This is a genomic window from Cedecea sp. VD22 (assembly GCF_037150195.1).
In the GTDB taxonomy this organism is placed as follows: domain Bacteria; phylum Pseudomonadota; class Gammaproteobacteria; order Enterobacterales; family Enterobacteriaceae; genus Cedecea.
Genome location: NZ_JBBCPX010000003.1, coordinates 1 through 56,951 on the forward strand (window position 1 = coordinate 1; position 56,951 = coordinate 56,951).

59 protein-coding genes (1 of these 59 running past the window's edge) are annotated in these 56,951 nt (G+C 55.1%); 20 read left to right on the forward strand and 39 right to left on the reverse strand.

Features of this window, described 5'->3' with window-relative positions:
- From WFK85_RS08315 to fkpA, 9 genes are all read right to left on the reverse strand, one after another.
- Positions 1-208 (reverse strand): GTP-binding protein (locus WFK85_RS08315; RefSeq protein WP_021242225.1); only part of this gene is annotated, 208 nt, incomplete at its 3' end.
- A 71-nt stretch (positions 209-279) separates the two neighbouring features.
- Complete coding sequence (gene fusA, locus WFK85_RS08320) at positions 280-2,394, reverse strand: elongation factor G (protein WP_008457107.1); 2,115 nt, start codon at positions 2,392-2,394, stop codon at positions 280-282.
- A 93-nt stretch (positions 2,395-2,487) separates the two neighbouring features.
- Entirely contained in the window at positions 2,488-2,958 is a 471-nt protein-coding gene (rpsG, locus tag WFK85_RS08325; protein WP_008457106.1) for a 30S ribosomal protein S7, read from the reverse strand.
- Positions 2,959-3,053: 95 nt separating this feature from the next.
- Positions 3,054-3,428, reverse strand: a complete 375-nt coding sequence (gene rpsL, locus WFK85_RS08330; protein WP_008457105.1) for a 30S ribosomal protein S12 — start codon at positions 3,426-3,428, stop codon at positions 3,054-3,056.
- Positions 3,429-3,552: 124 nt separating this feature from the next.
- Positions 3,553-3,840, reverse strand: coding sequence for a sulfurtransferase complex subunit TusB (gene tusB / locus WFK85_RS08335; RefSeq protein WP_166994595.1), 288 nt, complete (start codon positions 3,838-3,840; stop codon positions 3,553-3,555).
- 7 nt (positions 3,841-3,847) lie between these two features.
- A complete protein-coding gene (gene tusC, locus WFK85_RS08340) occupies positions 3,848-4,207 on the reverse strand; it encodes a sulfurtransferase complex subunit TusC (RefSeq protein WP_166994597.1) in 360 nt (119 codons plus the stop codon).
- On the reverse strand, positions 4,207-4,593 hold the full coding sequence (gene tusD, locus WFK85_RS08345) for a sulfurtransferase complex subunit TusD (RefSeq protein WP_166994599.1): 387 nt from the start codon (positions 4,591-4,593) through the stop codon (positions 4,207-4,209). The genes tusC and tusD overlap by 1 nt, the downstream gene beginning before the upstream one ends.
- A complete protein-coding gene (locus WFK85_RS08350; protein ID WP_008457101.1) occupies positions 4,593-5,321 on the reverse strand; it encodes a helix-turn-helix transcriptional regulator in 729 nt (242 codons plus the stop codon). The genes tusD and WFK85_RS08350 overlap by 1 nt, the downstream gene beginning before the upstream one ends.
- Positions 5,322-5,660: 339 nt before the next feature.
- Positions 5,661-6,488, reverse strand: a complete 828-nt coding sequence (fkpA, locus tag WFK85_RS08355; RefSeq protein ID WP_008457100.1) for an FKBP-type peptidyl-prolyl cis-trans isomerase — start codon at positions 6,486-6,488, stop codon at positions 5,661-5,663.
- A 230-nt stretch (positions 6,489-6,718) separates the two neighbouring features.
- Here fkpA and WFK85_RS08360 point away from each other — a divergent pair, with 230 nt between their 5' ends.
- Positions 6,719-6,937, forward strand: a complete 219-nt coding sequence (locus WFK85_RS08360; protein ID WP_008457099.1) for a protein SlyX — start codon at positions 6,719-6,721, stop codon at positions 6,935-6,937.
- A gap of 51 nt (positions 6,938-6,988) precedes the next feature.
- Here WFK85_RS08360 and slyD read toward each other — a convergent pair whose 3' ends face one another.
- The 4 genes from slyD to kefG form a co-directional block, all read right to left on the reverse strand.
- Positions 6,989-7,573 carry a peptidylprolyl isomerase gene (slyD, locus tag WFK85_RS08365; protein ID WP_008457098.1) on the reverse strand — a complete coding sequence of 195 codons (585 nt, stop codon included), beginning with the start codon at positions 7,571-7,573 and terminating at the stop codon, positions 6,989-6,991.
- Between the two features lie 98 nt (positions 7,574-7,671).
- Positions 7,672-7,872, reverse strand: coding sequence for a YheV family putative zinc ribbon protein (locus WFK85_RS08370; RefSeq protein WP_016538480.1), 201 nt, complete (start codon positions 7,870-7,872; stop codon positions 7,672-7,674).
- A gap of 11 nt (positions 7,873-7,883) precedes the next feature.
- Entirely contained in the window at positions 7,884-9,689 is a 1,806-nt protein-coding gene (gene kefB / locus WFK85_RS08375) for a glutathione-regulated potassium-efflux system protein KefB (protein ID WP_336706430.1), read from the reverse strand.
- A complete protein-coding gene (gene kefG, locus WFK85_RS08380) occupies positions 9,689-10,240 on the reverse strand; it encodes a glutathione-regulated potassium-efflux system ancillary protein KefG (protein WP_008457093.1) in 552 nt (183 codons plus the stop codon). Before kefG ends, kefB begins: the two co-directional genes overlap by 1 nt.
- Before the next feature lie 124 nt (positions 10,241-10,364).
- Here kefG and WFK85_RS08385 point away from each other — a divergent pair, with 124 nt between their 5' ends.
- Positions 10,365-12,269, forward strand: coding sequence for an ABC transporter ATP-binding protein (locus tag WFK85_RS08385; protein ID WP_336706432.1), 1,905 nt, complete (start codon positions 10,365-10,367; stop codon positions 12,267-12,269).
- A 41-nt stretch (positions 12,270-12,310) separates the two neighbouring features.
- Here the strand turns inward: WFK85_RS08385 and WFK85_RS08390 are convergent, their stop codons facing one another.
- Complete coding sequence (locus WFK85_RS08390) at positions 12,311-12,913, reverse strand: LysE family translocator (protein WP_008457089.1); 603 nt, start codon at positions 12,911-12,913, stop codon at positions 12,311-12,313.
- Between the two features lie 60 nt (positions 12,914-12,973).
- Here WFK85_RS08390 and WFK85_RS08395 point away from each other — a divergent pair, with 60 nt between their 5' ends.
- From WFK85_RS08395 to WFK85_RS08405, 3 genes are all read left to right on the forward strand, one after another.
- Positions 12,974-13,990, forward strand: a complete 1,017-nt coding sequence (locus WFK85_RS08395; RefSeq protein ID WP_166994605.1) for a hydrolase — start codon at positions 12,974-12,976, stop codon at positions 13,988-13,990.
- 1 nt (position 13,991) lies between these two features.
- Positions 13,992-14,210: a YheU family protein gene (locus WFK85_RS08400; protein WP_008457083.1), complete on the forward strand. Its 219-nt coding sequence runs from the start codon at positions 13,992-13,994 to the stop codon at positions 14,208-14,210.
- Between the two features lie 90 nt (positions 14,211-14,300).
- The gene (locus tag WFK85_RS08405) at positions 14,301-15,170 is read left to right on the forward strand and encodes a phosphoribulokinase (RefSeq protein ID WP_008457077.1); all 870 of its coding nucleotides are present in this window, start codon (positions 14,301-14,303) and stop codon (positions 15,168-15,170) included.
- Between the two features lie 36 nt (positions 15,171-15,206).
- Here the strand turns inward: WFK85_RS08405 and WFK85_RS08410 are convergent, their stop codons facing one another.
- Entirely contained in the window at positions 15,207-15,611 is a 405-nt protein-coding gene (locus WFK85_RS08410) for an OsmC family protein (RefSeq protein ID WP_336706434.1), read from the reverse strand.
- 312 nt (positions 15,612-15,923) lie between these two features.
- Here WFK85_RS08410 and crp point away from each other — a divergent pair, with 312 nt between their 5' ends.
- Both crp and WFK85_RS08420 read left to right on the forward strand, forming a co-directional pair.
- Entirely contained in the window at positions 15,924-16,556 is a 633-nt protein-coding gene (gene crp, locus WFK85_RS08415) for a cAMP-activated global transcriptional regulator CRP (protein WP_003852956.1), read from the forward strand.
- A gap of 62 nt (positions 16,557-16,618) precedes the next feature.
- Complete coding sequence (locus WFK85_RS08420; protein ID WP_008457073.1) at positions 16,619-18,703, forward strand: YccS/YhfK family putative transporter; 2,085 nt, start codon at positions 16,619-16,621, stop codon at positions 18,701-18,703.
- Between the two features lie 2 nt (positions 18,704-18,705).
- Here WFK85_RS08420 and argD read toward each other — a convergent pair whose 3' ends face one another.
- From argD to ppiA, 3 genes are all read right to left on the reverse strand, one after another.
- Entirely contained in the window at positions 18,706-19,926 is a 1,221-nt protein-coding gene (argD, locus tag WFK85_RS08425) for a bifunctional acetylornithine/succinyldiaminopimelate transaminase (RefSeq protein ID WP_336706437.1), read from the reverse strand.
- 89 nt (positions 19,927-20,015) lie between these two features.
- A complete protein-coding gene (gene pabA, locus WFK85_RS08430; RefSeq protein ID WP_336706439.1) occupies positions 20,016-20,579 on the reverse strand; it encodes an aminodeoxychorismate synthase component 2 in 564 nt (187 codons plus the stop codon).
- Between the two features lie 125 nt (positions 20,580-20,704).
- On the reverse strand, positions 20,705-21,277 hold the full coding sequence (gene ppiA / locus WFK85_RS08435; protein ID WP_008457067.1) for a peptidylprolyl isomerase A: 573 nt from the start codon (positions 21,275-21,277) through the stop codon (positions 20,705-20,707).
- Positions 21,278-21,557: 280 nt separating this feature from the next.
- On the opposite strand from ppiA, the gene tsgA reads away from it, so the two are divergent.
- The 8 genes from tsgA (at position 21,558) to cysG (ending at position 31,993) form a co-directional block, all read left to right on the forward strand.
- The gene (gene tsgA / locus WFK85_RS08440; protein WP_336706441.1) at positions 21,558-22,742 is read left to right on the forward strand and encodes an MFS transporter TsgA; all 1,185 of its coding nucleotides are present in this window, start codon (positions 21,558-21,560) and stop codon (positions 22,740-22,742) included.
- A gap of 181 nt (positions 22,743-22,923) precedes the next feature.
- Positions 22,924-23,541: a glutathione S-transferase family protein gene (locus tag WFK85_RS08445; protein ID WP_336706443.1), complete on the forward strand. Its 618-nt coding sequence runs from the start codon at positions 22,924-22,926 to the stop codon at positions 23,539-23,541.
- A gap of 27 nt (positions 23,542-23,568) precedes the next feature.
- Complete coding sequence (locus tag WFK85_RS08450) at positions 23,569-25,635, forward strand: pyridoxamine 5'-phosphate oxidase family protein (protein ID WP_336706444.1); 2,067 nt, start codon at positions 23,569-23,571, stop codon at positions 25,633-25,635.
- A gap of 71 nt (positions 25,636-25,706) precedes the next feature.
- Positions 25,707-26,597, forward strand: coding sequence for a LysR substrate-binding domain-containing protein (locus WFK85_RS08455; protein ID WP_166994617.1), 891 nt, complete (start codon positions 25,707-25,709; stop codon positions 26,595-26,597).
- Between the two features lie 177 nt (positions 26,598-26,774).
- A complete protein-coding gene (gene nirB, locus WFK85_RS08460; protein ID WP_336706446.1) occupies positions 26,775-29,324 on the forward strand; it encodes a nitrite reductase large subunit NirB in 2,550 nt (849 codons plus the stop codon).
- A complete protein-coding gene (gene nirD, locus WFK85_RS08465; RefSeq protein ID WP_008457053.1) occupies positions 29,321-29,647 on the forward strand; it encodes a nitrite reductase small subunit NirD in 327 nt (108 codons plus the stop codon). The genes nirB and nirD overlap by 4 nt, the downstream gene beginning before the upstream one ends.
- A 152-nt stretch (positions 29,648-29,799) precedes the next feature.
- Positions 29,800-30,606 (forward strand): nitrite transporter NirC, encoded by an 807-nt coding sequence (gene nirC, locus WFK85_RS08470; RefSeq protein WP_008457795.1) that lies wholly within the window; start codon positions 29,800-29,802, stop codon positions 30,604-30,606.
- Between the two features lie 13 nt (positions 30,607-30,619).
- Positions 30,620-31,993 carry a siroheme synthase CysG gene (gene cysG, locus WFK85_RS08475; protein WP_336706449.1) on the forward strand — a complete coding sequence of 458 codons (1,374 nt, stop codon included), beginning with the start codon at positions 30,620-30,622 and terminating at the stop codon, positions 31,991-31,993.
- A 27-nt stretch (positions 31,994-32,020) separates the two neighbouring features.
- On the opposite strand, the gene WFK85_RS08480 is transcribed toward cysG, so the two are convergent.
- From WFK85_RS08480 to WFK85_RS08575, 20 genes are all read right to left on the reverse strand, one after another.
- Positions 32,021-33,112 carry an aminotransferase gene (locus tag WFK85_RS08480; protein WP_336706451.1) on the reverse strand — a complete coding sequence of 364 codons (1,092 nt, stop codon included), beginning with the start codon at positions 33,110-33,112 and terminating at the stop codon, positions 32,021-32,023.
- A 9-nt stretch (positions 33,113-33,121) separates the two neighbouring features.
- Positions 33,122-34,426: a YhfT family protein gene (locus WFK85_RS08485; RefSeq protein WP_008457800.1), complete on the reverse strand. Its 1,305-nt coding sequence runs from the start codon at positions 34,424-34,426 to the stop codon at positions 33,122-33,124.
- A 10-nt stretch (positions 34,427-34,436) separates the two neighbouring features.
- On the reverse strand, positions 34,437-34,790 hold the full coding sequence (locus WFK85_RS08490) for a DUF2620 domain-containing protein (RefSeq protein ID WP_038478118.1): 354 nt from the start codon (positions 34,788-34,790) through the stop codon (positions 34,437-34,439).
- A 9-nt stretch (positions 34,791-34,799) separates the two neighbouring features.
- Positions 34,800-35,690 carry a phosphotriesterase-related protein gene (locus tag WFK85_RS08495; protein ID WP_166994631.1) on the reverse strand — a complete coding sequence of 297 codons (891 nt, stop codon included), beginning with the start codon at positions 35,688-35,690 and terminating at the stop codon, positions 34,800-34,802.
- Positions 35,677-36,921 carry a phosphopentomutase gene (locus WFK85_RS08500; protein ID WP_166994633.1) on the reverse strand — a complete coding sequence of 415 codons (1,245 nt, stop codon included), beginning with the start codon at positions 36,919-36,921 and terminating at the stop codon, positions 35,677-35,679. Before WFK85_RS08500 ends, WFK85_RS08495 begins: the two co-directional genes overlap by 14 nt.
- A complete protein-coding gene (locus WFK85_RS08505) occupies positions 36,914-38,086 on the reverse strand; it encodes a YhfX family PLP-dependent enzyme (protein ID WP_336706455.1) in 1,173 nt (390 codons plus the stop codon). Before WFK85_RS08505 ends, WFK85_RS08500 begins: the two co-directional genes overlap by 8 nt.
- An 88-nt stretch (positions 38,087-38,174) precedes the next feature.
- A complete protein-coding gene (locus tag WFK85_RS08510; RefSeq protein WP_336706714.1) occupies positions 38,175-38,531 on the reverse strand; it encodes a PRD domain-containing protein in 357 nt (118 codons plus the stop codon).
- Between the two features lie 14 nt (positions 38,532-38,545).
- Entirely contained in the window at positions 38,546-39,451 is a 906-nt protein-coding gene (gene yhfZ / locus WFK85_RS08515) for a GntR family transcriptional regulator YhfZ (RefSeq protein WP_166994637.1), read from the reverse strand.
- A gap of 136 nt (positions 39,452-39,587) precedes the next feature.
- Positions 39,588-40,592: a tryptophan--tRNA ligase gene (trpS, locus tag WFK85_RS08520; RefSeq protein WP_008457824.1), complete on the reverse strand. Its 1,005-nt coding sequence runs from the start codon at positions 40,590-40,592 to the stop codon at positions 39,588-39,590.
- A complete protein-coding gene (locus WFK85_RS08525; RefSeq protein WP_336706456.1) occupies positions 40,585-41,298 on the reverse strand; it encodes a phosphoglycolate phosphatase in 714 nt (237 codons plus the stop codon). The genes trpS and WFK85_RS08525 overlap by 8 nt, the downstream gene beginning before the upstream one ends.
- On the reverse strand, positions 41,291-41,968 hold the full coding sequence (gene rpe / locus WFK85_RS08530) for a ribulose-phosphate 3-epimerase (RefSeq protein ID WP_039288419.1): 678 nt from the start codon (positions 41,966-41,968) through the stop codon (positions 41,291-41,293). The genes WFK85_RS08525 and rpe overlap by 8 nt, the downstream gene beginning before the upstream one ends.
- Positions 41,969-42,014: 46 nt before the next feature.
- Complete coding sequence (dam, locus tag WFK85_RS08535) at positions 42,015-42,839, reverse strand: adenine-specific DNA-methyltransferase (RefSeq protein ID WP_166994640.1); 825 nt, start codon at positions 42,837-42,839, stop codon at positions 42,015-42,017.
- Between the two features lie 63 nt (positions 42,840-42,902).
- Positions 42,903-44,195, reverse strand: a complete 1,293-nt coding sequence (damX, locus tag WFK85_RS08540; RefSeq protein WP_166994642.1) for a cell division protein DamX — start codon at positions 44,193-44,195, stop codon at positions 42,903-42,905.
- 74 nt (positions 44,196-44,269) lie between these two features.
- Positions 44,270-45,358, reverse strand: coding sequence for a 3-dehydroquinate synthase (aroB, locus tag WFK85_RS08545; protein ID WP_336706458.1), 1,089 nt, complete (start codon positions 45,356-45,358; stop codon positions 44,270-44,272).
- 58 nt (positions 45,359-45,416) lie between these two features.
- On the reverse strand, positions 45,417-45,938 hold the full coding sequence (gene aroK / locus WFK85_RS08550) for a shikimate kinase AroK (protein WP_008457837.1): 522 nt from the start codon (positions 45,936-45,938) through the stop codon (positions 45,417-45,419).
- Positions 45,939-46,257: 319 nt separating this feature from the next.
- Positions 46,258-47,505, reverse strand: coding sequence for a type IV pilus secretin PilQ (gene pilQ, locus WFK85_RS08555; protein ID WP_336706460.1), 1,248 nt, complete (start codon positions 47,503-47,505; stop codon positions 46,258-46,260).
- Positions 47,444-47,836, reverse strand: coding sequence for a HofP DNA utilization family protein (locus WFK85_RS08560; protein ID WP_336706462.1), 393 nt, complete (start codon positions 47,834-47,836; stop codon positions 47,444-47,446). The genes pilQ and WFK85_RS08560 overlap by 62 nt, the downstream gene beginning before the upstream one ends.
- Positions 47,823-48,302 (reverse strand): HofO family protein, encoded by a 480-nt coding sequence (locus WFK85_RS08565; protein ID WP_336706463.1) that lies wholly within the window; start codon positions 48,300-48,302, stop codon positions 47,823-47,825. The genes WFK85_RS08560 and WFK85_RS08565 overlap by 14 nt, the downstream gene beginning before the upstream one ends.
- Positions 48,283-48,723 (reverse strand): PilN domain-containing protein, encoded by a 441-nt coding sequence (locus WFK85_RS08570; RefSeq protein WP_336706464.1) that lies wholly within the window; start codon positions 48,721-48,723, stop codon positions 48,283-48,285. Before WFK85_RS08570 ends, WFK85_RS08565 begins: the two co-directional genes overlap by 20 nt.
- Positions 48,724-48,830: 107 nt before the next feature.
- Positions 48,831-49,646: a pilus assembly protein gene (locus WFK85_RS08575; RefSeq protein WP_166994654.1), complete on the reverse strand. Its 816-nt coding sequence runs from the start codon at positions 49,644-49,646 to the stop codon at positions 48,831-48,833.
- 139 nt (positions 49,647-49,785) lie between these two features.
- Between WFK85_RS08575 and mrcA the strand changes: the two genes are divergently transcribed.
- Positions 49,786-52,338 (forward strand): peptidoglycan glycosyltransferase/peptidoglycan DD-transpeptidase MrcA, encoded by a 2,553-nt coding sequence (gene mrcA, locus WFK85_RS08580; protein ID WP_336706466.1) that lies wholly within the window; start codon positions 49,786-49,788, stop codon positions 52,336-52,338.
- Positions 52,339-52,392: 54 nt separating this feature from the next.
- Here mrcA and nudE read toward each other — a convergent pair whose 3' ends face one another.
- Positions 52,393-52,959: an ADP compounds hydrolase NudE gene (gene nudE / locus WFK85_RS08585; RefSeq protein ID WP_336706468.1), complete on the reverse strand. Its 567-nt coding sequence runs from the start codon at positions 52,957-52,959 to the stop codon at positions 52,393-52,395.
- 335 nt (positions 52,960-53,294) lie between these two features.
- Here nudE and WFK85_RS08590 point away from each other — a divergent pair, with 335 nt between their 5' ends.
- The 4 genes from WFK85_RS08590 to hslO all read left to right on the forward strand — a co-directional run.
- The gene (locus WFK85_RS08590; RefSeq protein ID WP_336706469.1) at positions 53,295-55,430 is read left to right on the forward strand and encodes an intracellular growth attenuator family protein; all 2,136 of its coding nucleotides are present in this window, start codon (positions 53,295-53,297) and stop codon (positions 55,428-55,430) included.
- A 74-nt stretch (positions 55,431-55,504) separates the two neighbouring features.
- Complete coding sequence (gene yrfG, locus WFK85_RS08595) at positions 55,505-56,176, forward strand: GMP/IMP nucleotidase (protein WP_336706471.1); 672 nt, start codon at positions 55,505-55,507, stop codon at positions 56,174-56,176.
- A gap of 9 nt (positions 56,177-56,185) precedes the next feature.
- On the forward strand, positions 56,186-56,587 hold the full coding sequence (gene hslR, locus WFK85_RS08600; protein WP_008457857.1) for a ribosome-associated heat shock protein Hsp15: 402 nt from the start codon (positions 56,186-56,188) through the stop codon (positions 56,585-56,587).
- A gap of 27 nt (positions 56,588-56,614) precedes the next feature.
- Positions 56,615-56,951, forward strand: partial view of an Hsp33 family molecular chaperone HslO gene (hslO, locus tag WFK85_RS08605; protein WP_008457859.1) — the start only. The gene runs 542 nt beyond the window's last position; 337 of the gene's 879 nt are visible here — the first part of the coding sequence; the start codon lies at positions 56,615-56,617; its stop codon lies off the right edge, out of view.

A 56,951-nucleotide genomic window follows, 5' to 3' on the forward strand; every position in this document is an offset into this window, starting at 1 on the left:
ACTCAACGTGGGAGGTGTTGATGGTGATACCACGAGCTTTTTCTTCTGGTGCGTTATCGATCTGGTCGAATGCACGAGCAGAACCACCGTAGGTTTTAGCCAGAACGGTAGTGATTGCAGCGGTCAGAGTGGTTTTACCGTGGTCAACGTGGCCGATAGTACCAACGTTAACGTGCGGTTTTGTACGTTCAAATTTTTCTTTAGACACGGCTATATTCCTTACTATTGTGCCCTCCCCTTGTGGAGAGAGCACGGGATCATTGTGTTAAAAGCGTTGGCTTATTTGCCACGAGCTTCGATTACGGCCTGAGCAACGTTGTTAGGTGCGTCATCATACTTCAGGAATTCCATGGAGTAAGATGCACGACCTTTGGTCAGAGAACGCAGCTGAGTTGCGTACCCGAACATTTCAGACAACGGAACTTCAGCATGAATCTGTACGCCAGTAGCGTTAGATTCCTGGCCTTTCAGCTGGCCACGACGACGGCTAAGGTCACCGATAACGTCACCGGTGTTCTCTTCCGGAGTTTCAACTTCAACCTTCATGATAGGCTCAAGCAGAACTGGTTTAGCTTTCTTAAAGCCATCTTTGAAGGCAATAGAAGCGGCCAGTTTAAACGCCAGTTCGGAGGAGTCAACGTCATGGTAAGAACCGAAGTGCAGACGCACGCCGAGATCAACAACCGGGTAACCCGCCAGTGGACCAGATTTCAGCTGCTCCTGGATGCCTTTATCAACGGCAGGGACGTATTCGCCAGGAATTACGCCGCCTTTGATGTCGTTGATGAACTCGTAACCTTTAGGGTTAGAGCCCGGCTCCAGTGGGTACATGTCGATAACAACATGACCGTACTGACCACGACCACCAGACTGCTTGGCGTGTTTACCTTCGATATCGGTAACTTTAGCGCGAATCGCTTCGCGGTAAGCAACCTGAGGTTTACCGACGTTCGCTTCAACGTTGAATTCACGCTTCATACGGTCAACGATGATGTCGAGGTGCAGTTCACCCATACCGGCGATGATGGTCTGGTTAGATTCTTCATCAGTCCATACGCGGAATGATGGGTCTTCTTTAGCCAGACGGCCCAGAGCCAGACCCATTTTTTCCTGGTCAGCTTTGGTTTTTGGTTCAACGGCGATGGAGATTACCGGCTCTGGGAATTCCATACGCTCCAGAATGATAGGCGAATCTGGATCACACAGGGTGTCACCAGTAGTTACGTCTTTCAGACCGATAGCAGCCGCGATGTCGCCTGCGCGAACTTCTTTGATCTCTTCACGTTTGTTAGCGTGCATCTGAACGATACGGCCAAAGCGCTCACGAGCAGCTTTAACGGAGTTCAGCACGGTATCACCGGAGTTAACAACGCCGGAGTAAACGCGGAAGAAGGTCAGGTTACCAACGAACGGGTCAGTGGCGATTTTGAATGCCAGAGCAGCAAACGGCTCGTCGTCAGTTGCGTGACGCTCAGCCGGCGTGTCTTTACCGTCATCCAGAATACCGTTGATTGCCGGTACGTCGGTTGGTGCTGGCAGGTAATCGATTACCGCATCCAGCATCGCCTGAACACCTTTGTTCTTAAATGCAGAACCACAGGTAACCAGGATGATTTCGTTGTTCAGAACGCGCTGACGCAGAGCTTTCTTGATTTCTTCCTCGGACAGCTCTTCGCCACCCAGGTATTTTTCCATCAGCTCTTCAGAGGCTTCTGCAGCGGACTCGATCAGGTTCTGGTGCCATTCGTCAGCCAGGTCCTGCATGTCAGCTGGGATATCTTCGTATTCGAAGGTAACGCCCTGATCTGCATCGTTCCAGTTGATGGCTTTCATTTTCACCAGGTCGATAACGCCGGTGAAACCTTCTTCAGCACCAATCGCCAGCTGAAGCGGAACAGGGTTCGCGCCCAGACGGGATTTGATCTGGCCTACAACTTTCAGGAAGTTTGCACCCATACGGTCCATTTTGTTAACGAACGCGATGCGTGGAACTTTGTATTTGTTAGCCTGACGCCATACGGTTTCAGACTGTGGCTGAACACCACCAACTGCGCAGTAAACCATTACTGCACCGTCAAGAACACGCATGGAACGTTCTACTTCGATGGTGAAGTCAACGTGCCCTGGGGTGTCGATGATGTTTACGCGGTGCGGTTCATACTGCTTAGCCATACCAGACCAGAATGCAGTAGTTGCAGCGGAGGTAATGGTGATACCACGCTCCTGCTCCTGCTCCATCCAGTCCATGGTTGCAGCGCCGTCATGAACTTCACCGATTTTGTGGTTTACACCGGTGTAGAACAGAATACGTTCGGTAGTCGTGGTTTTACCGGCGTCGATGTGTGCACTGATACCGATGTTACGGTAGCGTGCAATGGGTGTTGTACGAGCCATTTGATTCCTCTATATCCTGGGACGTTCAAGTTAAGTAACCCAAAGCGGGCAGCTTCATGAAGCGCCCGCTTGGGTAACACTACGAAGGATTTATTACCAACGGTAGTGAGCGAACGCCTTGTTGGCTTCAGCCATACGGTGAACGTCTTCACGTTTCTTCACTGCAGTGCCTTTGTTTTCTGCAGCATCAGACAGTTCATTCGCCAGGCGAAGAGCCATGGATTTATCACCGCGTTTACGAGCAGCTTCAACGATCCAACGCATTGCCAGAGCATTACGACGAACCGGACGAACTTCAACTGGAACCTGGTAAGTAGAACCACCAACACGGCGGGACTTAACTTCGACGGTCGGACGGACGTTGTCCAGAGCGACTTCGAAAGCTTCCAGCTCGTTTTTACCAGAACGCTGAGCCAGGGTTTCCAGCGCGGTATAAACGATAGATTCTGCAGTAGATTTTTTACCATCTACCATCAGGATATTTACAAATTTAGCCAGCAGCTCTGATCCGAACTTAGGATCCGGCAGAATTTTACGCTGACCAATCACGCGACGACGTGGCATAGGAATACTCCGTTGTTAATTCAGGATTGTCCAAAACTCAAAGAGTTTATTTTGACATTAATTTAAAACGTTTGGCCTTACTTAACGGAGAACCATTAAGCCTTAGGACGCTTCACGCCATACTTGGAGCGAGATTGCTTACGGTCTTTAACGCCGGAGCAGTCAAGCGCACCACGAACGGTGTGGTAGCGAACACCTGGCAGGTCTTTAACACGACCACCACGGATCAGGATCACGGAGTGTTCCTGCAGGTTGTGACCTTCACCGCCGATGTAGGAGGTGACTTCAAAACCGTTAGTCAAACGCACACGGCAAACTTTACGCAGTGCGGAGTTTGGTTTTTTAGGAGTGGTGGTATATACACGGGTACATACACCACGTTTTTGCGGGCAAGCTTCCAGCGCAGGCACGTTGCTTTTTGCAACTTTGCGTACGCGTGGTTTGCGAACCAGCTGGTTAACTGTTGCCATTAAATAGCTCCTGGTTTTAGCTTTTGCTTCGTAAACACGTAATAAAACGGCCTCATATAATATGAGGACGCAGAATTTTAGGGCTGAGCCGAAAAGGTGTCAAGAAATATACAGCGATCCGCCCTCACCAGGCGAACTGCTGGCTATGTTTTATCGTTAATCTGACGAAGTCAGTATAGCCGACACGCTCAATTTTGGACGAAATTTGAGCAGAGAGGCCACGAGCCTCAACATCTTCTTGCAGAGCGCTAACAGTAATGGGGGCGGAAAGCAGTAATTCAAGCGCCCGGCTGCCATTCAGCGCGGCAATCACGCCGTCTTCAATCAGCAGTAAATCGTCACCAGGCTGGGCATAACGCAGAATCTCGGTGATATCACACTGGAAGGGCGACTGACGTAAGGTATGCAGCATAGGAGCCTCAGAAGGTAAGTACCACATCGTACTGATTCAGTTTTTCCCGAAGCGCATCAGGCTCAAGCGCTTCCGCATCGATAACCCAGGATGCCTGCCCCGAAAGCCCTCTTTCCCTTACTGAGGCAGCGCAAAGGAAACACTGCTCAATATCGTACAGCGGCAAAATGCGGAAAGTGGCGATGTAATCCCTGCCCAGCACTTTGGCAGGCTGTTGCCCCGGCAGCAGTTGTAGAACGCCATCGCCAACAAAGAACACGCCGATATCTTCTGACAGGGCCGACGTCGCCAATAATGCATCCAGCCCTTCCCGGCCAGCCGTGCAGCCGTGCGGCGCCGATCGAAAAACAAAAGCGACACGTTTCATTAGAACTGCACCATTCTTTCGCAGGTAAGCGCGGATTCTGCCAGCGCCCCGAGGCCGCTAAGCGTAAAGCCAGGCTGGAGATTACTCACCTTGAGCCCCAAAGATTTAGCCTGCTCTTCATCGGTCACACCGCGACGCAATGCCGCAGCCACGCAAATATGCAGTGCCACACCGTGCTGCGCGCTCAGGCTCTGCCACTCACGGACAAGATCAACTTCGTCGCTTGCCGGGGCGGTCAACTGATTGGCGTTATAAATCCCTTCACGGTAGAAAAAAACGCTCTCCAGCGAGTGTCCTTCCGCCAGCAACGCCCGGGCAAACAGCAATGCACTGCTTGCCTGCTGCGTCCCATAAGCCGGGCCAGTAACCATCAAGGCAAAACGCATTACTTATCCTGACCGAGGAAGTCGCCGTTTTTGAACTGGCGAATGTAGAGATAAACGGTGTGTTTGGAAATGTTCAGCCGATCGGCAACCTGGTTGATGGCATCTTTGATGTCGAAGATCCCTTTTTCATAGAGGTTGAGCACTATCTGGCGGTTCTTGGCGTTATTTGAGACGTTACGATCGGCATTCACTTCTTCAATCGTGAATTCCAGCGTTTGCATCACCAGATCCTCCACGGAGGACGCAAAGTTTACCGAAGACGGCACTTCCTGATCCTGAGTTTCCGGTGGAATAAAGGTCGACATGATCTGGGAGAACGGCACGTCGAGGTTCATGTTAATGCAAAGCAAACCAATCACACGCTGGTCGCGGTTGCGAATCGCAATCGTCACCGACTTCATCAGAACGCCGCTTTTTGCGCGAGTGAAATAGCATTTAGAGACGCTGCTGTCGGCCCCGGTCATATCGTGCAGCATGCGCAAGGCCAGATCGGTAATTGGCGAGCCTATTTTTCGCCCGGTATGCTCACCATTAGCGATACGAATAGCCGAACATTTCAGGTCCTGCAGGGAGTGCAGAACGATTTCGCAATGGGAGCCAATCAGCATCGCTAACCCGTCCACGACCGCTTCATAGGATTTTAATATTTCGAAGTCGGTTTGTTCAAAAGGACGCTGGTCCAGCAAATCAAGTTCACTGGTTTCGTTGGTTAAAAGCGAATTGGACATGAAAAAATACCACCCTCTCAGATTGATGACAAACGTCCGGACAACGGGGTTCTCGGGCGTTTGGGGTAAATCAGCAGACTTCGTCCATTATTTTTATTGCTGCAAATTGAGCGTGTTATGGATAAAAGACGTTGCCAGCAATTTACTCTAAAGAGAGCCTGTCGCGCTTTGATGGTGTCAGGGCAGACTCATACTCGGTTGAAACGCTGCCCGCTAAGGTAATACAACGTAAGATGTGCTTTCCAGTCTTTATTCTCCTCATTACGCGTGGGGGGAATAAACGCTGGTGCCAAAAACAAAACCGCCGCCCGGTGGGCGGCGGCTCAAACGACCTGCTAATTACTTGCTTTTGGCTGCGTCAGCGGCTTTAGCATCTGCAGCAGCGGCTGGCTTAGCGTCAGCTTTTGGCGCTTGTTTAATGTCCAGCAGTTCAACTTCAAACACCAGCGTAGAGTTGGCAGGGATCCCCGGCACGCCGGTTTTGCCATAAGCCAACTCTGGTGGAATAACCAGCTTGATCTTGCCGCCTTTCTTGATGTTTTTCAGGCCTTCAGTCCAGCCTGGGATCACGCCATCAAGACGGAAGGACAGTGGCTCACCGCGGGTATAGGAGTTATCAAACTCTTTACCGTCGATCAGCGTACCTTTGTAGTTAACCACAACGGTATCGGTATCCTTCGGCGCATCACCGGTACCGTCTTTCTCAACTTTATACATCAGGCCGGTAGAAGACGTTTTAACGCCTTTCTCTTTGGCGAAAGCATCACGGAAGGCTTTACCTTTGTCCGCGTTCTCTTTAGCGTCTTTCTCCATTTTCTCCTGAGCGGAGGCTTTTACGCGAGTCTCGAACGCCTGCAGAGTCTGTTCGATTTCCTGGTCAGACAGTTTGCTCTTATCCGCAAACGCATCCTGTACGCCCGCGATCAGCTGAGCCTTGTCCAGGGTGATCCCCAGTTTCTCCTGCTCTTTCAGGGAGTTTTCCATGTAACGCCCGAGCGATGCGCCTAATGCATAGGCGGCTTTCTGGTCGTCGTTCTTAAAGGCCGCTTTGCTGTCAGCCTGAGCCGCAGGTGCATCTTTCGCTGCAGCAGGCGCCGCAAAAGCAGGGGCATTAAGGGCAACGGCCATTGTGGTCGCCAGAAGCGTTACTTTAAATAATGATTTCATCCATCTCTCCAAGGGCCGGGGCCTCTCACCCCAGGGTTTCAAATAAGCTAAGTGACGTACTATAACGTCGTGAAAGAAATCTACACAATCTCTCAGCGAGTTATCGAGTCAAATTGAGATTCTTTTTGTTTAAAGAAGTTTCCTTCAACGTGCTTCTGCGCTGTAAAGCTGGGTCATTTTCAGTAAAATCACCGCATATTGTCCATCGCGCAGGCAAAAGAGGAACCGCCATGCACACTAAATCCACCGAACAACGGCTGGAAGATCTCGAGAGTCGTCTTGCCTTTCAGGAGATTACGATTGAAGAGCTGAACCAGACCGTGACGGCGCACGAGCTTGAGATGGTCAAACTTCGCGAACATTTCCGTCTGCTGGTTGAAAAGCTCAAGGCCAGCCAGCCGTCGATGATCGCTTCAGAGTCCGAAGAGACGCCGCCGCCGCATTACTGAATAACAGACGTAAAAAAGGCCGCTAATGCGGCCTTTTTTCTTTCACAGCGATCAGTGGCAACCACAGCCGCCGTTACCGCAACCACCTTTACCATGCTCGTGACCATGGTCGTGATCGTGGCCGTGACCACCGCAGCAACCCTCGTGATCGTGGTCGTGATGATGGTCGTGCTCACCGTGAACGTGGCCATGGGCCAGCTCTTCAGCGGTCGCTTCGCGGATAGCAACAACTTCCACGTTGAATTTCAGGTTCTGGCCGGCCAGCATGTGGTTACCGTCAACCACAACGTGCTCGTCTTCCACTTCGGTAATTTCGACCGGCACTGGACCCTGATCGGTTTCCGCCATAAAGCGCATACCAACCTGCAGCTCGTCAACGCCCATGAAGACGTCTTTCGGTACGCGCTGCACCAGGTTTTCGTCGTACTGACCGTAAGCGTCGTTCGCGCCCACTTCAACGTCAAACTTGTCGCCAACTTCGTGACCATCCAGCGCCGTTTCCAGGCCAGAAATCAGGGAGCCGTGACCGTGCAGGTAGTCCAGCGGCGCGCTCACCGGAGACTCATCGACCAACACACCGTCTTCTGTACGTACCTGATAGGCCAGGCTGACCACCAGGTCTTTTGCTACTTTCATGATATCTCCTGAACGAGCGTAGGGAAAAAACTGGCGCCGATTGTAGCGGAAATCTGCGCCGCTGTACCCTCTAGCTTAAAAAAAGCTGCTCCATCTCGCTAGTCGGGATGAAAAATCCCTATCACTTGCTCCTGCTCGCGAACGTGCTCGCGAACCTGCTTGTCGGCCTCTCGCATCTGATGGCCACACTTTACGCACTCAACGATATCAACGTTGTTCTCGCGCCACAGCGCGAGAGAATCCTTAGCCTGGCATTTGGGACAAACGGCCCCGGCAATAAAACGCTTACGCACTGACATTGGCTTCACCCTTATTCAAATTCGTCCCAGCCGTCCAGCTGCCGACGCTCTTGCTGCATTTCACGTTCAAAAATATCTTCCAGCTCACGCCGGGCTTCCCGCACCCTGGAAATCTGCGCACTGTCCGTGTGAATTGGCATCAGTTCACGCAGCATACGCATATCCAGTCGGCGGAAATGTAATTGAGCCCGGTGCGCCTGGTGAGGATGCATACCCAGCGTGAGCAAGGCCTTACGCCCAAGCTCAAGGGCGCTGGAGAAGGTTTCACGCGAGAACAGTTTAACGCCGGCCTGCAACAATTCATGTGCCTCTACGCGGCCGCGAGCACGCGCCAGTATGGCAAGATGTGGAAAGTGTTGTTGACAGAGATGGACTATCCGCATCGTATCTTCCGGCTCATTGCAGGTGATAACAATGGATTTGGCCTCTTCCGCTCCCGCCGAACGCAACAGTTCCACTTCCGTCGCATCGCCGTAATACACTTTATAACCGTATTTTCTCATCAGGCTTACGGCGCTGATATCCCGTTCAAGAACGGTGATACGCATCTTATTCGCCATCAACAGGCGGCCTATCACCTGACCAAAACGCCCAAATCCGACGATGATAACCTGCGGATGATCGTCCTCAACGTAAGGCGTCTCCTCTGTTTCCTCGCCCGGATTAAAGCGCCGGGCAAGAATCGCATCCACACCTTTCATCAGCAGCGGCGTGGTCATCATCGACAACGTAACCGTGACCAGCAGCAGCGGCATTTGATCGCCCTGGAACAGCTTCTGTGAGGCCGCCGCGGAAAACAGCACGAAGGCAAACTCTCCGCCCTGGCTTAGCACGCCCGCAAACTGCAGCCGCTCAGAGCTGCGCAAACCATACACCCGCGACAGGCCATACAAAATGGTGGCTTTCACCGCCACCAGCGCAACCACGCTCACTGCAATCCACAGTAAATGGGTGAACAAAACGCCCAGATTCAGTGCCATGCCAACAGAGATAAAGAACAGCCCCAGCAGCAGGCCTTTGAACGGATCGATAGCAATCTCAAGCTCGTGGCGATATTCACTTTCCGCCAGCAGCACGCCAGCCAGAAACGTCCCCAAGGCCATAGAGAACCCAAGCGCATCCATAAACAGCGCCGAGCCAAGGACCAGCAACAACGAAGCCGCGGTAAAGACTTCACGCACCCCGGACCCGGCAATAAAGCGGAAAACCGGGCGAAGCAGATAGCGCCCGCCCAATAGCATGCCGATAAACGCCAACGCCTTCAGGCCGACTTTAATCCAGTCGGTATGATCGTCGCCGTTCCCGGCCAGCAGCGGCACCAGCGCCAGCGCCGGGATCACCGCCAGGTCCTGGAACAGAAGGACCGAAAAGCCTAGCTGACCGGATTCGCTGCGGTTCATGCTTTTATCCCGCATCAGCTGCAGCGCCATCGCTGTGGAAGACATCGCAAGGCCGATGCCGCCCACCACTGCCGCCTGCCAGGAGAAATTCGTCAGCATCAGCAGACCCGCGAGCACCACCGCGCTGAGAATCACCTGCACCGCCCCAACGCCAAAGATAGAGCGCCTCAGTTGCCATAGCTTCGACGGATTCAGCTCCAGCCCGATGATAAACATCAGGAACACCACGCCCAGTTCGGAGAAATGCAGGATTTCATCAACATCGCTGATAAACCCTAAGCCCCAGGGGCCAATAGCGATACCTGCCAGCAAATAGCCCAGCACGGCGCCAATACCTAAACGTGCGGCAACCGGGACAGCAACAACCGCCGCGAAGAGAAACAACACCCCCGCCAACAGTAAATCAGAACCTTCCATCAACGGCCTCCCATCGGCAACGGATTCGCCAGCCACTCACCATAAGCTTTCGCGTGGCTTTGCAGCTCCGGCTTAGACTGGCGGCGAGCCCAGTAAACGATAATCGGCATCAGCCAGTGCATCTTGCACATCGCCGCGGTGAGCTCAAAAGGTCGTAAAATTTCGGTTAAGGGGAAGCGGTTATAGCCGTCATAGCGATAGGCCCCTTCCGGCTCGCCGGTGGTGATCACGCTGCGCCAGTACTTTCCCGCCAGCGCGTTGCCTCCGATGCCGCTGGCAAAGTCCCGGCTTAAGACGCGATCCATCCACTCTTTCAGCAACGCAGGGCAGCTGTAGGTATAAAGAGGGTGTTGAAAAACAATGACATCGTGCTCCAGCAGCAATGACTGTTCGTGATAAATATCGATAAAGAAATCGGGATAGTGCGCGTAGAGATCGTGCACGGTCACATTTTCAAGCTGCAGAGCCGGCTGAAGCAAAACCCGGTTTGCCACCGAGTCCTGGGATTCCGGATGGGCATACAGCAGCAAAACTTTCGGCGGCTGCGACATCATTACCCTCCAGGGCGTCGTCATAGTCATTATTTTGGGCTACCATGCAGCCCGACCTGTTGCCAAGGCGACATGTTAACGAATTACAATGACAATTTAACATACTCTGAACATACGGCGCTTTATGATTGTTTTCTCCTCGTTACAAATTCGTCGCGGCACCCGCGTTCTGCTGGATAACGCCACCGCCACCATCAACCCCGGGCAAAAAGTCGGCCTGGTGGGTAAAAACGGCTGTGGGAAATCCACGCTGCTGGCGTTGCTGAAAAACGAGATAAGCGCCGATGGCGGGAGCGCAAGCTTTCCCGGCAACTGGCAGCTTGCCTGGGTGAATCAGGAAACGCCAGCCCTTGCGATGCCGGCGATAGAGTATGTGATCGACGGCGACCGTGAATTCCGCAAGCTGGAAGCCGAGCTAGACGTCGCCAACGAACGCAACGACGGTCACGCCATTGCGCTGGTGCACGGCAAGCTGGACGCGGTCGATGCGTGGACCATTCGCTCACGCGCCTCCAGCCTGCTGCACGGTCTGGGCTTCAGCAATGAACAGCTGGAACGCCCGGTAAGCGATTTCTCGGGCGGCTGGCGCATGCGTCTTAACCTTGCCCAGGCGCTGATTTGCCGTTCCGACCTGCTGCTGCTCGATGAACCAACCAACCACCTCGATCTGGACGCGGTCATCTGGCTGGAGCGCTGGCTGAAAAGCTACCAGGGCACCCTGATTCTTATCTCTCACGACCGGGACTTCCTCGATCCGGTGGTCGATAAAATTATCCACATCGAACAGGAAAATATGTTCGAGTACACCGGCAACTATTCGTCGTTCGAGATCCAGCGCGCAACTCGCCTGTCTCAACAGCAGTCGATGTACGAAAGCCAGCAGCAAAAAGTGGCCCACCTGCAAAGCTTTATCGATCGCTTTAAAGCTAAAGCGTCCAAAGCCAAGCAGGCGCAGAGCCGCGTGAAAATGTTGGAGCGCATGGAGCTGATTGCCCCGGCTCACGTCGATAACCCGTTTCACTTCAGCTTCCGTGCGCCAGAAAACCTTCCCAACCCACTGCTGAGGATGGAAAAGGTCAGCGCAGGCTACGGTGAGCGAGTGATCCTCAACTCCATCAAGCTGAACCTTGTTCCTGGCTCGCGTATTGGCCTGCTGGGCCGAAACGGGGCGGGGAAATCCACGTTAATCAAACTGCTGGCCGGTGAATTACAGCCGCTGCAGGGTGACATTGGCCTGGCCAAAGGCATCAAGCTCGGCTACTTCGCCCAGCATCAGTTGGAATACCTGCGCGCCGATGAATCGCCGCTTCAGCATCTGGCTCGTATTGCCCCACGCGAGCTGGAACAGCAACTGCGTGACTATCTGGGCGGCTTTGGTTTCCAGGGCGATAAAGTCACGGAACAAACGGCACGTTTCTCCGGCGGTGAAAAAGCCCGGCTGGTGCTGGCGCTGATTGTCTGGCAGCGCCCTAACCTGCTGCTGCTCGATGAACCGACGAACCACCTCGATCTCGACATGCGCCAGGCGCTGACCGAAGCGCTAATCGACTTTGAGGGCGCGCTGGTTGTGGTTTCGCACGACCGCCACCTGCTGCGCTCCACCACGGACGATCTCTACCTGGTGCACGACGGCAAAGTGGAAGCTTTCGATGGCGACCTCGAGGATTACCAACAGTGGCTGAGCGACCTGCAAAAACAGGAGAATCAGCCCGCGGAATCAGCGAAAGATAACGCCAACAGCGCCCAGGCCCGCAAGGACCAGAAGCGCCGTGAAGCCGAACTTCGCACCCAAACTCAGCCGCTGCGCAAGCAAATTACCCAGCTTGAAAAGCAGATGGAAAAGCTGAACGCTCAGCTTGCAGAAGTAGAAGAGAAGCTGGCAGACAGCGCTATCTACGACCAGAGCCGTAAAGCCGAGATGAACGAATGCCTGCAAACGCAGGTAAAAGTGAAGTCGGCGCTGGAAGAGTGCGAGATGGAATGGCTGGATATTCAGGAACAGCTTGAACAGATGCTGCAGGCCGACTAAACGCGAACGTTTCCCTCTCCTCGCGAGGAGAGGGTTTGCCCTCAACGCCAGATAAGCAGCACGCAGGCGGCGGTTAACACGCCCATGCTGACGTTGAAAATAGCCCAGGAGCGACGGCTGCGCAGGAACAGGCCAATCAGGCTGCCAAAGGCTATCCAGATAACCCCGGCCACAATGTTCACCAGCGCAATCCCTACGCTAATCATCGCCACGGAATGCAGGTAGGCTGCGCCCGCCAGGCTGAAACTGGCTACCGCACCCAGCGCCATCAGCCACGCTTTAGGGTTAATCACCTGCAGCAGGCCACCTTGCCAGAAAGGTACCGGAGACGGCGGGGCCGCATCCGTTTCCAGGCGCTCGTATTTCGCGGTGCCAATTTTCCAGGCTAGCCACAAAAGGTAAACGCTCCCGGCAATCTTCAGGATAAGGTGCAGAGCGGGGTAAAGCAGTATTAAGCTGCCTACGCCGAAGGCAACAAGCACTAAAATGCACTGCATCCCAAGCATGATGCCAATCATCAGCGGCAGGCTGCGGAAGAAACCGTAATTCGCCCCGGATGCGGTAAGTAGCGTATTATTAGGGCCAGGTGTGATGGCGGCGACCCAGAGAAAGCCCAGCATCGAAAGAAAAAGCGTTAAGTCCATGAATTGGGTGCTCCACACCCGAAGAATAATTAGCGAACTAAACGAAACTAACAGTGTGATATGGCCAGTACAAGTCCTTTAGAATTGAATATTCATCATGATGAAGGTGACGATTTCCGCCCGATGCGCGGACTCAGTAACCCGCATCTGCAAACCATGATCCCACGTTTGATTCGTCGTCGAATCAATTTCAAACCCCACTGGCAGCGGCTGGATATGCCGGACGGGGATTTTGTCGATCTTGCGTGGAGCGAAGATCCGCAAACCGCTACGCACAAACCTCGCCTGGTCGTGTTTCACGGACTCGAAGGCAGCCTCCACAGCCCCTATGCTCACGGCATGATAGAAGCGGCAAAAAAACGCGGCTGGCTGGGCGTGGTGATGCATTTTCGCGGCTGCAGCGGCGTGCCGAACCGTAAAGAACGCATTTATCACTCCGGCGAAACCGAAGACGGTACTTACTTCCTCGAATGGTTAAACCAGCGCTACGGTGAAGTCCCCACCGCCGCAGTTGGTTTTTCGCTGGGTGGGAACATGCTCGCCTGCCTGATGGCAAAACAGGGCGCTGCCTGCACGCTGAAAGCCGGCGTGATTGTTTCCGCCCCGCTGATGCTTGAGCAGTGTTGCTACCACATGGAGCAGGGCTTCTCGCGCGTCTATCAGCATTACCTGCTGAATCTGCTGAAGAAAAATGCCGCCCGTAAGCTGAAGAGCTACCCTGGCTCGCTGCCTATCGACCTCCGCAAGCTGAAAAGCCTGCGCCGCATTCGCGAGTTCGATGACTTAATCACCTCGAAGATCCATGGCTTTGCCGACGCGCTGGACTACTATCGCCAGTGCAGCGCCATGCCGCTTTTGCCGGAAATTGCCGCTCCGACGCTGATTATCCACGCCAAAGACGACCCGTTTATGGATCACCACGTCATCCCGGATCGCGAAACGCTGCCACCCAATATCCACTACCAGCTCACGACTTACGGCGGCCACGTTGGCTTTGTCGGCGGGACTCTGCTGCGCCCACAGATGTGGCTTGAGCAGCGCATTCCCGACTGGCTAACCCGCTTCCTGGACCACTGAAATGATCATTCCCTGGCAAGATCTCGACCCTGAAACGCTCGACAATTTGATTGAATCTTTTGTATTACGGGAAGGCACCGATTATGGTGAGCAGGAGCGCTCGCTGACGCAAAAAGTCGCCGACGTGAAGCGCCAGTTACAAAGCGGCGAGGCCGTGCTGGTTTGGTCTGAACTCCATGAAACGGTGAACATTATGCCGCGCGGGCAGTTTCGCGGCTGACCGCTGACTGGCAGGGTGATCTATACTGGCTGAAAAGTATAACAAGCAGATACAGATCTCTTTTCCGATCCCTCACGGAGTTTTCACCCTATGTCAGCCAAACACCCGGTTATTGCGGTCACAGGTTCCAGCGGCGCCGGCACCACGACCACCAGTCTCGCTTTCCGCAAGATTTTCCAACAGCTCAACCTGCGCGCCGCTGAAGTTGAAGGCGACAGTTTCCACCGCTATACCCGCCCGGAAATGGACATGGCTATCCGCAAAGCACGCGATGCTGGCCGCCATATTAGTTACTTTGGGCCAGACGCCAACGACTTCGGGTTACTGGAACGAACCTTTATCGAATACGGCCAGACCGGCAAAGGGCAAGCGCGTAAATACCTGCATACCTACGATGAAGCGGTGCCATGGAACCAGGTGCCGGGCACTTTTACGCCCTGGCAGCCGCTCCCGGAGCCCACTGACGTCCTGTTTTACGAAGGCCTGCACGGCGGTGTAGTCACCCCTCAACATAACGTCGCCGACTGCGTCGATTTACTGGTAGGCGTGGTGCCCATCGTTAACCTGGAATGGATTCAGAAACTGGTGCGCGATACCAGCGAACGCGGCCATTCACGGGAAGCGGTGATGGATTCCGTAGTGCGCTCCATGGACGATTACATCAACTTCATTACGCCGCAGTTCTCACGTACCCATATCAACTTCCAGCGCGTTCCGACGGTAGACACCTCTAACCCGTTTGCCGCGCGAGCCATTCCGTCGCTGGACGAAAGCTTCGTGGTCATTCACTTCCGTGGGCTGGACGACATCGACTTCCCTTATCTGCTGGCGATGTTGCAGGGGTCGTTTATCTCCCACATCAATACATTGGTGGTACCGGGCGGGAAAATGGGGCTGGCGATGGAGCTGATCATGGCCCCGCTGGTGCAGCGGCTGGCAGAAGGCAGGAAAATTGCCTGATGGCGTAAGGGCGGTGTGTATACCGCCCTTTTCTACTTAGGCTTCAATAATTTCGTAGCTGTGGCTAATCTCTGCGGCTTTCTCCAGCATCAACGTCACCGAGCAATATTTCTCTGCGGTCAGCTCAACGGCGCGGGCAACCGCACTTTCTTTCAGCCCTTTCCCGGTCACAACAAAATGCAAATGAATGCGGGTAAACAGACGAGGTGCTTCTTCACGACGTTCGGAAGTCAGTTTCACCTCACAATCCGTCACATCATGGCGGCCTTTTTGCAGAATCGACACCACGTCAATCGAGCTACAACCGCCCGCGGCCATCAGCAGCATTTCCATCGGGCTTGGCGCTTTATCCCCGGAGTTCCCGTCCATCAGAACTTGGTGGCCAGAAGCGGATTCGCCGAGGAAGGTCATGCCTTCCACCCATTTAACACGTGCCTGCATTTTACCTACTCCCGTAATAAAAATTTCTTTCAGATTACGCGTCTACGTGAAAACTGGCAACGTAAGGCGATCCAGGTCATGCTGAAACGAGACAATACAAGACACTAACCAAAAGCTATGCTAAAACAATCCGGATGCTGCTGCGATACAGAGACGTTTATGCCGTAAGCAGAGGAAACGACTAATTACAGGCCGCAGGGTTAACCTGCCCGCCAGCTCCCAGGGCTTGGGAAAATTTCACGATTGCAACGCCAGACAAGAGGTTCCGCGTCTTGTCTTTGGTAGCCAGTTTATAACAGAGGATAACCGCGCATGGTGCTTGGCAAACCGCAAACAGACCCGACTCTCGAATGGTTCTTGTCTCATTGCCACATTCATAAGTATCCGTCGAAGAGCACGCTGATTCACCAGGGTGAAAAGGCGGAGACGCTGTACTACATCGTCAAAGGCTCCGTAGCTGTTCTGATTAAAGATGAAGAAGGCAAGGAGATGATCCTTTCTTATCTGAATCAGGGTGATTTCATTGGTGAATTAGGTTTGTTCGAAGAAGGCCAGGAGCGTAGCGCCTGGGTTCGCGCCAAGTCAGCCTGTGAAGTAGCTGAAATTTCCTATAAAAAATTCCGTCAGCTGATTCAGGTCAACCCGGACATCCTGATGCGCCTTTCTTCCCAGATGGCGCGCCGCCTGCAGGTAACTTCTGAGAAAGTTGGCAACCTCGCCTTCCTCGACGTGACCGGCCGCATTGCTCAGACGCTGCTGAACCTGGCTAAACAGCCGGATGCCATGACCCACCCGGACGGGATGCAAATCAAAATTACCCGCCAGGAAATCGGTCAGATCGTGGGCTGCTCCCGCGAAACCGTTGGCCGTATTCTGAAAATGCTGGAAGATCAGAACCTCATTTCCGCCCACGGTAAAACGATTGTCGTTTACGGCACCCGTTAATTAGCCCTTATAAAGGCGTGTCGCTTCGGTAACACGCCTTTTTTGTCTCTACAATTCAGGCTATGTGGAAGAGATTAATTTACCACCCGGAAGTTAACTACGCGCTGCGGCAAACGCTGGTGCTGTGTCTTCCCGTGGCTGTCGGCCTGCTGCTTGGCAGCCTGCAAAACGGTCTGCTCTTCTCGTTAGTTCCCGCCTGCTGCAACATTGCCGGGCTGGACACGCCGCACAAGCGCTTCTTCAAACGATTGATCATCGGCGGCAGCCTGTTCGCTCTCAGCAGCCTTATCCTGCAGCTTCTGCTGCTTTACACCCACATCCCGCTGCCGGCGATATTGATCGTCATGGCTCTGCTGCTCGGCGTGACGGCAGAAATCAGCTCACTTCACGCCCGACTGCTGCCCGCATCGCTGATCGCCGCTATTTTTACGCTCAGCATGGCCGGGAATATGCCGATCTGGAAGCCCATGGTGCTCTATATCTTCGGCACCATCTGGTACGGCGCCTTCAACTGGTTCTGGTTCCGGCTATGGCGTGAACAACCGCTCAGGGAGTCGCTCAGCCTGCTGTACCGCCAGTTGGCAGATTACTGCGAAGCAAAGTACAGCCTGCTGACCCAGCATACCGACCCGGAAAAAGCGCTGCCGCCGCTGCTGGCCCGCCAGCAAAAAGCCGTCGACCTGATCACTACCTGCTACCAGCAGCTACATATGCTATCGGCCAACCAGCAAAACGGCTACAAGCGTCTGTTACGCGCTTTCCAGGTTGCGCTGGATCTGCAGGAACACATTTCGGTTAGCCTGCATCAGCCTGAAGAGGTGCAAAAACTGGTCGAGCAAAGCCATGCGGAAGCCGTGATCCGCTGGAATGCTCAAACCATCGCCGCGCGCCTGCGCGTGCTGGCAGACGATATTCTTTACCACCGCTATCCAACGCGCTTTACCATGGATAAGCAGATCGACGCCCTGGAAAAAATCGCCCGCCAGAATCCGGACAATCCAGTGGGGCAGTTCTGCCATTACCACTTCAGCCGCATTGCCCGGGTACTGAAAACCCAGCGGCCGCTGTACGTGAGGGATTTAATGGAGGACAGGGAACGCCGTTTACCGTTTTTCCCGGCCCTGAAAAGCTATCTCTCGTTTAAATCCTCCGCTTTGCGCAGCTCCGCGCGCTTAGGTGTGATGCTGACCATTGCCAGCCTGCTGGGCTCCTTCTTACACCTGCCAAAGCCATATTGGATCCTGATGACGGTGATGTTCGTGACGCAAAACGGCTACGGCGCAACGCGGGTGCGCATTGTTCACAGGGCGGCAGGTACCATGGCGGGGCTATGTATCGCGGGTATCACCCTGCACTTTCATGTCCCGGACAGCTACACCCTGCTGGCGATGTTAATGATTACGCTGGTGAGTTACCTGTTTATCCGCAAAAGCTACGGCTGGGCCACCATTGGCTTCACCGTCACGGCGGTATATACCCTGCAGCTCATCACCCTCAGCGCCGAGAGTTACATTATTCCCAGGCTGATAGACACTCTGCTTGGCTGCCTGATCGCCTTTGGCGGCATGATCTGGCTGTGGCCACAGTGGCAAACCGGCCTGCTGCGCCAGAACGCCCACGACGCGCTGGAGGCAGACCAGGACGCTATTCGGCTGATACTAAGCAACGATCCAGAGCCCACGCCGCTGGCCTGGCAGCGTATGCGGGTCAACCAGGCGCACAATGCGCTGTTCAACTCGCTCAATCAGGCGATGCAGGAGCCAGGCTTTAACTCCCACTACCTGGCAGACATGAAACTTTGGGTGACGCACAGCCAGTTCATCGTCGAGCATATCAACGCCATGACCACGCTGGCGCGCGAACACAACATGCTGACGCCGGACCTGGCGCAGAAATATCTACAGTCTTGTGAGATTGGGTTACAGCGGTGCCAGCAAAGGCTGGAGTATGACGGGCCTGGCGGGTCGAACGACACGAATATCCTGGAATCGGACACGCTGCCCACGGGGCCGTTAAGCACCATGGAGCAGCATTTACAGCGGATTATTGGCCACCTGAACACCATGCATACCATCTCCTCGGTCGCCTGGCGCCAGCGGCCTCATCATGGGATCTGGCTCAACCGCCGTCTGCGACGCTCGGGTTAGCCTTAGCTGGCTACCACGCTGGCAACCGCTTTGGCGAAGCGCTGCATCCCTTCCAGGATATCCGCGTCCTCGACAATAAGCGAAGGCGCGAAGCGCATAACGTCCGGCCCGGCGTTCAATACCATCACACCTTCTGCCGCGCCAGCGTAGAGAAACTCGCGGGCGCGCCCTTTGTACTTCTCGTTAAGCTCTGCGCCAATCAACAGCCCCATGCCGCGAATGTCGCTGAACAGATCGAACTGTGCGTTTATCTTTTGCAGTTGTTCAACGAAAAGCTGACGTTTGTCCGCCACACCTTTGAGGACTTCCGGCGTGTTGATGATATCGAAAGCCGCCCCGGCCACCGCACAGGCCAATGGGTTGCCGCCGTAGGTAGAACCGTGGCTGCCTGGGTGGAACGCGCAGGCAATTTCATGGGTGGTCAGCATTGCGCTCACCGGGAAACCGCCTCCGAGGGCTTTCGCACTGGTCAGAATATCTGGCGTGACGCCGTAGTTGATGTAAGCGAAAAGCTCACCCGTGCGGCCCATGCCGGACTGCACTTCATCAAAGACCAGCAGCGCCTGGTGCTCATCACACAAATCGCGCAGCCCCTGCAGGAATTCCGGCGTCGCGGCGGTCACTCCGCCCTCGCCCTGAATTGGCTCCACCACTACCGCGCAGGTATGATCGTCCATGACCGCTTTCACCGCCGCGAGGTCGTTATACGGCACATGAATAATATCGGCAGGTTTCGGGCCGAAGCCGTCGGAGTATTTAGCCTGTCCCCCCACGGAAACGGTGAACAGCGAACGCCCGTGAAACGCATTGTAGAAGGCGATGATTTTGCTTTTGTACGGGCTATGGCGGGTCGAAGCATAATAGCGAGCCAGCTTGAAAGCCGTCTCGTTCGCTTCCGTACCGGAGTTCATGAAGACGACGCGCTCGGCAAAGGTGGCATCAATCAGCTTACGGGCAAGTTTCAGGGCGGGCTCATTAGTAAAAACGTTGCTGGTGTGCCACAGGGTTTCACCCTGGGTTTTCAGCGCCTCCACCAGCGCAGGGTGGCAATGCCCCAGTGCGGTCACGGCGATGCCTCCGGCAAAATCCACGTACTCCTTCCCGGCGGTGTCCCACACGCGGCTGCCTTTCCCTTTCACTGGAATAAATTCTGCTGGTGCATAAATCGGCAGAATCACTTCATCGAAGGTTGCCCGCGTAACCGCTGATTGTTCAGTTGTCATTTATTCCCCACCCGTTGTTATGCGTTAGACACCAATGAAAATATAATCACGAAATATGCATAAAAAACCAAAAACAGGCAAGTGACAATTCATCTCTGGAGGAAATTCGCCAGCAGCGCATGCCCCTGCTCGCTGAGAATACTTTCCGGGTGGAACTGCACGCCCTCAAGATCCAGCGAGCGGTGACGGATGCCCATGATTTCCTGTTTGTCCGTCCAGGCCGTGACCTCAAAACAGTCAGGCAGAGTATCGGGATCAATGAGCAGCGAATGATAGCGCGTCACGGTCAGCGGATTATTCAGCCCACGGAATACGCCGCTGCCGTTATGGCTGATGGCAGAGGTTTTGCCATGCATCACCTGTTCGGCCCGCACGATAGTCGCCCCAAACACCTGCGCAATAGCCTGATGTCCGAGACAAACGCCAAGAATCGGTAGCTGCCCGGCAAAGTGATTAATGGCGGCAAGTGAAATACCCGCCTCGGTCGGGGTACAAGGGCCTGGAGAGATCACCAACTTGTCCGGGGTCAGGCGCTCAATATCGTCCAGCCCAATTTCATCGTTACGCTTAACCAACACCTCCTCACCCAGTTCGCAAAAATACTGGTAGAGGTTCCAGGTGAAGGAATCATAGTTGTCGATAAGCAGTAACATGGCAGCTCCAGGGCAAAAAAGAACGCGCTATTCTAGTCGCTTTCCAACGCCAGGCTCACCACTTATTGAAATTCTCTGCTTCAGGGAGGGCGTAGCGCGGGCGATCGAGGCCCGCGCAGAAATACTTAAGGCAGGACCTTCGCGGAAAGAATCACGATAGGTTTAGTCGGCACATTCTGGTACGGGCCGACGTCATGGCTTGGCGCCTGGGAAATTTTATCGGCAACGTCCAGACCTTTGACCACTTTACCAAATACGGCGTAGCCAAAGTCACGCTGGCCGTGGTCCAGGAAGGCATTATCGGCCACATTGATAAAGAACTGGCTGGTGGCGCTGTCTTTGTCTGCGGTGCGCGCCATAGAAATGGTGCCGCGGGTATTGCGCAGGCCATTGTCCGCTTCGTTTTTGATAGGCGGGTTAGGCTGCTTCTGATTCATATCTTCGGTGAAACCGCCGCCCTGAATCATAAAGCCCGGGATTACGCGGTGGAAGGTCGTGTTGTTATAAAAACCGCTGTTGACGTAATCCACGAAGTTTTTGACCGAAACCGGCGCTTTTTGGCTATTTAACTCAAGCTCAATATTGCCAGCCGAGGTGGTCAACAGGACGTGCGGATCGCCTTTTGCAGCCAGCGCCGCAGGTGAAAGCGCAGAGAGGGCGAATACAGCTGCAACAGCCGCCAGTGTCGATTTGAGCATGAACAATTCCTTACGAAGGCAGTGAGTGAAGCAAGTGGCTTGATTGTAAAGAGGCACCGCAGCCGACGCCAGCCATTTACGGTTTTTTACTTACACGCAAATCAACGAGTTGCCGCGCCAACACGCTGAAATAGATTGAAATATGTGACACACCTCATGATTCAGTCAGTTTATTTCAGCAATAAATTCATAATTCATTTAAATAGATCACGCAAATGACTAAAATCTGCCCGTCCGCCGCGCTGTCAATGCGCTTTACATTTCCTTGCACAGGCTCGTTATGACTAACAGCAACCGAACCAAGCTCTTATGGATTAGCTTCTTCTCCTACGCCCTGACTGGCGCGTTGGTGATCGTCACCGGGATGGTGATGGGAAACATCGCAGAGTACTTTAATCTGCCGGTGTCCAGCATGAGTAATACCTTTACGTTCCTTAATGCCGGTATTTTAATCTCTATCTTCCTGAACGCCTGGCTGATGGAAATCGTGCCGCTGAAAACCCAGCTGCGCTTTGGTTTCCTGCTGATGGTGCTGGCCGTCGCTGGCCTGATCTTCGGTCATAACCTGGCTATCTTCTCCGCATCCATGTTCGTACTGGGCCTTGTGAGCGGGATAACCATGTCGATTGGTACCTTCCTGATCACCCATATGTATGAAGGGCGTCAGCGCGGTTCCCGCCTGCTGTTTACCGACTCCTTCTTCAGCATGGCCGGGATGATTTTCCCGATGGTCGCCGCTATTCTGCTGGCTCGCAGCATCAACTGGTACTGGGTCTACGTATGTATCGGCCTGGTCTATGTCGCTATCTTCCTGCTGACCCTGGGCTGTGAATTCCCGGCGCTGGGCAAACATGCGAAGAAAGACGACCAGCCTGTCACCAAAGAAAAATGGGGCATCGGCGTGCTGTTCCTGTCCATCGCGGCGCTGTGCTACATCCTCGGCCAGCTGGGCTTTATTTCATGGGTTCCGGAATATGCCAAAGGCCTGGGCATGAGCATCAACGATGCCGGTAAGCTGGTGAGTGACTTCTGGATGTCTTACATGTTCGGCATGTGGGCGTTCAGCTTCATCCTGCGTTTCTTCGACCTGCAGCGCATTCTGACCGTGCTCGCCGGGGCAGCCACCGTGCTGATGTACCTGTTCAACCACGGTGACCCGACTCACCTGGCGTGGTTTATTCTGTCGCTTGGTTTCTTCTCCAGCGCCATTTACACCACGATCATCACCCTGGGTTCACAGCAGACCAAAGTCTCTTCCCCGAAACTGGTTAACTTTGTCCTGACCTGCGGCACCGTGGGTACCATGCTGACCTTCATCGTCACTGGTCCAATCGTGGCGCACAGTGGCCCTCTGGCTGCTCTGCACACCGCCAATGGCCTGTACGCTGTCGTCTTCGTCATGTGCCTGCTGCTTGGGTTCGTCACCAGGCACCGCCGCCATGGCGCAGAGGCTGCGGCACACTGATAGTCCTGCGACTCACCCTCTCCTTTAACGGGGAGAGGGTTCTTTCACTCTCCCTCCCGCTATTATTACGTTTTTCGCAATAATGAATTGCCGATAAGGCTTATTCCTGCCCATTATTGCCTGTGGCAACCTGTTTGCATCGTTCGGGGATCTTCCCGCTCAGCCAATCAGGACTCTAAGCATGAAACTCTATAGCTTCCCTCTCTCAGGCCATGCCCACCGCGCACGCTTATTCATTTCCCTGCTCGGTCTCCCCCATGAAGTTGTTGAACTGGATCTGAAAACGGGCGCCAACAAACAGCCGGAATACCTGGCGCTTAACCCGTTTGGACAGGTGCCACTGCTGGATGACGAAGGCACGCTGATCCCTGACTCCAATGCCATTCTTGTCTACCTGGCGAAAAAAAGCGGCCAAAGTGCATGGTTACCGGAAGACCCGCAGGGTGCGGCAGCCGTTCAACGCTGGCTTTCCGTCGCGGCGGGAGACCTCGCTTTTGGTCCGGCAGCTGCGCGCCTGGTGACGGTTTTCGGCGCAAAATTTAATCCCGATGAGGTGATTGCCCGGGCACACGTGGTCTTGGGGCGACTTGAGCAACATCTTGCCGGCCGTGAATGGCTGGTCGGCGACCACCCGACCATCGCCGACGTTGCCATTTACAGCTACACCTCCAGCGCACCTGAAGGGAATGTTGCTCTTTCTGCTTACCCGGCCGTTAACGCCTTCCTGCGCCGTATCGAAGCACTGCCGGGATTTGTGCCTTTCGTGAAAACGGCCGCCGGTCTGAACGCCGTCGCCTGATCTCGAGCTTCCGGGGAGAGCAAATAAATGAGCGATAAGCTGGCGAAGAAGTCCGTCTGGCATGAAGGTGAAATATTCCTTCAGGACAAGGTCGGCGTAACCGAACGCATGGCGGAGGTAGGCCAGCGAGTGATACGCGATCACATGCCCGAGCAGCATCGTGACTTCTACGCTCAGCTGCCTTTTATCGTCATCGGCAGCGTCTCCCCAACGGGTGAAGCGTGGGCAACATTTCTGGAAGGCGATCCCGGTTTTCTCACATCTCCGACGTCGACCCGTCTGACAATTGCGGCGTCGTTGACAACGGAAGATCCGGCCGCCGAAGGAATATGGGATCGCGCCTCCATTGGCCTGCTGGGAATCGAGCTTCATACCCGGCGGCGTAACCGGATGAACGGCACGCTCTTGCAAACGGACAACGGTTTTCAGGTCGAGGTCGACCAAAGCTTTGGCAACTGCCCGCGCTATATTCAGCTCCGCGAGTTCACTTTTAGCCGCGCCCCCGGTAGTCATGCAGGTGGTACGGTAGAGACCCTTCCGGGGCTGGACGCTGAAGCAAGGGCAATGATTCAGGCAGCTGATGCCTTTTTTGTCGCCTCCTGGGCCGAAAGAGAAGGTAAGCGACAGGCTGACGTTTCCCACCGCGGCGGCAAACCGGGCTTCATTCGGGTTAGCGACGACGGCACGCTGACCATTCCCGATTTCAACGGCAATCTCTTTTTTGCCACGCTCGGTAACATCCTGCTTAACGGCCAGGCTGGCCTGCTGTTCGTGGACTTTAACACCGGCGACATGCTGCAAATGACCGGCGAAGCAAAAGTCATTCTGGACTCACCGGAAATCGCCGCCTTCCAGGGCGCAGAACGGCTATGGACGTTTAAAGCCCGTCGGGTTGTACGCCGCCGCAACGCGCTGGCGCTGCGTTGGAAGTTTGAAGCCGAGGGGCTTTCTCCTCATTCGCTGATGACCGGAGACTGGCAGGCAGCCAGCAACCGCCTGAAAGCGACGGAACTCGCCACCCGCTGGCGGTCTTTTCGCGTGGCGAAGATTGAGGATGAGAGCCGCTCGATTCGCTCTTTCTATCTTCAACCTGACGACGATGCTGGCCTGCTGCCTCATCTCGCCGGGCAGCATTTACCCATTCGCGTGAAGCCTGATGCCGCAGGGGCGCCGGTTATCCGCACTTACACACTTTCCTCGGCTCCCTCAGATGCTTTTTACCGCATCAGCGTTAAGCGGGACGGAAGTGTCTCCCGGCACTTGCACGACAGCGTTTCCATTGGCGATAGCATTGACGTCCGTGCTCCGGCAGGTGATTTCACCCTGAATGCCCACGAGCCACGTCCGGCCGTCCTGTTGGCGGGCGGCGTCGGCATTACCCCGATGCTCGCCATGCTGCGGCACATTGTCTATGAAGGGTTACGCAAACAACGTATTCGACAAACCTTTTTGTTCCAGGCATCAAGACAGCTGGAAGATTTACCTTTTACTCACGAGATTGGCGAACTGGTCGCGGCGGCTAAAGGCGCCGTGCAGGCGATTCGCGTCCTCAGCCAGCCGGGCGATGCCCGGCCAGATAAAGACTATGACGTGCATGGTCATATTGATATGTCGCTGCTCACGAGCCGTCTGCCGTTTAACGACTACGATTTCTATGTTTGCGGCCCGGCGGCGTTCACCCAATCCCTCTATGACGGACTGCGGAAATACAACATCGGCGATGACAGAATCCACGCCGAAGCCTTTGGTCCCTCAGCGTTGGTTCGCACCACAGCCAGCCAAATGCCAAAATCTGACGCCCTGCCTCCGGCCACCAGCCCCGTGCCAGTTGCTTTTATGCAATCGCTAAAAGAGGCTCGCTGGATGCCGGATTCAGGTTCGCTTTTAGACCTGGCCGAAGCCCGCGGATTAAGTCCGGAATTCAGCTGCCGGGAAGGCCACTGCGGAACCTGCCGGACTAAACTCCTCAAAGGCTCAGTCACCTACCCGAAAATACCGTCCGCAAGCACGGCAGATGATGAGGTCCTGATTTGCTGCGCAGTTCCGGCGCAGCTGCCTGCGGGAGAAGAAAACCGCATTCAGCTTGAGCTGTAATACCGGGATTGCGCCATACCCGGCGAATACCCGATACTGAAATTCCTTTCAGGCAGGTGATGAGGTTGCGCATGGATCGTTGGCAGGCGATGAAAATTTTCGTCAAAGTCGCAGAAACCGAGAGTTTTGCCGCTGCGGCACGCCAGCTCCATATCAGTGCGCCAGTGGTCACGCGTGCGGTTGCTGCCCTGGAAGAGGTCATCGGAACCCGGCTGTTTATCCGCACCACACGCACAGTGAAGCTGACCGAGCCTGGCCTGCGATATCTCAACGACTGCCGCACGATTCTCACCAGCATAGAGGAAGCCGAAGCGGCAGCGGCAGGCTCCTATGCCACGCCGTCTGGGATCCTGACGGTTACCGCCTCTGTGCTGTTCGGCCAGAAATTCGTCTTGCCGGCGATCACTGATTATCTTGATGCGTGGCCAACCATGCGCGCCCGGTCACTGTTCGTTGATCGCCAGGTAAACATCATCGAAGAAGGAATCGATGTCGCCGTTCGCATTGGGCATTTGCCCGATTCAGGGCTGACGGCAACCAAAGTCGGCACCGTGCGCCGGGTCGTTTGCGCTTCCCCAGGTTACCTGGAAAAACATGGCACACCGTTGACACCTGCGGACCTCAAAAACCACCGTATTGTCTCTTCGGCCAGTGCCTGGGCCTCACCGGAGTGGCGCTTTGCGGGTGAACAACGCGTCATGATCAACGCCGCGCTCCAGTGCAACAACAACGAGTCATCGATTGCCACCGCAAAAGCAGGCTGGGGGCTGACGCGAGTCCTGGATTATCAGATAGCGCCAGCCCTGCACGAGGGGGAACTGCAAATCGTACTGAGCGAATACGAGCTTGAGCCACTCCCCATACATGTGGTGCATACCGAAGGCCGCCACGCTTCCGCCAAAGTACGCACTTTTGTTGACTTTATTGTTGCCCGGCTCCGCGCGAACCCTTTGCTGAACTGAATATCCTCTAACGCCTGCTACTGGCGGAAAACCAGACAATTCCATAACTTACAAAAGCACATCAAAATCAATGATATACCTCTTAATGGGTATATAAAGGCGCATTTGATTTGCATCAATAATCACCACAGCTGAATCGTTAAGGTAGGCGGTAATAGAAAAGAAATTGAGGCAATTATGAGCAAAGTCAGAATCGCAGTTATCGGTAATGGCATGGTTGGCCATCGCTTTATCGAAGACTTACTTGATAAGGCCCCGCCGGACCAGTTCGACATCACCGTATTTTGTGAAGAGCCGCGTAAAGCCTACGATCGCGTACACCTTTCTTCTTATTTCTCCCATCATACCGCTGAAGAACTCTCCCTTGTCCGCGACGGCTACTACGAAAAACATGGCGTAAAAGTGCTGGTTGGCGAACGTGCCATCACCATCAATCGCCAGGAAAAAGTGATCCATTCCAATACCGGCCGCACCGTTTATTACGACAAACTGGTGATGGCGACAGGTTCTTACCCGTGGATCCCGCCGATTAAAGGCTCTGAAACCCAGGACTGCTTCGTTTACCGCACCATCGAAGACCTTAATGCCATTGAGTCCTGCGCCCGCCGCAGCAAACGCGGGGCCGTCGTCGGCGGTGGCCTTCTGGGGCTGGAAGCGGCCGGGGCGCTGAAAAACCTTGGCGTGGAAACCCACGTTATCGAATTCGCGCCAATGTTGATGGCCGAGCAGCTTGACCGCATGGGCGGCGAACAACTGCGCAGCAAAATCGAGCGCATGGGCGTGCGTGTGCATACCGGCAAAAACACCCAGGAAATCGTCCAGCAGGGCACTGAAGCCCGTAAAACAATGCGTTTTGCTGACGGCAGCGAGCTGGAAGTGGATTTCATCGTCTTCTCCACCGGTATTCGTCCGCAGGACAAGCTGGCTACGCAATGTGGGCTCAAAACGGCCCAGCGCGGCGGGATCACCATCAACGATAAGTGCCAGACTTCCGATCCGGATATTTATGCCATCGGGGAGTGTGCCAGCTGGAATAACCGCGTTTTTGGGCTAGTTGCGCCGGGTTATAAAATGGCTCAGGTCACGGCCGACCACCTGCTCGGCACGGAAAACACCTTTGAAGGCGCCGACATGAGCGCCAAGCTGAAACTGCTCGGCGTTGATGTCGGCGGCATTGGCGATGCGCACGCCCGCACGCCTAACGCCCGCAGCTACGTTTACCTCGATGAAAGCAAAGAGGTTTACAAGCGCCTGGTGGTTAGCGAAGACAATAAAACCCTGCTTGGTGCCGTACTGGTGGGCGACACCAGCGACTACGGCAACCTGCTGCAGCTGGTGCTGAACGCAATTGAGCTGCCGGAAAACCCGGATGCGCTGATCCTGCCGGCACACGCCAGCAGCGGCAAACCGTCTATCGGCGTCGATAAGCTGCCGGAAAGCGCGCAGATCTGCTCCTGCTTTGACGTCACCAAAGGCGACCTGATCAAAGCCATCAACAAAGGCTGCCACACCGTGGCGGCGCTGAAGGCCGAAACCAAGGCAGGGACCGGCTGCGGTGGCTGTATTCCGCTGGTGACTCAGGTGCTGAACGCCGAGCTGGCCAAAGCCGGTATCGAAGTGAACAACAACCTGTGCGAACACTTCGCCTTCTCGCGCCAGGAGCTGTACCACCTGATCCGCGTGGAAGGAATCAAATCCTTCGACCAGCTGCTGCACAAATACGGCAAGGGTTACGGCTGCGAAGTGTGTAAACCCACCGTGGGTTCACTGCTGGCTTCCTGCTGGAACGACTACGTCCTGCAGCCTGAGCTGACGCCGCTGCAGGACACCAACGATAACTTCCTCGGCAACATTCAGAAAGACGGCACCTACTCGGTGATCCCGCGCTCGGCAGGCGGCGAAATCACGCCTGAGGGACTGATGGAAGTGGGTCGTATCGCCCGCGAATACAACCTGTATACCAAAATCACCGGCTCTCAGCGCATCGGCCTGTTCGGCGCACAAAAGGACGATTTGCCAGAAATCTGGCGTCAGCTGATTGAAGCCGGGTTCGAAACCGGCCACGCCTATGCCAAAGCGTTGCGTATGGCGAAAACCTGCGTCGGCAGCACCTGGTGCCGCTACGGTGTAGGTGACAGCGTAGGCTTTGGCGTCGAGCTGGAAAACCGCTACAAAGGCATCCGCACCCCACACAAAATGAAGTTTGGTGTCTCCGGCTGTACCCGCGAATGTGCGGAAGCGCAGGGCAAAGACGTGGGTATTATCGCCACGGAGAAGGGCTGGAATCTGTATGTGTGTGGTAACGGTGGCATGAAACCGCGCCATGCTGACCTGCTGGCGGCAGACCTCGACCGCGACACCATCATCAAGTATCTCGACCGCTTCATGATGTTCTACATCCGCACCGCCGACAAACTTACCCGTACTTCCGTCTGGCTGGAAAACCTGGAAGGCGGCATTGATTACCTGCGTAGCGTGATTGTCGATGACAAGCTGGGCCTGAACGATCAGCTTGAAACGGAGCTTAACCGCCTGCGCGAGAAAGTAATCTGCGAGTGGACGGAAACCGTGAACACGCCGCAAGCGCAGGTTCGCTTCAAACACTTTATCAACAGCCCGCAGCGCGACCCGAATGTGCAAATTGTTAGCGAGCGCGATCAACACCGTCCGGCCACGCCGCATGAGCGTATTCCGGTCACTCTGGTAGAAGTGGAGGAACACGCATGAGCCAGTGGACAACCGTTTGTCAGCTAGACGATATCCTGCCAGCAACCGGCGTTTGCGCCCTGGTCGGTTCGGCGCAGGTGGCTATTTTCCGCCCGCGTAAAGACGAGCAGGTTTACGCCATCAGTAATATCGACCCGTTCTTTGAAGCCAGCGTGCTTTCCCGCGGACTGATTGCAGAACATCAGGCCGAGCTGTGGGTTGCCAGCCCGCTGAAAAAGCAGCACTTCCGCCTGCGGGACGGCCTGTGCCTGGAAGATGAAAGCCGTTCCGTACCGCACTATGAAGCGCGCGTGCAGGACGGGCTGGTGCAGATAAAAGCATAATCCATTCGCCCTCACCCCGGCCCTCTCCCTCCAGGAGAGGGAGAAAGTCACAAAGGCTTCTCCGGCGATCCCCTCTCCCCCAGGGAGAGGATTAGGGTGAGGGGAAATCAGTTTTTTTAATTTTTATTTTTTAACTTCATTGGGATAGCAAAATGTTCACCGACACCATCAATAAATGTGCGGCGAATGCCGCGCGCATTAACCGTCTCTCGCAGACAAATCCTCTGGGCTTCTGGGTCAGTTCCGCCATGGCTGGGGCCTACGTTGGCCTTGGCATCATCCTGATTTTCACCCTCGGTAATTTACTCGATCCGGCCATTCGTCCGCTGGTGATGGGGGCGACATTCGGGATCGCCCTGACGCTGGTGATTATTGCCGGTTCGGAGCTGTTCACCGGCCACACCATGTTTCTGACCTTCGGCGTAAAAGCCGGCACGATATCTCACGGCCAGATGTGGGCAATTCTGCCGCAAACCTGGCTGGGCAACCTGGTCGGCTCGGTATTTGTCGCGCTGTTGTATAGCTGGGGCGGCGGTAGTCTGCTGCCGGTAGATACCAGTATCGTGCACGCCGTCGCGCTGGCAAAAACCACTGCACCAGCGATGGTGCTGTTCTTTAAAGGGGCGCTGTGTAACTGGCTGGTTTGCCTGGCAATCTGGATGGCAATTCGCACCGAAGGGGCGGCGAAGTTCATCGCAATCTGGTGGTGCCTGCTGGCATTTATTGCCTCCGGCTACGAGCACTCCATCGCCAACATGACGCTGTTTGCCCTGTCCTGGTTTGGTCATCATAGCGAGGCTTACACGCTGTCCGGCATCGGCCATAACCTGCTGTGGGTCACGCTGGGGAACACCCTTTCCGGCGTGGTATTCATGGGTCTGGGTTATTGGTATGCTACGCCGAAAGCCGAACGCCCGCAGCCTGCCGCCGCAGGCGCAGCGGAAACCGCCCGTAATTAATTGAGGATTGACCGTGGATCACCTGCCGATATTTTGTCAGTTACGTGGCCGCGCCTGCCTGCTGGTAGGCGGTGGCGATGTCGCTGAACGCAAAGCGCGTTTATTGCTGGAGGCAGGTGCGCGCATCACCGTTAACGCCCTCGAATTTAGCCCACAGTTTAAGGTGTGGGCTGAGCAAAATATGCTGACGCTGGCCGAAGGGGCGTTCTCTGAAACGCTGCTGGACGAAAGCTGGCTGGCAATTGCCGCCACCGACGACGATGAGGTGAATCAGCAGGTTAGCGACGCCGCTGAATCCCGCCGGATCTTCTGCAACGTGGTGGATGCGCCGAAACAGGCGAGCTTCATTATGCCGTCGATTATCGACCGCTCCCCGCTGATGATCGCCGTCTCTTCCGGCGGCACATCCCCTGTTCTGGCCCGACTGCTGCGCGAAAAGCTGGAAGCCAGCCTGCCGCTGCATCTGGGTAAAATCGCCGCTTTTGCAGGTACTCTGCGTGGCCGAGTGAAACAAACTTTTGCCACCATGGGCGAGCGTCGCCGCTTCTGGGAGAAGTTTTTCACTAACGATCGCCTGGCGCAGTATCTGGCCAACGAAGACCAGCTTGCCGTTGAAAAAGAGACGGAATCGCTGTTCTCCACCCCGCTCGATCACCGCGGTGAAGTGGTGCTGGTTGGCGCTGGCCCCGGCGATGCTGGCTTGCTGACGCTGAAAGGCCTGCAGCAAATTCAGCAGGCCGATGTTGTAGTTTATGACCGCCTGGTGTCGGACGACATCATGAATCTGGTCCGCCGCGATGCAGACCGCGTGTTTGTCGGCAAGCGGGCGGGCTACCACTGCGTGCCGCAGGAAGAGATTAACCAAATCCTGCTGCGGGAGGCGCAAAAAGGTAAACGCGTAGTTCGCCTGAAAGGCGGCGATCCGTTTATCTTCGGGCGCGGCGGTGAAGAGCTGGAAACGCTGTGCAACGGCGGAATTCCGTTCTCTGTCGTGCCGGGGATCACCGCAGCTTCCGGCTGTTCCGCCTACTCAGGCATTCCACTTACTCACCGGGATTACGCGCAAAGCGTGCGCCTGGTCACCGGCCATTTGAAAACCGGGGGCGAACTCGACTGGGCTAACCTGGCGGCAGAGAAACAAACGCTGGTGTTTTACATGGGGCTTAATCAGGCCTCGGCTATTCAGCAGCAGCTGATCGCCCACGGGATGGAAGAGAGCATGCCGGTTGCGCTGGTAGAAAACGGCACGGCGGTGAATCAGCGCGTCGTGGACGGCACCCTAAACCAATTAGGCGAGCTGGCCACCCAGGTTGGCAGCCCGGCGCTGATTATTGTAGGCCGAGTGGTGGGCCTTCGTGACAGGCTAAACTGGTTCTCAAACCATTAAATACCAAGGGAGGCACCAGCCTCCCTTTTACTTTTCTCCCTCTGCACAGCTTTCCCGCAAAATTCTTAACACGGTTTCTGCGCCGCTGCGGTTCGGGTTGATGCGGATCATCCGCTTTTCCAGCTCCGGCTCAGACTGTCTAAAGGTCCCGGAAAGCCGATAAAAAAGCGGCGGGATTTCATACTTAGATTCTGCGCCTACCGGATAAGGTAATGCACCCAGCTTTTGTGCGGCCGCCAACACTTTTTCGGCAATCGGTCGATGAAACTCCACCAGCAGCACCTTCGACTGCGCATTGGCGATAAATGCACTTTTAACCTGAGGCACAGCGCCCTGAGACAATAACGCAACCAGCGCATCGTTCACCTGCGCCTGAACGGCATGCATCACCGGGGCGAAGACTAACCCGCGCAGCACCTCCATAGCCTGGAAGCCCTGCACCTGACTACCGCCGGAGTACATGCTCTGACGCACAGCCTGAACGGCCGATTTATCACCGACCACAACGCCAACGCCCACCGGGCCGAATAGCTTAAAGCAGGAGAAGGTCGACAGCGTGGCTCCACACTCGCAGCCGATGTTGTCGACCTTCATCACCGTATAATTATCGTCGGCCAGCGACGGCAAAGCGTGGCGATTAAAACAGGCCACCACATCAGCCAATGAATAGGCGTCATCCAATGTCTGGCGGGAATGCTGAATCAAAGCTGCAGCCGGACGATGAGCCGCAATAGCGGCTTCCACATCATTTAACGTATTGAAATCTGACCGAATCAGCTCCAGCCCCATCTGTTCGGCGATAACCGCCGTGGTTGGGTACAGCGGAGCCTGATGAATCAGCAGCTTATCGCCAGCGTTTAGCAATGCCACCAGCCCGCTACGAATAGCCCCGGTGCCGGCTCCCTGCACCAGCGCGGCGGCTGGCGCAGAGAAGAAATCAGCCAGAACGGCCTCCACCCGCTGCGTGGTGCTGGGCTGATCCAGACCGGGCACCAGGCCGACATCCCCCAGGCTCAGAAAATCAGCCCCAGGAAAATGCCGGCAGATGATATCCACCAGGGCGAACTGCTTCTGCTGGGCCTGAGCCAGGCTCAGGCTTTGCAATGGCCAGCTTTCCACATACCCCCCTTAGGCCGGGATAAACAGGCCGCAGAAGAACAGAATATTCAACACAATGCCGGTTATCATCACCGCCACAACCGGCGCGGCCATTTTCTGCACCGGGCGACCCAGCGATTCGTTCAGGAAGTACAGCGCTGTCGCAAGGGTGAAGCCGGTATAACCCGCCATTTTGATGGCGGCAAAGATAGAGCCAATCAGCAGCGCCATCTCCATCAGCATGTTCATCGCGTTGCGGATGTTGTCCGAGGCGTTACGCACCGAAGGATAGCGGCCCAGCCATTTCCCGATAGAGCGCAGCAGCAGGACTTCAGCGGAAATCACCAGCGCCCCGACCACAAAAGCGAGTAGCGGGTTAGCAATCAGGTAGCCGACGGCGAATACAAAGGTGAACCCGGCCACGGCATAAACGCCGGTCGCCAGCGCCGTCGTGGCAATCATCGGCACAAAGCCCAGGCCACGCATAAACTCAGCCAGTGCGGCCTGATCAATCAGGCTTTGAGACTGGGTCGGATCCAGCCCAACCTTGTAGGCTTTTTCCAGCGTAAAGATAGAGACCTCGCTGCCCGCAAACAGCTTCATGCTGGCAACGGTGGCGATCAGCCCGCCAACGATGGCGATATACGGCAAATTCTTGATAATACGGGACGTCCGCTCTTCAAACACCGACTGCCCGTGAGCATCGTGTTCATGTTTATCCCGGGAGCGCAGATCCTGAAAAATCGCAATCGCCAGCAGCATAATCATACCCACGAAAATCTCGATCGACTCCGGGTTCAGCTGTGGGAAGAAACGCACCACCAGCACGCGAGTCAGCAGCACAACCACCGCCGCGAACAGGCTGTTCTTCCAGCCAAACTGGTAGAAAATCGCGACCAACGGGAATAGCGCAAAGGCAGATACTACCGGAGAACTCAGCTCACCCAACGAGCCGAGAACATCTACCGGCAGCGCGGTCAGCAGGTGGTTGACCGGCACCAGGCAGGTCAGGATCAGGATCCCCCAAACGGCACCCAGCCCAAACGCCAGCACGCTGTTGGCCGCCAGCACGCCGAGGATGTCGGTCGGCAGGAACAGCAGCCAGCTGTTAAGCAGCCCGGTTTTCAGGGTGAAGGAGATCCCGACGGAAGCCACAAAGCCGATGCTCAGGCCGAAAGCGATACTCCCCGCCTCGCGGCGGTTCATATTGCCTTCAATAAGCTGCGGCAGAATCGGTCGAATCCCGTCATGGAACACCGCCGCGGAGCGGTGCGCCAGTAAAGCCGTCATCCCGGTCAGCAAGGCAACAACAACAAGGTGAAGGTAGAATTCCATACGGATGCCTTTATTTTAAGTGGTTAACGAGCAACGGGATGGCGTGCTCGATATGCTCAACGGAGAGACCAAACGCCACTTTGCCTTCTGAAACCAGGCGGGCAATTTGCTCTTCTTTCGCTTTAATGCCGGGCTTAGCGATGGTGCAGCTGCGGTTGTAGCCAATCACCGCGATGGCGATAGACAATGCCGCACCTGCCCCGGTATTACAGGCCCCAATGTAGTAATCAAGCTGGCCGGATTTCACCTTCAGCGCGGCGTCCATGTCGTTATAGATAAACACTTCGAAGCTGCCCGGCGCGGCGGTTTCGATGGTTTGTTTGATGAGTTCGCGCTGTAGACCAGCGACACCGATCTTTTTCATGGGAAATCCTTACTTATAAAAGACAGAGGGGTTGTCACGTAACATCAAATCGACGTCTGGCTGGCTGAAACCGGCCTCCAGCAGCATCGGCACAAACGTGGTAAGCAAATAGTCAAAACCTGGCCCGCCGTTCGCTTTCAAATGGGAGCGACGAGTAATGTCCATCGACAGCATGACGTGGTCGAGCAGTCCGCGATCTTTAAGCGCGCTCAGCATCGCAATGCGTTTTTCGTCCGGGTAATAGCTGTTTTTGCCGATGGTATCGAACTGGACGTAGGCGCCCTGATCGATCATCCGCAGGATGTTGTCCAGATTGTCTTTCAGGTCGCAGTGCCCGACGGTGACGCGGGAAAGATCCACGCACCATGACTTCAGAAGCGCCAGTTGCTCAAGGCCCATGGTGCTGAATGACGTATGGGTTGAAATCGGCCTGCCGGTTTCATGATGCGCGATGGCTGCCGCCTGGAAAACTCGCTTCTCCACCGTAGTGATAACGTCCACGCTGGAGCCTATTTCCGCGATGATTCCCGCTTTTAACGCCGTGCCGTCGATGCCAATTTCTATTTCATCGATCATCTCCTGCGCCAGCACTTTAACCGGCGTGGTGGCCACGTGCGGCGGGAAGAAATCGTGCTGGTAGTAGCCGGTGCAGGCCATCACGTTCATTCCGGTATCACGGATAATATCCAGCAGGAACTGGGGGTTGCGCCCCATGTAGCGGTTGGTCATTTCAATGATATTGCGCACACCCTGCGCGTAGAGTGACTTCATTTCACCGCAAATCAGCTCGTACTGATCCAGTCGGCAATCGATGTTGTCCTTGAAGCTGGAAAGATCGATATGAAGATGCTCGTGGGCATAGGTATAGCCCGATGGATCGATATGCTTATACCCCGTCATGATTCACTCCACCTGTTGAAGAGACATTCAGCAGCGGCAGGAACGACGTTCCGTTCTGCGGCGCGGCTGCCCTAAAAAAGTCACAAACCGTGGCGCCGACATCAGAAAGCGTAGCGCGTGCGCCCAGATAAGTGCCTGTTATACCGGGCTGCCAAACCAGCAACGGCACGTTTTCACGAGTGTGCTTGCTGTGGCCAATCGTCGGGTCGTTTCCGTGATCCGCCATGACGACCAGGCAATCCCCGATCTGCATATCGGCCATCAGCAGAGCCAGGTTTTTGTCTACCAGCTCAAGCCGCTCGGCGTAGCGCGCAACGTCTTCAGCGTGGCCCGCCAGATCGGTTTCCTGAATGTTGGTACAAATAAAGGCGCTGCCAGGTTTATTCAGCTCATCCCGGGTGATATCAAGAATGCGCTGCGAGTCGACCAGATTCTGGTAGCTGATGCCGTGCGGGTTAATCGCAATATCAGCCACTTTACCCACCAGCACGGTTTTAACACCGACCTGATGCAGCTGCTGTGGAGCCTGAACGCTGGCATCCACGCCGTAGCCCATATGCACCACCTGGAACCCACTTTTGTATACCCCGGAACGCGGGGCGTTAATGCCGACATAAAGCCCCTGTTTCTCTTCCGCGGCGTTAATCAGCTGCTCGCTGCTCTCAAGCAAGCCACCAAAGGCAATGACCCGACCCACTTTGACGCAGCGGCGCACGACTTCACCAATGGCGCGTACCTGCTCAAACGGTATGGTGCTGAGATTGCCGCTGATGTTAAACACCTGTCCAAGATCGGCCTCAAGGTTATCTCCCACGGCGACAGCCTGGTTTACCCACAGAAACTGCAGCTCGCCACCTCTGCGTTCAACCTGCCAGCCAGCGTCAGCCAGTTCACGTTCTACGTCGTCGATCACTGCAGAAAACGGCATACGGAGTGGCGTTTGTGGCCTTGTGCCCAAAATTTCCTGGTGACCCATAAAAGTGTCCCCACCTTCATGCTGCAATTCGGCTGTGCCATACGCGGCATCGGCGTTCGGCAGCATCACATTGGCCGTAAAACCCAGCGCGTTAATCAGGCCCAGCTTCTCAAGCGTGGGTAAACGCAGGTCGGGAAAGTGCTGCAGGATATGTCCGCAGGTATTCGCGCCGATGTCCTGCGGCCTGACGTCCGGTACATCGTCCATTGCGCCCACGCCGAAGCTGTCTATGACCAGCACCAGAAACTTACTCATGTTGACCTCCCGGAATCGGATGCCCAAGGCTGTCGTACAGCGCTTCGAGCACCGGGTTCCCGCTCTGGATGCCGGACACCAGCGCCACGTCGCTGCGGGTGACAAAAATCTGCGTGCGGAAGCACATCACCACCGGGCTGCCAACGGGGTAGTGGCCCTCCAGCGCCAGGTGATAATCAATGCTGGTGTTGTCTGGCGGCAGCAATCGCGCCTGCTCGGGCTGCACATCGCGGCTGAACACCAGCGCATTCTGCGCATGGCCGCGACGATAATATCCCCCGCCGAAGCAATAGCTTTTGCCCTGAAACTGATGGGAAACTTCTGTCAGATAGAGCATGGCAATCGCCTCGGGCTGATCGCCATGCTGGTTCGCCGGAATGGTGCCGGTCAGCGCGTGGCCCGGTTCGGCATGAGTTACCCCGTGCTCAGCCAGAATGGAGAAAGTGCTGCAGCTTGAGGCCGACGGCGCGTTGATTTGCTCGATCTCAATCCCCTGTTCGTGCAGCAAGTCTCGCGCCTTCAGCAGCGTGATCAAGTTGCGGGTTGGCTGCGTCTGTTGCTGCTCTTCGTTCCAGAGCAGACAGGGGAAATGCGTCAGCCCGGCAAGCCGAATGCCAGGCATTGCGCGAATGGCACGTACCACGTCGTCCAGCTCACCGAGCGGAAAACCGGCTTCCTGGCCCGGGTAAAGTCGGTCGTACTCGGCGAATACCTTCAGCATTACAGCCTGAACACGCCCGCTCGCCAGCGCGGCATCGGACACTTCGCGGGCTTTTTCCAGCGAGAAAAGCGTGATGATTTCCGTCTCGCCGTTCACATTCTCTTCAACCAGGGCCACCGGCACCTGCACCAGATGGCCCACATGTGAGACGGGCACATTGGCTTCACGCAGCGTGCGGGCTTCTTTAAAATCAACGGCCACGGCGCCTTTAAAGCCCAACTCAATCAGCTTGTTGGCAAGCCAGGGGTTACGCCCGATTTGCTTGGTCATAAAGTAGAGCGTGATGCCGTGCTTCTGCGCGGCCGCGAGCAGTTTCCGGCCGTTCTCCAGAACCTGATCGACATCGATAATCCAGGTATCGGGAAGTACCGCGCCCTGCCGCCAAAGCGTTCTGGCCGCATCAATCAACGCCGGGTTCTGTGCCTTGAGTGCCTCAATAAACATGCCTTGCCTCGCGACCTGATAAATAAACCTCTTAAATAATCATTTTTTTGAATATTTAAGCTAAGAAAAAACGCTGTAAATAAATCCGTTAGCCCTTATGAATCAGCCACAGGCTGAACAGGTTAGCCAGCAGATACCCTTCTTCGTTCGGATGCAGCTGCACGTTGAACGGCGCCAGCAATGCGTGGTGGGCCTGCTCAACATCACCAAAGAGGCTGTCGGTTTTAATCTCCGCCAACAGCTCTTCATCCAGTGGGTTCACCTCTTCCCCACGGCGGCTGCGCATCAGCGCGTTAGCCATGTGGGTGATCGCCATTGCCCCCTGATCGTTCTGCAGCGTAATAGCCCAGTGGGTCTCCAGCTGCGTCACAACCACTTTCATGCCATCACAAATATCCCGGTCGATGACGCCTGCCTCACAGAGCAGATTGAGCCGGTCTTCCATACTGATTACCTCTGTCAATAGCTTGGTTCCTGTTCACCGCTCAGCACGCTTTGCTGATGCGCCAGCAGGGCATTCTTATCCACCACCGTTCTCAGCAATTGCTGAATAGGGATATCTTCACTTCGCGTCAGCACCACCGCTTCCGATGCCGTCAGGAAACATTTGTCCCCGCTTAACGGGAGGGCAGCCAGCCCCAGTGCCGTCAAATCGGCTTCGTTGCTGACGTTCCAAATCACCGCATCCACGCTGCCCTTCGCGATTCTGTGCAGACACTCGTGGTACGACACATCAAGCAATTCCACATCCTGCCCGGAGAAATACACATCCGTCATGATGCGCTGATCCGCCGAACGAGGATCAATCCCAATACGGCGGATGCTCTCCTGCTGCCCGGCGCGGCAAATCAGCTTGTGCTCGCCCACGTAAGTGTGCGGCCCCAGCGCCAGCGCGATAAAAAGATCCGGGTTGCTGAGGTAGCTGTCCGCTGCCAGCCTGGACACGACGGCCAGGTCATAAACGCCATTCAGCAGACATTCCACGCGAACATCCGACCCACGCATGTGGGCATAATAAAACGGGATCCCGTCAAACTGCGCCTTCAGACCGCTGGCAAGCCCTTCATAAAGCCGGGTGTACGGCAGCGGCATAGCACACACTACATTGCCGATGTCCGCGAACGCCAATAGGGCTTTGTTATCCATGCTCAGCAGGTAGCTGCCGTTGCGGCCACGGCGCTCAACGCTCACGGCCCCGGCCTTCTCCAGCGTCTTCAATGCGGCCTGCGTCAGGCCAACGGAAAAGCCGCATTCACCAGCTAATTCATCTATGGTTTTCAACCTGTTACCACATTTCTCACCCAGTAAATAACGGGCCAGGCTGGACTGGGCAACGCCCTCTTTTTTAATAAAGCTGCGGCTCATCGGTTATCTTCAATTTATTGAATGAATATATCTTCATAAAATTGAATATAGATGGCAAAGGGGAAAATGACAAAAGGAGAATGCAGTCACAAAAAAGAAATAACCCGCCAGGCGGCGGGTTATTCATAGGGAAAGATTATGGATGCGCGACGAAACCGATCGCTTCGTAGACCTTTTTCAGCGTCTCTCCAGCGCGGGCGCGGGCTTTTTCAGCGCCCTCTTTCATGACCTGCTGCAGGAAAGCTTCGTCGTTACGGTAACGGTGATAGCGCTCCTGAAGCTCGGTCAGCATACCGGACACGGCTTCCGCCACTTCGCCCTTCAGATGACCATACATCTTGCCTTCAAAGCTGGCTTCCAGCTCAGGAATCGCTTTGCCGGTGACGCCGGAAAGAATGTCCAGCAGGTTAGAAACGCCCGCCTTCTCTTTCACGTCGTAGCGCACCACAGGCGGCTCTTCGGAGTCGGTTACCGCGCGCTTGATCTTCTTCACCACGGATTTCGGATCTTCCAGCAGGCCGATGACGTTATTGCGGTTATCGTCAGACTTGGACATCTTCTTGGTCGGCTCCAGCAGGGACATCACGCGGGCACCGGACTTGGGAATAAATGGCTCAGGTACTTTGAAGATGTCGCCGTACAGCGCGTTGAAGCGGCTGGCCACGTCGCGGCTCAGCTCCAGATGCTGTTTCTGGTCTTCACCCACCGGGACCTGGTTGGTCTGATACAGCAGAATGTCTGCGGCCATCAGCACCGGGTAGTCAAACAGACCGGCGTTGATGTTTTCTTCATAGCGGGCAGATTTGTCCTTGAACTGCGTCATGCGGCTCAGCTCGCCGAAATAGGTGTAGCAGTTCAGCACCCAGCCCAGCTGCGCGTGCTCCGGCACGTGGGACTGAACAAAGATGGTGCTTTTTTTCGGGTCAATGCCACAGGCCAGATACAGCGCCAGAGTGTCCAGCGTCGCTTTGCGCAGCGCGGTCGGGTCCTGACGAACGGTGATCGCATGCTGGTCAACGATGCAGTAAATGCAATGGTAATCATCCTGCATGTTTACCCACTGACGCAGCGCACCCATGTAGTTACCGATAGTTAATTCGCCTGACGGCTGGGCGCCGCTAAATACGATGGGCTTACTCATGTTCTGCTTCCTGATTTGCTAAAGGTGGTAGCCCGAAAGCGGGCAATAAGTCTTCGAAACGATCGAACACAACGTCCGGGTTGCTCAGCCCAATCGCTTCGCCATAGTTATAGCCCCAGGTCAGGCCGACGCTTGGGCAGCCAGCCGCCTGTGCAGCCTGAATGTCATTACGGGAATCGCCGACAAAAAGCAGCTCATCCGCCGCCAGCCCCAGGGTTTCCATGACTTTGTACAGCGCTTCCGGGTGTGGCTTTTTCTCTTTCACATCGTCCCCGCCGATGATGATCTGGAAATAATGGGCAATGCCCAGATCTTCCAGCAGCGGCGTGACAAAAGGCGTGGGTTTGTTGGTGACGACGGCGAGCGGCAGGCCTTTTTCTTTCAGTGCAGCAAGCGTTGCGGCTACGCCCGGGAACAAGAAGCTCCCCTCTTCCACCGTTTCCGCATAGAAGCGATCGAACAGTTTGCGCGCCATATTCAGCTGGGCGAGGTCGGGTTCTTTATCTTTCACCGACCACTTAAGCGCCCGCTGCATCATGATATCTGCGCCGTTGCCGATCCAGGTGACAACGCGATCTTCGCCGGCCACAGGCAGTTCAAGCGCATAAAGCGCCAGATCAACGGCCTGACTCAGGCCAAGCGCCGTGTCGATGAGCGTGCCGTCGAGATCGAAGGCAACACCCCGAATTTTTTGAAACTTATCCATGACTTACCTTAGCCAGTTCAGAACGCATGCGGTCAACCACCGCTTTATAATCAGGTTGGCCGAAAATAGCGGAACCTGCAACGAACATATCCGCACCCGCGGCGGCAATTTCCGCAATGTTGTCGGCTTTGACGCCGCCATCCACTTCAAGGCGAATATCATAGCCGGAGGCATCAATACGTTCGCGAACCTGGCGCAGTTTTTCCAGCGTGTGTGGAATAAACGACTGGCCGCCAAAACCAGGGTTGACGGACATCAGCAAAATGACATCCAGTTTGTCCATGACGTGATCCAGCCAGGAAAGCGAGGTCGCCGGGTTCAGCACCAGGCCTGCTTTACAGCCGTGTTCTTTGATCAGTTGCAGAGAGCGATCGACATGTTCAGAGGCTTCAGGATGGAAGGTAATAATGCTGGCACCGGCCGCGGCGAAATCAGGAATGATGCGGTCAACGGGTTTCACCATCAGGTGAACGTCGATAGGCGCAGTGATACCGTAATCGCGCAGCGCCTTAAGCACCATTGGCCCCATCGTCAGGTTAGGGACGTAGTGGTTGTCCATAACGTCAAAATGGACGACGTCACCACCTGCGGCAAGTGCTTTAGCCGTATCCTCGCCCAGTCGGGCGAAGTCGGCAGAGAGGATTGAGGGGGCAATCAAATACTGTTTCATCCGCTTCTCCAGGAGTCATTCATCTTTCGGCGGCGGGCGAAACGGCTCAGGCAACCTTCGCTTTATAAAGGGCCAGAAGTTCGTCCACCTTGTTACGTTTACCACCGTTTCGGCTGATGCTGCGGCGAACCTGCAGCTTATGGAAATCGGTGGCGTTCTGATACCACTGGCGAGTCAGCTCGGTGTCGTGATTAGAGATCAGCACCGGAATACTCTGCTCCCGCAGCCTTTCAGCCAGCTCAGCCAGGTGCTGCTGCTGCACCATACTGAAGCTGTCCGTGTGATAAGCGGTAAAGTTGGCGGTGGCGGAAAGCGGCGCATAGGGCGGATCGCAATACACTACGGAACCCGCAGCAACGTTTACCATGCTGACATCATAAGACTGGCAGACAAAAGTGGCATTTTTAGCCCGTTCGGCAAAGTTGTACAGTTCCTCTTCAGGGAAGTAAGGTTTGCTGTAGCGGCCAAACGGTACGTTAAATTCACCGCGCAGATTATAACGACACAGGCCGTTGTAACAATGGCGGTTGAGGTACAAAAACAACACCGCGCGCCGGAATTTGTCAGTGCATTGGTTAAACTCAGTGCGGCAAGCGTAATAAATCGCTTCCTCGTTTTGCGCTTTGGTAAAGAGCAAACGAGACTCCCGCACGTACTCATCTGCGCGGTTTTTGACAATGTCGTAGAGGTTAATCAGATCGCTATTGATATCGGCGAGGACGTAGCGTGAGTAGTCGGTATTAAGAAATACCGACCCCGCGCCAACAAAGGGCTCAATCAGACAGTCGCCTTCCGGCAGATGCTTTTTTATGTCGTCCAGCAGGGGGAATTTCCCCCCTGCCCATTTCAGAAAAGCGCGATTTTTTTTCATGCTGTCTTACTATTTACACCTTATCCAGCTGTGGAAAGGCTCCGACAGCGACTGCGCTTATTTTCACTTGAGGTCAGACTGCACCTGATGAATAGGTTTTGCCCACGGATTCTTAGCCTGAACGTCTGCCGGCAGGCTTGTCACCGCGCGTTTTGCATCGTCTTTCGTGGCATAAACACCGCTCACCAGCACGAACCAAGGCTGACCGTTACGCTGAGTCTGGTAAACCATATAGTGCTGCAGATTCTCTTTTTTCGCCCACGCATTCAGGTTTGCGGAGTTTGAAGAAGAGCTCAGCTGCAGCGTGTAGTGGCTGCCTGGCGCACTCTTAATGGCGCTCGCATCCCCCGTTACCGTGCCGCCAGTGCTGGCCGTCGCTGCAGCTTGCGGTGCTGCTTTTGGCGCAGTAGATGCTGTTGCTTTCGGAGCCGGGGTTGAAGTAGCTGCGCTGGTTGATGGTGCAGTGACCGGAGCAGAAACCGCCGGGGCAGGTTCGCTACGTTTCACCGTTGCCACTGGTTTGCTTTCAGCTTTCACCTGTGGTTTAGGCTCGGCTTTACGCACAGGCTCAATCACCGTTTTCTTGCGCTCAGGACGAGATTCAACGGTGCGGGTTGGCTCCTGGGTGCCGGCCAGCTTACGCGGTTCGGTTTTGCTGCCAGCGATTGGCGCGACGGTAGCGGGTTCAGTTGGCAGCGTGGAATTGCTCACCACGTTGTCAATCTGGCCCTGTTGCTGAGGCTGAGTCAGGGCGTTATTCAGGTTTCCAGGAACCTCAACGCGCTGCTGCCCTTCCGGCTGCGTCTGCGTCTGGGCCTGAGTTGGTGTAGAAGAAATAGGTGGCAGGGAAACATCCTGCGGATTCTGCTGGCCAGCTACTGAGGTATTCCCTGCCTGTGGCTGAGCAGCATTTGCCTGGTCGGCAGGCGCCGCACCGTTCGAACCGGAGAGATCGATGCTCTTCTCCGCGCCTGGTTTTTGCTCGGCAGTATCTGGGGTAGATGAAGGTGCTTTCAAGGCTGAACCGATGCCGATGATAAGCAGCAGCAGGACCAGAATCCCGACGCCCATCATGATGTGCTGGCGAGAAGCAGGTGCTTTCTGTTTTGCTGCCTTTTTACGCCCACGCGCCGGACGAGGCTCTGCGGCCAGGCCGTCATCACCTTCGTACTCTTCCTCAACCTCTTCTTCACGCTCACGGCGTGAACGAGAAGGACGACGATCGTCCGCATCAAGATCGACGTCATCAACGTTGATCTGCGGTTCTTTATCGAACTCGTCAGGTTTGCGGGAACGCCCAGGACGACGATCGCTTGGATCGGGTTTCAGCTCGTCTTCTGGTTTAAACTCATCCATTTAACACCCCACTCAAAGGCGTATGCTCATCTCTGCATCACGCCCGAAGTTAAATACTATAAAAATTCTAATTGTTAAGCCTGCTGGCAATCAGCAATGGCTGATAGAACGACATCGTGCGGTACTCCACCGCGCACTTCACTCTTCCCTATCGCCAGCGGCAGAATCAAACGCAGCTCGCCGGCTAATACTTTTTTGTCACGCATCATGTGGGGCATATACGCGTCAGGGGACATTTCCTGCGGCCCGGTAACCGGTAACCCGGCTCGCACCAGCAGCGCAATCACGCGCTGAACTTCTGCCTCACTGAATTGACCCAGGCGCTGAGCGGTACGCGCCGCCATCACCATTCCGGCCGCCACGGCTTCGCCATGCAGCCAGTTGCCATAGCCCATTTCAGCTTCAATGGCATGGCCAAACGTATGACCCAGATTCAGTAAAGCACGTAAGCCGCTTTCTCGCTCGTCTGCGGCAACAACTTCGGCTTTCAGCTCACAACAACGACGAATGCAGTACGCCATTGCCTTGCCGTCCAGCTTTAACAATGCGTCGATGTTTTCTTCCAGCCAGTCAAAGAACTCGCCGTCCAGAATGATGCCGTATTTAATGACTTCCGCCAGGCCCGAAGCCAGCTCCCGAGCAGGCAAAGTCGACAGGCAGTCGAGATCCACCACCACCGAAGCGGGCTGGTAAAACGCGCCAATCATGTTTTTGCCGAGGGGATGGTTAACGGCAGTTTTACCGCCAACGGAGGAGTCCACCTGCGAAAGCAGTGTGGTAGGGACCTGGATAAAACGCACCCCGCGCTGATAGCTCGCTGCGGCAAAACCGGTTAAATCGCCCACAACGCCACCGCCTAAAGCAATCAAGGTGGTGTCGCGGCCGTGAGGTTTTTCCAACAGCGCCGTAAAGACGGTATCAAGCACCGCGAGGCTTTTAAACTGCTCGCCATCCGGAAGAATGACGGTATCCACTTTAACGCCTGCCTGTTCCAGAAGGCCACGAACCTTGTCCAGATAGAGCGGTGCAAGGGTTTCATTGGTAACCAGCATGGTCTGGTCGCCAGCCTTCAGCGGCCAAAAGGAAGCCGGGTCATTGAATAACCCAGCGGCAATGGTAATAGGGTAACTACGTTCCCCGAGAGTGACTGTCAGCCTCTCCATTACGCGGAGCCCACCTTATTGTTGCTTTGCCCGCAGGCGTTTCTTGATTAAGCCAGAATCAGTTGCTTTCCAGCATATGAATGATCTGGTTTGCGACCACTTTGGCGCTTTGATCATCGGTGCGAATTGTGACATCGGCAATCTCTTCATACAGCGGATTGCGTTCACCTGCCAGCGCTTCCAGAACTTCACGAGGTGGAGTCTCAACCTGCAGCAGCGGACGTTTTTTATCGCGCTGAGTACGTGCAAGCTGTTTCTCAATCGTGGTTTCAAGATAAACCACTACGCCACGGGCGGAAAGACGATTGCGGGTTTCACGAGATTTCACAGAACCGCCACCGGTAGCCAGCACGATGCCCTGTTTTTCAGTGAGTTCGTTGATGATTTTTTCTTCGCGATCGCGGAAGCCTTCTTCGCCTTCAACGTCGAATACCCAGCCCACATCAGCTCCGGTACGTTTCTCAATCTCTTGATCAGAATCGAAAAATTCCATATTGAGTTGCTGAGCTAACTGACGCCCAATAGTGCTTTTGCCGGCACCCATAGGCCCAACCAGAAAGATATTGCGTTTCTCTGCCATTTTTTCGGTACTACTAAGACAATTCGTTGATGATAAACCCGCCCGGTAACAACTTGCTGCGGCGGGACATGAACTGAAACCTCATAAGCGTGAGTTCGAGAATCAGACTAAAAATTATCTCAACACTCAAGGGGGTTTGGCAACCGAATAAATCACCTGGCGCCCAGCTTGGGACGAAAACCGTGCGCCAGCTTTACCGGCCGCAGGCTCTCAATACCCAGCCTCCCGAAACGGTACACCTTGTAAGCTAATTCCTCTCTGCCGTCAAACACCTGGGCGCTGTTTGGCAGAAAAACCCGCAGGCGGAAGAGGAAACACGCTAAGGTAATGCAATCAACCTGGGCGTAATGAACACGACCAATTCCCGACGTTGGTGCTTTTTCCCGTCGTGCCGGAACAATTGGCCGATAAAAGGAATATTTCCCAGTAAAGGAACGCTATCCCTGGTGTGGTTGTTCTGCTGCTGGAAGATTCCGCCTAACGCCAACGTCTCACCGTCCTTCACCTCGACCTGCGTTTCAATCTCTTGCTTATCAATGGCGAGGGCTTCCCCATCTGCGTGCTGGATGCTGCGTCCTGGCATATTTTGACTGATGCGAAGCTGCAGGCGAATGGTTCCGTGGTGACTTATCGTCGGCATGACCTCCATACCTAACACCGCCTCCTTAAATTCCACCGACGTGGCTTCATTCTTGCCATTAGAGACTTGATACGGAATTTCAGTACCCTGCTTGATGCTGGCAGACTGTTGGTGTGTGACCAGCAAGCGTGGGCTGGCGATGATTTCCAGCTGTTGCTGCTGCTCCAGCGCGCTGAGTTCAAGCTCAAGCATACGGCCGTTGATCCGGCCAATATTAAACCCTACCGTTGTGGTTGCCGCGTTTACGGCTAACTCACTTGAGACAGTAGTGGTTTGGTATAACCCGGATGCCGTCTCACCTACCGGGGCGCTCCACTTCACGCCAAGCTCTCGCAGCTTATCCTGGTTGATGGTGACAATATGCGCGGACAGCTCGACCTGCCCCATCGAAACATCCATATCTTTAATCCAGGCCGCAACACGCTTTTGCGCCTGCTGGCTGTCGCGCACCACCAGCCGGTTTGTGCGTTTATCCACGGTAATGCCGCCCCTGGGTCCAAGTAGTTTTTCTTCATTAGCTTTGATCCCCGCGGCAAGGTCGGCAACTTCAGCATATCGCGGCGTATAAACCGCTTGTACCAGCGGCTGCTCAAGCGCTTTTTGCTTACGAGCGGCCTCTTGCTGAGCGCGCCGTTGCGCCGGATCCTGTTTCTGCTGGATTTGAAGAATATTGCCCGTCTTCGACGAAGTCAGGTTTGCTAATCTGAGTACCTGCTGGAAAGCCTGCTCCCACGACACATCGGCCAAACGTAGCGAGAGATTCCCCGTCACATCAGGCGCAATCATCACGTTAAAGTTTTGCTGCTCGGCCAGCGCCTGCAACACCTGTACGACAGGCGTTTCATCTAGCGTCAGAGTGACGCGATTATTCGTCCACGCCGTCAGGGGCATCAGCATCAGTACGCCTGCCACGATGTGCCTTATCATTAACTCTTCCCTCTATTTTCCAGTGGTAGTAGCGTCCTTCGCAGGCGCCGGTGAGCGAAGCTCTCAGCTGCCGCTCAAGAAGCGTGGTCACCTGCACACCAGGCTCCAGAAACAAACCTTCTTTTACCCTTTGCCAGCGTTTCCCCGAGAATTGCATTAAGGCAATACTTTCTGCAGAGCCAGTCGGGTAAAACACGCCGCGTAACTGCCAGCCATCAAGCCGCTTAAGCAGCGCTTCACAGGGTGATACGGGTAAAAGAAAAGGATTACGCGGTGACGACTGCAGAGGCGAGCTGAGTGCGGCCAGTAACATCCAACTAGCGGCTTTCATCGATAAACTCCAGAGTAAGCAAAACCCGCACTTTTTCCCCGGCCTCACTCAAGATAAACGCCGGTATCTTCAGGCTTGAATAGCCGGTCAGTTCCTTAAAAAGGGGCGGCACATTGGGCCAGGGAAGCAGCATTTCCAACACAGAATGTCGCGGTTCAGGCCGCCACATCACCAGTCTCCCGCCGGACCGTTTTACCGCAGCCATGGCAGAAAACGTCTCCAGCGGCACCGCCTCAGGCAGCGGCTCTGGTTTCGGCAAAACGGCAATTTTCCGCTGCTGCGAGAGCACATGCTGCCAGCGCTGCTGGTTGTGCTGTTCCTTCACCTGCAATTCCTGTCGCAGGGGCCAAACCAGCAGCCATAAGCAGGCTAAAGCGGTTAATAACAGACACACCAACAGGCTCAACACCCGATATGCAACATGCCCGTCAATGAGGCGCTCCAGGTTACTGAGCATGCTCGCCATCCGGGGTGTTTAAGATGAAGGTAAAGACCAGACCTTTGTGTTTTTCATCGCGCAACTCACCGGGCTTGACCTTAAACGCCCCGGGTAAATCAGCCAGAACTGCTTCAACCTGCACCAGTTCCCGTGCATCTCCCGCTACGCCAGAGATGGTTGCGCTTTCATTTTGCCAGCTAACACTCTGCAGCCAGCTGTTTTCGGGCAAGCGTGAGGCCAGCATATTCAGCACGTTTTCCCAACGTGAAATGTTGCCTTTCCGCATCACCTCCGCCTGCAATATCGCCCACCGCTGCTGGTTATCTTTCAACTCTGTTAGCTGACGTGATAACAGCGCCTTCAGGGCGGACTCCTGCACCTCATATTGGGTTGACTGGGCCTGTTGCCAGCGCACTTTCATGGCGAGAAACTGAATCCAGAGCAGCATCAGCCCCATCATTAAAAGCACGCCACATATGAGAAGGCTGCCCCAAAGTTTTAGCCGATGACGGCGTTTTAACGGCCGCCATGGCAGAAGATTCATCAGCGGCATCATTAGCGTTCGGCTCCCAGAGCGAGCCCCAGAGCGAGCGTGTAAAGCCCGCCATGACGCGGCAACGGCGGCTGCTGGCGGACAAGGGGTTGCCAGGCATTCAGCCTTTCTGCTCCGGCAGGCCAGGAGCGCCCGGCATCGGCATGGCTAAAGGCAATTTCGTCGGCGCTGGCCTCCAACTGCTGACATAGAGCCGGGAAATCCACTGTTTGCCGTTTATCCAGCCAACCGGAACGTTTGCGGTTATTGACTGATGCCCACAGCCAGTAGCCCGGCTCTTCATGAACCAGAAAACGACAATGCGCTGGATAACAATTCTGAGGCAAGGCGCTCAGAATTTTGTCTCCCGGCGTTATCGTACGGGGAAAGAGATTCATGCTGGCAAAAATGGCCTGCAATGCAGCAATATCCGCCTGTTTCGCCGCCGTCACGGAAAATGACGAATCATCCTCCAGGTAGTCGTAGCAAAGTTGTTCCGAGGGCATTTGCAACTGGCGAGCCGTTGCACCCGAGATATACTTCTCTTGAGCCGATTCCTGTAACCGCTGGGGAGGCCTGGGAACCTGGCGTTGCAAAGCCCTCTGTGCAGGAAAACCAACCCGCAGATGATGGCGCACGGGGATTTCTTTACGCCATGCGGCAAGTACCTCGCGCAGTGTGTCCAGTTCGGGTAACATGCCGTCCGCAAGTGTTTGTTTCGGGAAAGGTAAATGCCACCAATGGCGCAACTGCCACCCTTGCCGGTGCCACTGTACGGCTGCGGCACGTATGCCCTCCGCCTGAATATCCAGGCCAATCCGCCAACCAGGAAACATCATGGTTTCGATCTCCTTATCCAGATGATAAACAGCCCTGACCCCGAAACAGTAACGGGTATATCAAAGCTCCTGGCTTGCCTTTATACTACCGCGCGGTTGTTTAGAAACTGCCCAATTGAAACCTGATGGGAAATTTAAGGTGAAGTTCGTAAAGTATTTATTAATCCTTGCAGTCTGTTGCGTTCTGCTGGGAGCTGGCTCGATTTACGGTTTATACAAATACATCGAGCCCCAGCTTCCCGACGTGGCGACATTGAGAGATGTGCGACTGCAGATTCCAATGCAGGTTTACAGCGCTGACGGCGAGCTTATTGCTCAGTACGGCGAAAAACGCCGTATTCCACTGACCCTGAACCAGATCCCTCCGGTGATGGTAAAAGCGTTTATCGCAACAGAAGACAGCCGCTTTTATGAGCACCACGGCGTTGACCCGGTGGGCATCTTCCGTGCTGCAAGCGTAGCGCTGTTCTCAGGCCATGCTTCTCAGGGCGCAAGTACCATAACGCAGCAGTTGGCGCGTAACTTCTTCCTGAGCCCCGAACGCACCCTGATGCGTAAAATTAAGGAAGCGTTTCTTGCGGTTCGCATTGAACAGATGCTGAACAAAGACGAGATCCTTGAGCTCTACCTGAACAAAATCTACCTCGGTTACCGCGCCTATGGCGTCGGCGCTGCCGCTCAGGTTTACTTCGGCAAAACGGTCGATCAGCTGACCCTGAGCGAGATGGCGGTGATTGCCGGGCTGCCTAAAGCGCCGTCAACGTTTAACCCGCTGTACTCCATGGATCGTTCAACGGCACGCCGTAACGTGGTGCTGTCGCGCATGCTGAGCGAAGGTTACATCAGCCAAAGCCAGTACGATGAAGCACGTAGTCAGCCGATTGACGCCAGCTATCACACGCCTGAAATCGCCTTCTCCGCGCCATATCTTTCAGAGCTGGTGCGTCAGGACATGGTCGCCCGCTACGGCGATAAAGCCTACGAAGATGGCTACAAGGTTTACACCACGCTGAGCCGTAAAATTCAGCAGGGTGCCCAGGATGCCGTCCGCAACAACGTCATGGCCTACGACATGCGCCATGGCTACCGCGGCCCATCTAATGTGCTGTGGAAAGTGGGAGAAAGCGCCTGGGATAAGAAAAAAATCACCGATTCGCTGAAAAGCCTTCCGGTTTATGGCCCGCTCTTCCCGGCGGTTGTCACCCGCGCCGTACCTGATGAAGCCACGGCCATGCTGGCCGACGGCAGCTCTGTTTCACTGAGTATGGAAGGCATGCGCTGGGCGCGTCCGTATCGTTCCGACACCGCGCAAGGCGCTACGCCACGCAAAGTAACGGACGTGGTACAGGCCGGACAGCAGATTTGGGTACGCAAGGTGGACGATGCCTGGTGGCTTAGCCAGGTGCCCGACGTTAACTCGGCGCTGGTTTCACTCAATCCACACGATGGCGCCGTGCTGGCGCTGGTCGGCGGTTTTGACTTTAACCAAAGCAAGTTCAACCGTGCGACCCAGGCGCTGCGCCAGGTAGGGTCAAACATCAAACCTTTCCTGTATACCGCAGCCATGGACAAAGGCCTGACGCTGGCAAGCATTCTTAATGACGTGCCTATTTCACGCTGGGATGCCGGGGCAGGCTCCGACTGGCGGCCGAAGAACTCTCCGGCCCAATACGCCGGGCCGATTCGTCTGCGTCAGGGGCTGGGCCAGTCCAAGAACGTGGTGATGGTACGTGCGATGCGGGCGATGGGCGTCGATTATGCCGCAGAATATCTGCAGCGCTTTGGCTTCCCTGCAGCAAATATTGTGCATACCGAATCGCTGGCCCTGGGCTCCGCCTCATTTACGCCAATGCAGGTTGCCCGCGGTTACTCCGTCATCGCAAACGGCGGCTTCCTGGTTGACCCTTACTACATCACCAAAATCGTCGACGACGCGGGTAATACCGTGTTTGAGACCAGGCCTAAGGTTGCCTGTGCCAGCTGCGATATTCTGGTCATTTACGGCGATACGCCAAAATCAACGGTACTGGAAAACCAGGACGTAGAAGACGTTGCCGTTTCGCAAACGCCGCAAAACAGCAGCGTACCTATGCCTCAACTGGAGCAAGCTAACCGCGGTCTGGTGGCAAAAGCACAGGGCGAGGAGTATGCGCCACACGTGATCAACACGCCGCTGTCTTTCCTGATCAAAAGTGCGCTTAACAGCAACATTTATGGTGAGCCGGGCTGGCAGGGAACCGGCTGGCGAGCGGGCCGTGATTTGAAGCGTAAGGATATCGGCGGCAAAACCGGGACAACCAACAGTTCGAAAGATGCCTGGTTCTCCGGTTACGGCCCGGGCGTGGTCACGTCAGTCTGGATTGGCTTTGACGACCATCGCCGCGACCTTGGCCGCACCACGGCTTCAGGCGCGATTAAAGATCAGATCTCCGGCTACGAAGGCGGCGCGAAGAGCGCCCAGCCCGCCTGGGATGATTTCATGAAAATCGCGCTGGCGGGTGTGCCAGAAGAGCCGATGACGCCACCACCGGGTATCGTCACTGTCAATATTGATCGCAGTACCGGGCAGTTAGCCAACGGCGGCAACAGTCGTGAAGAGTATTTCATCGAAGGTACGCAGCCTACGCAACAGGCCGTGCATGAAGTAGGCACGACGCTTATCGATAACGGGGAAGAGCACGAGCTGTTCTAATCCAGCCCAAAATAGTAAAGGGCCGCTTAGCGGCCCTTTTTCATTCTTTAGCGGTCAGTCTTTCAGCCTGCCCTGCTGCCTTAACCATTCCCGGACAAGGAACAAAGCGCTGACGTTACGCGCCTCGCTGAAATCATCTTCATTGAGCAAATCCATCATGTTCGCCAGCGGCCACCGTACTTGCGGCAGTTCTTCCGGCTCATCCCCTTCCAGGGATTCGGGATACAGATCTTCCGCAATCACAATGTTCATTTTGCTCGAGAAATAGGACGGGGCCATCGTCAGCTTTTTCAGAAACGTTAGCCGGTTCGCGCCAAAGCCCACTTCTTCTTTCAGCTCACGGTTAGCGGCCTCAAATACCGTTTCGCCCGGGTCGATCAGCCCTTTAGAGAACCCAAGTTCATAGGATTCTGTGCCAACCGCGTATTCACGGATTAAGATCAAGTGGTCATCAACAACAGGCACTATCATTACCGCCTCGCGGGAAGACGGTTTCATGCGTTCGTAGACGCGGCGAACGCCATTGCTAAATTCCAGATCCACCGTTTCGACATTAAACAGCCGCGAACGCGCCACGGTTTCGACATTTAAAATCGTTGGTTTTATTAGTGATTTGCTCATGTGGCCGGGTTCAACAGTGAAAGAGGTAAGTTATTGTGCGGTATGCCGCACATATCGTGCAACGAGCATTGGCTATTATTTACATTTTTGTAACGTTTGGCGCGCTAAAACACGTAATTTTACCCGCTGTCAAGGCAGGTACTATTGAATAGGAATTTACTTGTATTTCGGACGAAGTCGCTTTGCTAACATTGTGTTACTGTAAGTCGGTCGCCTTAAAAATAGCTCAAGTTTGCAGCTTTACCTGCCGATAATGACTTCTGACTCCTTAACCATTTGAAAGGCCGATCTTTTGCCGAGTTTGATGAAAAAGACGATTGTTTGATGGGGAAAGCATGAGCACCTTATTATTTCTGTTAGCTGCTATGCTGGCCTGCGCACTGATTGCCGGATGGCTGATTTGGCGAAGCCTGAAGCTACGTGCCCAGGTTTCGCACGATCGTTCCTTCTCCGGTGCCACCACGCGCAAACTAACCCCAGAAGAGCGCGTTGCCGTCGAAAATTATCTCGAGCGTTATTCCCGTTCCCAGGAGCTGATTGGCCCCTCCGGCGCGAGCAATCCACTGCCAAGACTAACGCTCACCGCGCAAAGCAGTACAGTTTTCTCCCTGACCCGGTCGATCACTCGCTACGGCCTCTCTGCCGATGACGCCAATAAATGGCGTTATTACCTTGATTCTGTTGAAGTTCACCTCCCGCCGCTCTGGGAGCAGTACATCACCAACGATAACGACGTAGAGCTGATTCGGACGAGCAGCATCCCGCTGGTGATTTCACTCAATGGCAATACGCTGCAAAACGATACGCTGGATGTGCAGCAGTACGCCCTGGAAGGTTATTCAGGCAATCAGGCCTCCATTCGCGGCGAAGAAAGCGAGCAAATCGAGCTGCTAAACATTCGCCAGGAAACTCAGGAAGAGTATTCCCTGAGCCGCCCCGACGGCGTGCGCGAAGCCGCGCTTATTTGCATCGCTTTTATCATGCTGTTCCTGAGTCTCGTGACGCCGTCGGTGTTCCTGCCCTGGTTAATTGGCGGCGCCGTCCTGCTGATTGCCGCCGGTTTGTGGGGCCTGTTTGCCCCGCCGGCGAAAACGGCATTGCGCGAGATCCACTGCCTGCGCGGCACACCCAAACGCTGGGGGCTGTTCGGCGAGTCTGACCAGGAACAGATGAACAACATCTCCCTGGGCATTATCGATCTGGTGTATCCGCCCCACTGGCAGCCTTTTGTGGCTCAGGATCTGGGGCAGAAAACCGATATTGATATCTATCTTGACCGCCATGTGGTGCGTCAGGGACGTTTCCTTTCACTCCATGATGAAGTGCGTAACTTCCCGCTACAGCACTGGGTGCGTAACATGCTGGTTGCCGCCGGCGCGCTGCTGGTCCTGCTGATGATGACTATTTGGGTGCCGCTGGAAATGCCTATCAAGCTTAGCGCCTCATGGTTGAAGGGCGCTCAGTCCATCGAAGCCACCAGCGTTGAGGAACTCGCCAAATACAAGCTGCAGGTAGGCGATACGCTGAGAGTGAATGGCACGGGGATGTGTAATATTCAAACGCCAGGCGGTTATCGCTCGCGGCAAAACTTCCCATTCACCCCCTTCGACTGCTCGCAGATCATCTGGAATACCGCCCGCCCTCTGCCCTTGCCGGAGTCCGACATCATGGACAAAGCGGTTGCTCTGACCAAAGCCGTCAGCGGGCAAATTCATCCTCAGGGTGGAGAAGGTGACAGCAAAGTTAACCCACAGCTCGCGGACGCCATTCAGAAATCAGGCATGGTCCTGCTGGATGATTTTGCCGGGATTGTGAAAAAAACCCAGGCGCTGTGTACCGCAGAAGAAGAGTGCGTCCGCCTGAAGAATGCGCTAGTAAACCTGGGCAACACTAAAGACTGGGATTCCCTGATCAAGCGCGCGGATTCAGGAAAACTGACCGGGGTGAATGTCCTTCTACGGCCAGTTAGCGCCGAGTCGCTGGATAACCTGGTGGCCACCTCAACCGCACCTTTCTTTATTCGTGAAACCGCCCGCGCCGCACAGGCATTAAATAGCCCTGCTCCTGGCGGGTACATCATCATCAACGACGAAGGTGGTGATTTCGTGGACCAGCCGCTGCCGCCAATGTCGCTGTATGACTTCCCGGCCCAGGAACAATGGACCGAATTCCAGCGACTGGCGGAAATGCTGCTGCACACGCCGTTCCACGCCGAAGGGATCATTACCGGCATCTACACGGATGCCAACGGCACACAGCACGTCACCCTGCATCGGATCTCAGACACTCATAGCCTCTGGAGTTACATCGGCATTTCTCTGATGCTGATTGCGATGTTGGCCTGCGCCGCGATAAACGGCGTTCTGGCGGTGACTCGCTATCGCCGTGCCAGTACGCGACTGGCTGAAATTCAGCGCTATTATGATAGCTGCCTCAACCCCACACTGACTCCGCCTACGCCGCTGAAGTAGCCGCTACGGGTAAACTTTGCGTACCGGGTTGTGCTACCCTGGTACGCTATTTTCCCTCAATCGAGACTAAAGCTATGTCTGGTGCTATTGCCTGGCAGGACGTGGACACCCTGCTGCTGGATATGGACGGGACCCTGTTGGACCTGGCCTTTGATAACCATTTCTGGAAAAAGCTGGTGCCGGAAACCCTTAGCCTTCAGCGCGGCATTCCGTTGCAGGATGCGAATGAATTAATTTCCCGCGAATACCACGCCGTGCAGCATACGCTAAACTGGTACTGTCTCGACTACTGGAGCGAACGCCTCGGGCTGGATATCTGTGGCATGACCACCGAACAAGGGCCAAAGGCCGCGCTGCGTGAAGATACCGTGCCGTTTCTTGAAGCGGCGAAAGCCAGCGGCAAGCGCCGCATTCTGCTCACCAACGCGCACCCGCATAACCTTGCGGTGAAGCTTGAGCACACGGGTTTGAACCAGCACCTTGATTTATTACTTTCCACCCACACATTTGGTTATCCGAAAGAAGATCAGCGTTTATGGCAGGCGGTGGCCGGGCATACCGGATTCGATGCGGCCCGAACCGTCTTTATCGACGACAGCGAAGCGATTCTTGATGCAGCCGCAACGTTTGGGATTCGCTACTGCTTTGGTGTCCTCAACCCGGACTCAGGTGAAGCGGAAAAAACGTTTGAGCGCCACCCAGGCCTGAGCGATTACCGTAGCCTGATCCCGTCGCTTTCCGCTTAAGGAGGCGCAATGAAAGAAAAAACCGCCGAGGGCGTACGCCTGGATAAATGGCTGTGGGCCGCACGCTTTTACAAAACCCGTGCGGTGGCGCGGGAAATGGTTGAAGGCGGGAAAGTGCACTACAACGGCCAACGCAGCAAGCCGAGTAAACTGGTTGAGCTTCATGCGGTACTCACGCTGCGCCAGGGAAACGACGAGCGCACCGTAACCGTCCTGGGTATTACCGAACAGCGCAGGCCAGCCGCAGAAGCCTCTCAGCTTTATGAAGAGACGGCGGAAAGCATCGCCAAACGGGAAAAAGTGGCGCTGGCGCGCAAAATGAACGCGCTGACCATGCCGCATCCCGATCGCCGCCCGGATAAAAAAGAGCGGCGAGATTTGATGAAATTTAAACACGGTGGCGAAGCGTAAATTCGCCGACCAGTAAGAGAGATGACGATGACTCAACACGACCAACTACACCGCTATCTGTTTGAAAACCACGCCGTGCGCGGCGAGCTGGTGACGGTTTCCGAAACCTGGCAGCAGATCATGGAAAACCATGATTACCCGCAGCCGGTCAAAAAAATTCTGGGCGAACTGCTGGTCGCCACCAGCCTGCTGACCGCCACGCTGAAGTTTGACGGAGATATCACCGTTCAGCTTCAGGGCGATGGCCCGATGACGCTGGCCGTGATTAACGGCAACAACAAACAGCAAATGCGCGGCGTAGCGCGTGTACAGGGTGATATCCCGGCGGATGCTGCATTAAAAGATCTGGTGGGTAACGGTTATC

Coding starts and splice junctions, on each gene's coding strand:
- nudE (WP_336706468.1), bottom strand. CDS start 52,959: ATGAGCAAATCACTAATAAAACCAACGATTTTAAATGTCGAAACCGTG.
- fkpA (WP_008457100.1), bottom strand. CDS start 6,488: ATGAAATCATTATTTAAAGTAACGCTTCTGGCGACCACAATGGCCGTT.
- argD (WP_336706437.1), bottom strand. CDS start 19,926: ATGACAACTGAACAATCAGCGGTTACGCGGGCAACCTTCGATGAAGTG.
- WFK85_RS08590 (WP_336706469.1), top strand. CDS start 53,295: ATGAGCACCTTATTATTTCTGTTAGCTGCTATGCTGGCCTGCGCACTG.
- yrfG (WP_336706471.1), top strand. CDS start 55,505: ATGTCTGGTGCTATTGCCTGGCAGGACGTGGACACCCTGCTGCTGGAT.
- tusC (WP_166994597.1), bottom strand. CDS start 4,207: ATGAAACGTGTCGCTTTTGTTTTTCGATCGGCGCCGCACGGCTGCACG.
- damX (WP_166994642.1), bottom strand. CDS start 44,195: ATGGATGAGTTTAAACCAGAAGACGAGCTGAAACCCGATCCAAGCGAT.
- rpsG (WP_008457106.1), bottom strand. CDS start 2,958: ATGCCACGTCGTCGCGTGATTGGTCAGCGTAAAATTCTGCCGGATCCT.
- WFK85_RS08495 (WP_166994631.1), bottom strand. CDS start 35,690: ATGACGGGGTATAAGCATATCGATCCATCGGGCTATACCTATGCCCAC.
- WFK85_RS08505 (WP_336706455.1), bottom strand. CDS start 38,086: ATGTTTATTGAGGCACTCAAGGCACAGAACCCGGCGTTGATTGATGCG.
- WFK85_RS08575 (WP_166994654.1), bottom strand. CDS start 49,646: ATGATGTTTCCTGGTTGGCGGATTGGCCTGGATATTCAGGCGGAGGGC.
- WFK85_RS08385 (WP_336706432.1), top strand. CDS start 10,365: ATGATTGTTTTCTCCTCGTTACAAATTCGTCGCGGCACCCGCGTTCTG.
- ppiA (WP_008457067.1), bottom strand. CDS start 21,277: ATGCTCAAATCGACACTGGCGGCTGTTGCAGCTGTATTCGCCCTCTCT.
- kefB (WP_336706430.1), bottom strand. CDS start 9,689: ATGGAAGGTTCTGATTTACTGTTGGCGGGGGTGTTGTTTCTCTTCGCG.
- WFK85_RS08420 (WP_008457073.1), top strand. CDS start 16,619: ATGTGGAAGAGATTAATTTACCACCCGGAAGTTAACTACGCGCTGCGG.
- WFK85_RS08395 (WP_166994605.1), top strand. CDS start 12,974: ATGGCCAGTACAAGTCCTTTAGAATTGAATATTCATCATGATGAAGGT.
- tusD (WP_166994599.1), bottom strand. CDS start 4,593: ATGCGTTTTGCCTTGATGGTTACTGGCCCGGCTTATGGGACGCAGCAG.
- hslR (WP_008457857.1), top strand. CDS start 56,186: ATGAAAGAAAAAACCGCCGAGGGCGTACGCCTGGATAAATGGCTGTGG.
- WFK85_RS08525 (WP_336706456.1), bottom strand. CDS start 41,298: ATGGATAAGTTTCAAAAAATTCGGGGTGTTGCCTTCGATCTCGACGGC.
- WFK85_RS08370 (WP_016538480.1), bottom strand. CDS start 7,872: ATGTCAGTGCGTAAGCGTTTTATTGCCGGGGCCGTTTGTCCCAAATGC.
- dam (WP_166994640.1), bottom strand. CDS start 42,839: ATGAAAAAAAATCGCGCTTTTCTGAAATGGGCAGGGGGGAAATTCCCC.
- yhfZ (WP_166994637.1), bottom strand. CDS start 39,451: ATGAGCCGCAGCTTTATTAAAAAAGAGGGCGTTGCCCAGTCCAGCCTG.
- pilQ (WP_336706460.1), bottom strand. CDS start 47,505: ATGATAAGGCACATCGTGGCAGGCGTACTGATGCTGATGCCCCTGACG.
- WFK85_RS08565 (WP_336706463.1), bottom strand. CDS start 48,302: ATGGCGAGCATGCTCAGTAACCTGGAGCGCCTCATTGACGGGCATGTT.
- aroB (WP_336706458.1), bottom strand. CDS start 45,358: ATGGAGAGGCTGACAGTCACTCTCGGGGAACGTAGTTACCCTATTACC.
- pabA (WP_336706439.1), bottom strand. CDS start 20,579: ATGTTACTGCTTATCGACAACTATGATTCCTTCACCTGGAACCTCTAC.
- WFK85_RS08510 (WP_336706714.1), bottom strand. CDS start 38,531: ATGGAAGACCGGCTCAATCTGCTCTGTGAGGCAGGCGTCATCGACCGG.
- WFK85_RS08390 (WP_008457089.1), bottom strand. CDS start 12,913: ATGGACTTAACGCTTTTTCTTTCGATGCTGGGCTTTCTCTGGGTCGCC.
- WFK85_RS08445 (WP_336706443.1), top strand. CDS start 22,924: ATGAAACTCTATAGCTTCCCTCTCTCAGGCCATGCCCACCGCGCACGC.
- WFK85_RS08410 (WP_336706434.1), bottom strand. CDS start 15,611: ATGCAGGCACGTGTTAAATGGGTGGAAGGCATGACCTTCCTCGGCGAA.
- WFK85_RS08350 (WP_008457101.1), bottom strand. CDS start 5,321: ATGTCCAATTCGCTTTTAACCAACGAAACCAGTGAACTTGATTTGCTG.
- tsgA (WP_336706441.1), top strand. CDS start 21,558: ATGACTAACAGCAACCGAACCAAGCTCTTATGGATTAGCTTCTTCTCC.
- WFK85_RS08405 (WP_008457077.1), top strand. CDS start 14,301: ATGTCAGCCAAACACCCGGTTATTGCGGTCACAGGTTCCAGCGGCGCC.
- slyD (WP_008457098.1), bottom strand. CDS start 7,573: ATGAAAGTAGCAAAAGACCTGGTGGTCAGCCTGGCCTATCAGGTACGT.
- nirB (WP_336706446.1), top strand. CDS start 26,775: ATGAGCAAAGTCAGAATCGCAGTTATCGGTAATGGCATGGTTGGCCAT.
- WFK85_RS08570 (WP_336706464.1), bottom strand. CDS start 48,723: ATGCTGCTCTGGATTCAGTTTCTCGCCATGAAAGTGCGCTGGCAACAG.
- nirD (WP_008457053.1), top strand. CDS start 29,321: ATGAGCCAGTGGACAACCGTTTGTCAGCTAGACGATATCCTGCCAGCA.
- kefG (WP_008457093.1), bottom strand. CDS start 10,240: ATGTCGCAGCCGCCGAAAGTTTTGCTGCTGTATGCCCATCCGGAATCC.
- WFK85_RS08455 (WP_166994617.1), top strand. CDS start 25,707: ATGGATCGTTGGCAGGCGATGAAAATTTTCGTCAAAGTCGCAGAAACC.
- WFK85_RS08400 (WP_008457083.1), top strand. CDS start 13,992: ATGATCATTCCCTGGCAAGATCTCGACCCTGAAACGCTCGACAATTTG.
- nirC (WP_008457795.1), top strand. CDS start 29,800: ATGTTCACCGACACCATCAATAAATGTGCGGCGAATGCCGCGCGCATT.
- WFK85_RS08360 (WP_008457099.1), top strand. CDS start 6,719: ATGCACACTAAATCCACCGAACAACGGCTGGAAGATCTCGAGAGTCGT.
- aroK (WP_008457837.1), bottom strand. CDS start 45,938: ATGGCAGAGAAACGCAATATCTTTCTGGTTGGGCCTATGGGTGCCGGC.
- WFK85_RS08560 (WP_336706462.1), bottom strand. CDS start 47,836: ATGAAAGCCGCTAGTTGGATGTTACTGGCCGCACTCAGCTCGCCTCTG.
- tusB (WP_166994595.1), bottom strand. CDS start 3,840: ATGCTGCATACCTTACGTCAGTCGCCCTTCCAGTGTGATATCACCGAG.
- rpsL (WP_008457105.1), bottom strand. CDS start 3,428: ATGGCAACAGTTAACCAGCTGGTTCGCAAACCACGCGTACGCAAAGTT.
- WFK85_RS08485 (WP_008457800.1), bottom strand. CDS start 34,426: ATGGAATTCTACCTTCACCTTGTTGTTGTTGCCTTGCTGACCGGGATG.
- fusA (WP_008457107.1), bottom strand. CDS start 2,394: ATGGCTCGTACAACACCCATTGCACGCTACCGTAACATCGGTATCAGT.
- WFK85_RS08450 (WP_336706444.1), top strand. CDS start 23,569: ATGAGCGATAAGCTGGCGAAGAAGTCCGTCTGGCATGAAGGTGAAATA.
- trpS (WP_008457824.1), bottom strand. CDS start 40,592: ATGAGTAAGCCCATCGTATTTAGCGGCGCCCAGCCGTCAGGCGAATTA.
- WFK85_RS08490 (WP_038478118.1), bottom strand. CDS start 34,790: ATGAAAAAGATCGGTGTCGCTGGTCTACAGCGCGAACTCATCAAACAA.
- crp (WP_003852956.1), top strand. CDS start 15,924: ATGGTGCTTGGCAAACCGCAAACAGACCCGACTCTCGAATGGTTCTTG.
- WFK85_RS08500 (WP_166994633.1), bottom strand. CDS start 36,921: ATGAGTAAGTTTCTGGTGCTGGTCATAGACAGCTTCGGCGTGGGCGCA.
- rpe (WP_039288419.1), bottom strand. CDS start 41,968: ATGAAACAGTATTTGATTGCCCCCTCAATCCTCTCTGCCGACTTCGCC.